This window comes from Thermoanaerobacterium butyriciformans (genome assembly GCF_017874545.1).
In the GTDB taxonomy this organism is placed as follows: domain Bacteria; phylum Bacillota; class Thermoanaerobacteria; order Thermoanaerobacterales; family Thermoanaerobacteraceae; genus Thermoanaerobacterium; species Thermoanaerobacterium butyriciformans.
Genome location: NZ_JAGGLT010000024.1, coordinates 1 through 50,170 on the forward strand (window position 1 = coordinate 1; position 50,170 = coordinate 50,170).

58 protein-coding genes, 1 tRNA gene, 1 rRNA gene and 1 riboswitch are annotated in these 50,170 nt (G+C 33.3%); of the genes, 49 read left to right on the top strand and 11 right to left on the bottom strand.

Annotated elements, in window-relative coordinates:
- Positions 1-102: 102 nt before the first annotated feature.
- From hemL to hemB, 3 genes are read right to left on the bottom strand one after another with little or no spacing between them, the layout of a single operon-like run.
- A complete protein-coding gene (gene hemL / locus J2Z80_RS10360) occupies positions 103-1,395 on the bottom strand; it encodes a glutamate-1-semialdehyde 2,1-aminomutase (protein WP_209454321.1) in 1,293 nt (430 codons plus the stop codon).
- Positions 1,392-1,979 carry a precorrin-2 dehydrogenase/sirohydrochlorin ferrochelatase family protein gene (locus J2Z80_RS10365; protein WP_209454322.1) on the bottom strand — a complete coding sequence of 196 codons (588 nt, stop codon included), beginning with the start codon at positions 1,977-1,979 and terminating at the stop codon, positions 1,392-1,394. The genes hemL and J2Z80_RS10365 overlap by 4 nt, the downstream gene beginning before the upstream one ends.
- On the bottom strand, positions 1,961-2,935 hold the full coding sequence (gene hemB, locus J2Z80_RS10370; protein WP_209454323.1) for a porphobilinogen synthase: 975 nt from the start codon (positions 2,933-2,935) through the stop codon (positions 1,961-1,963). The genes J2Z80_RS10365 and hemB overlap by 19 nt, the downstream gene beginning before the upstream one ends.
- A 188-nt stretch (positions 2,936-3,123) precedes the next feature.
- On the opposite strand from hemB, the gene J2Z80_RS10375 reads away from it, so the two are divergent.
- The 11 genes from J2Z80_RS10375 (at position 3,124) to J2Z80_RS10425 (ending at position 11,825) form a co-directional block, all read left to right on the top strand.
- The gene (locus tag J2Z80_RS10375; RefSeq protein ID WP_209454324.1) at positions 3,124-3,996 is read left to right on the top strand and encodes a 4Fe-4S binding protein; all 873 of its coding nucleotides are present in this window, start codon (positions 3,124-3,126) and stop codon (positions 3,994-3,996) included.
- An 11-nt stretch (positions 3,997-4,007) separates the two neighbouring features.
- On the top strand, positions 4,008-4,217 hold the full coding sequence (gene thiS, locus J2Z80_RS10380; RefSeq protein WP_014758528.1) for a sulfur carrier protein ThiS: 210 nt from the start codon (positions 4,008-4,010) through the stop codon (positions 4,215-4,217).
- Positions 4,214-5,035, top strand: a complete 822-nt coding sequence (locus J2Z80_RS10385) for a HesA/MoeB/ThiF family protein (protein WP_209454325.1) — start codon at positions 4,214-4,216, stop codon at positions 5,033-5,035. Before thiS ends, J2Z80_RS10385 begins: the two co-directional genes overlap by 4 nt.
- On the top strand, positions 5,032-5,445 hold the full coding sequence (locus tag J2Z80_RS10390) for a M67 family metallopeptidase (RefSeq protein WP_209454326.1): 414 nt from the start codon (positions 5,032-5,034) through the stop codon (positions 5,443-5,445). The genes J2Z80_RS10385 and J2Z80_RS10390 overlap by 4 nt, the downstream gene beginning before the upstream one ends.
- A 24-nt stretch (positions 5,446-5,469) precedes the next feature.
- Positions 5,470-5,727, top strand: a complete 258-nt coding sequence (locus J2Z80_RS10395) for a sulfurtransferase TusA family protein (RefSeq protein ID WP_209454327.1) — start codon at positions 5,470-5,472, stop codon at positions 5,725-5,727.
- Positions 5,717-6,943, top strand: a complete 1,227-nt coding sequence (locus J2Z80_RS10400) for an O-acetylhomoserine aminocarboxypropyltransferase/cysteine synthase family protein (RefSeq protein ID WP_209454328.1) — start codon at positions 5,717-5,719, stop codon at positions 6,941-6,943. The genes J2Z80_RS10395 and J2Z80_RS10400 overlap by 11 nt, the downstream gene beginning before the upstream one ends.
- 62 nt (positions 6,944-7,005) lie before the next feature.
- Positions 7,006-7,806 carry a sulfate adenylyltransferase subunit CysD gene (gene cysD, locus J2Z80_RS10405; protein WP_209454329.1) on the top strand — a complete coding sequence of 267 codons (801 nt, stop codon included), beginning with the start codon at positions 7,006-7,008 and terminating at the stop codon, positions 7,804-7,806.
- Between the two features lie 11 nt (positions 7,807-7,817).
- Positions 7,818-9,503, top strand: a complete 1,686-nt coding sequence (locus J2Z80_RS10410) for a sulfate adenylyltransferase subunit 1 (RefSeq protein ID WP_209454330.1) — start codon at positions 7,818-7,820, stop codon at positions 9,501-9,503.
- Between the two features lie 17 nt (positions 9,504-9,520).
- Positions 9,521-10,369, top strand: coding sequence for an ABC transporter ATP-binding protein (locus J2Z80_RS10415; RefSeq protein WP_432422716.1), 849 nt, complete (start codon positions 9,521-9,523; stop codon positions 10,367-10,369).
- Positions 10,338-11,069, top strand: coding sequence for an ABC transporter permease (locus J2Z80_RS10420; RefSeq protein WP_209454331.1), 732 nt, complete (start codon positions 10,338-10,340; stop codon positions 11,067-11,069). Before J2Z80_RS10415 ends, J2Z80_RS10420 begins: the two co-directional genes overlap by 32 nt.
- A 27-nt stretch (positions 11,070-11,096) precedes the next feature.
- A complete protein-coding gene (locus J2Z80_RS10425; protein WP_209454332.1) occupies positions 11,097-11,825 on the top strand; it encodes a phosphoadenylyl-sulfate reductase in 729 nt (242 codons plus the stop codon).
- Positions 11,826-11,938: 113 nt separating this feature from the next.
- Here J2Z80_RS10425 and J2Z80_RS10430 read toward each other — a convergent pair whose 3' ends face one another.
- Positions 11,939-13,039, bottom strand: a complete 1,101-nt coding sequence (locus tag J2Z80_RS10430; protein ID WP_209454333.1) for a DUF362 domain-containing protein — start codon at positions 13,037-13,039, stop codon at positions 11,939-11,941.
- 216 nt (positions 13,040-13,255) lie between these two features.
- Positions 13,256-13,357, top strand: a riboswitch (TPP riboswitch).
- A gap of 77 nt (positions 13,358-13,434) precedes the next feature.
- Between J2Z80_RS10430 and J2Z80_RS10435 the strand changes: the two genes are divergently transcribed.
- Entirely contained in the window at positions 13,435-14,217 is a 783-nt protein-coding gene (locus tag J2Z80_RS10435; protein WP_209454334.1) for a sulfide-dependent adenosine diphosphate thiazole synthase, read from the top strand.
- 336 nt (positions 14,218-14,553) lie between these two features.
- Here J2Z80_RS10435 and J2Z80_RS10440 read toward each other — a convergent pair.
- Positions 14,554-14,640 (bottom strand) — tRNA-Leu (locus tag J2Z80_RS10440).
- A gap of 122 nt (positions 14,641-14,762) precedes the next feature.
- Between J2Z80_RS10440 and hflX the strand changes: the two genes are divergently transcribed.
- A complete protein-coding gene (gene hflX, locus J2Z80_RS10445) occupies positions 14,763-16,001 on the top strand; it encodes a GTPase HflX (RefSeq protein ID WP_209454335.1) in 1,239 nt (412 codons plus the stop codon).
- Here hflX and J2Z80_RS10450 read toward each other — a convergent pair.
- Positions 15,991-16,473, bottom strand: coding sequence for a DUF3189 family protein (locus tag J2Z80_RS10450; protein WP_192402714.1), 483 nt, complete (start codon positions 16,471-16,473; stop codon positions 15,991-15,993). The genes hflX and J2Z80_RS10450 overlap by 11 nt on opposite strands.
- Before the next feature lie 241 nt (positions 16,474-16,714).
- Between J2Z80_RS10450 and J2Z80_RS10455 the strand changes: the two genes are divergently transcribed.
- The 4 genes from J2Z80_RS10455 (at position 16,715) to J2Z80_RS10470 (ending at position 18,588) form a co-directional block, all read left to right on the top strand.
- Positions 16,715-17,143 (top strand): NUDIX hydrolase, encoded by a 429-nt coding sequence (locus J2Z80_RS10455; RefSeq protein ID WP_209454336.1) that lies wholly within the window; start codon positions 16,715-16,717, stop codon positions 17,141-17,143.
- 72 nt (positions 17,144-17,215) lie between these two features.
- On the top strand, positions 17,216-17,863 hold the full coding sequence (locus J2Z80_RS10460; RefSeq protein ID WP_209454337.1) for a YigZ family protein: 648 nt from the start codon (positions 17,216-17,218) through the stop codon (positions 17,861-17,863).
- Positions 17,864-17,935: 72 nt separating this feature from the next.
- Complete coding sequence (locus J2Z80_RS10465; RefSeq protein ID WP_209454338.1) at positions 17,936-18,178, top strand: hypothetical protein; 243 nt, start codon at positions 17,936-17,938, stop codon at positions 18,176-18,178.
- A 20-nt stretch (positions 18,179-18,198) separates the two neighbouring features.
- On the top strand, positions 18,199-18,588 hold the full coding sequence (locus J2Z80_RS10470; RefSeq protein WP_245301270.1) for a CoA-binding protein: 390 nt from the start codon (positions 18,199-18,201) through the stop codon (positions 18,586-18,588).
- A 73-nt stretch (positions 18,589-18,661) separates the two neighbouring features.
- Here J2Z80_RS10470 and J2Z80_RS10475 read toward each other — a convergent pair whose 3' ends face one another.
- Together J2Z80_RS10475 and J2Z80_RS10480 are read right to left on the bottom strand one after the other, a co-directional pair.
- Positions 18,662-19,075, bottom strand: a complete 414-nt coding sequence (locus J2Z80_RS10475) for a sulfite exporter TauE/SafE family protein (protein WP_209454340.1) — start codon at positions 19,073-19,075, stop codon at positions 18,662-18,664.
- Between the two features lie 22 nt (positions 19,076-19,097).
- Positions 19,098-19,457 carry a sulfite exporter TauE/SafE family protein gene (locus J2Z80_RS10480; RefSeq protein WP_209454341.1) on the bottom strand — a complete coding sequence of 120 codons (360 nt, stop codon included), beginning with the start codon at positions 19,455-19,457 and terminating at the stop codon, positions 19,098-19,100.
- A gap of 188 nt (positions 19,458-19,645) precedes the next feature.
- Here J2Z80_RS10480 and J2Z80_RS10485 point away from each other — a divergent pair, with 188 nt between their 5' ends.
- Complete coding sequence (locus J2Z80_RS10485) at positions 19,646-20,386, top strand: YebC/PmpR family DNA-binding transcriptional regulator (RefSeq protein WP_209454342.1); 741 nt, start codon at positions 19,646-19,648, stop codon at positions 20,384-20,386.
- Between the two features lie 6 nt (positions 20,387-20,392).
- Here J2Z80_RS10485 and J2Z80_RS10490 read toward each other — a convergent pair whose 3' ends face one another.
- Positions 20,393-20,842, bottom strand: coding sequence for a chemotaxis protein CheW (locus J2Z80_RS10490; protein ID WP_209454343.1), 450 nt, complete (start codon positions 20,840-20,842; stop codon positions 20,393-20,395).
- A 144-nt stretch (positions 20,843-20,986) separates the two neighbouring features.
- On the opposite strand from J2Z80_RS10490, the gene J2Z80_RS10495 reads away from it, so the two are divergent.
- The 21 genes from J2Z80_RS10495 (at position 20,987) to J2Z80_RS10595 (ending at position 40,777) form a co-directional block, all read left to right on the top strand.
- The gene (locus tag J2Z80_RS10495; protein ID WP_245301271.1) at positions 20,987-21,541 is read left to right on the top strand and encodes a hypothetical protein; all 555 of its coding nucleotides are present in this window, start codon (positions 20,987-20,989) and stop codon (positions 21,539-21,541) included.
- Positions 21,542-21,620: 79 nt separating this feature from the next.
- The gene (gene ruvC / locus J2Z80_RS10500; RefSeq protein WP_209454344.1) at positions 21,621-22,118 is read left to right on the top strand and encodes a crossover junction endodeoxyribonuclease RuvC; all 498 of its coding nucleotides are present in this window, start codon (positions 21,621-21,623) and stop codon (positions 22,116-22,118) included.
- On the top strand, positions 22,115-22,681 hold the full coding sequence (ruvA, locus tag J2Z80_RS10505; RefSeq protein ID WP_209454345.1) for a Holliday junction branch migration protein RuvA: 567 nt from the start codon (positions 22,115-22,117) through the stop codon (positions 22,679-22,681). Before ruvC ends, ruvA begins: the two co-directional genes overlap by 4 nt.
- Positions 22,682-22,690: 9 nt before the next feature.
- Positions 22,691-23,686, top strand: a complete 996-nt coding sequence (gene ruvB, locus J2Z80_RS10510) for a Holliday junction branch migration DNA helicase RuvB (protein ID WP_209454346.1) — start codon at positions 22,691-22,693, stop codon at positions 23,684-23,686.
- A 9-nt stretch (positions 23,687-23,695) separates the two neighbouring features.
- Positions 23,696-23,908, top strand: a complete 213-nt coding sequence (locus J2Z80_RS10515) for a DUF2905 domain-containing protein (RefSeq protein ID WP_209454347.1) — start codon at positions 23,696-23,698, stop codon at positions 23,906-23,908.
- A gap of 21 nt (positions 23,909-23,929) precedes the next feature.
- Entirely contained in the window at positions 23,930-25,510 is a 1,581-nt protein-coding gene (locus tag J2Z80_RS10520) for a SpoIID/LytB domain-containing protein (protein ID WP_209454348.1), read from the top strand.
- Between the two features lie 30 nt (positions 25,511-25,540).
- Complete coding sequence (gene queA, locus J2Z80_RS10525) at positions 25,541-26,566, top strand: tRNA preQ1(34) S-adenosylmethionine ribosyltransferase-isomerase QueA (protein WP_209454349.1); 1,026 nt, start codon at positions 25,541-25,543, stop codon at positions 26,564-26,566.
- Between the two features lie 15 nt (positions 26,567-26,581).
- Positions 26,582-27,706: a tRNA guanosine(34) transglycosylase Tgt gene (gene tgt / locus J2Z80_RS10530; protein ID WP_209454350.1), complete on the top strand. Its 1,125-nt coding sequence runs from the start codon at positions 26,582-26,584 to the stop codon at positions 27,704-27,706.
- Between the two features lies 1 nt (position 27,707).
- A complete protein-coding gene (gene yajC, locus J2Z80_RS10535; protein ID WP_209454351.1) occupies positions 27,708-27,992 on the top strand; it encodes a preprotein translocase subunit YajC in 285 nt (94 codons plus the stop codon).
- Positions 27,993-28,098: 106 nt separating this feature from the next.
- A complete protein-coding gene (locus J2Z80_RS10540; RefSeq protein ID WP_209454352.1) occupies positions 28,099-28,491 on the top strand; it encodes a TIGR04086 family membrane protein in 393 nt (130 codons plus the stop codon).
- A 54-nt stretch (positions 28,492-28,545) separates the two neighbouring features.
- A complete protein-coding gene (scfA, locus tag J2Z80_RS10545) occupies positions 28,546-28,683 on the top strand; it encodes a six-cysteine ranthipeptide SCIFF (RefSeq protein WP_013298036.1) in 138 nt (45 codons plus the stop codon).
- A gap of 64 nt (positions 28,684-28,747) precedes the next feature.
- The gene (gene scfB, locus J2Z80_RS10550; RefSeq protein WP_209454353.1) at positions 28,748-30,139 is read left to right on the top strand and encodes a thioether cross-link-forming SCIFF peptide maturase; all 1,392 of its coding nucleotides are present in this window, start codon (positions 28,748-28,750) and stop codon (positions 30,137-30,139) included.
- Positions 30,140-30,196: 57 nt separating this feature from the next.
- Positions 30,197-31,432, top strand: a complete 1,236-nt coding sequence (gene secD / locus J2Z80_RS10555; RefSeq protein WP_209454354.1) for a protein translocase subunit SecD — start codon at positions 30,197-30,199, stop codon at positions 31,430-31,432.
- 13 nt (positions 31,433-31,445) lie between these two features.
- Positions 31,446-32,384 (top strand): protein translocase subunit SecF, encoded by a 939-nt coding sequence (secF, locus tag J2Z80_RS10560; RefSeq protein WP_209454355.1) that lies wholly within the window; start codon positions 31,446-31,448, stop codon positions 32,382-32,384.
- A gap of 14 nt (positions 32,385-32,398) precedes the next feature.
- A complete protein-coding gene (locus J2Z80_RS10565; protein ID WP_209454356.1) occupies positions 32,399-32,710 on the top strand; it encodes a phasin family protein in 312 nt (103 codons plus the stop codon).
- Between the two features lie 65 nt (positions 32,711-32,775).
- Positions 32,776-34,446, top strand: a complete 1,671-nt coding sequence (gene ubiB / locus J2Z80_RS10570) for a 2-polyprenylphenol 6-hydroxylase (RefSeq protein WP_209454357.1) — start codon at positions 32,776-32,778, stop codon at positions 34,444-34,446.
- Positions 34,447-34,472: 26 nt separating this feature from the next.
- Entirely contained in the window at positions 34,473-36,932 is a 2,460-nt protein-coding gene (gene recJ / locus J2Z80_RS10575) for a single-stranded-DNA-specific exonuclease RecJ (RefSeq protein WP_209454358.1), read from the top strand.
- Complete coding sequence (locus J2Z80_RS10580) at positions 36,929-37,450, top strand: adenine phosphoribosyltransferase (RefSeq protein WP_209454359.1); 522 nt, start codon at positions 36,929-36,931, stop codon at positions 37,448-37,450. Before recJ ends, J2Z80_RS10580 begins: the two co-directional genes overlap by 4 nt.
- 30 nt (positions 37,451-37,480) lie before the next feature.
- Complete coding sequence (locus J2Z80_RS10585; protein ID WP_209454360.1) at positions 37,481-39,637, top strand: RelA/SpoT family protein; 2,157 nt, start codon at positions 37,481-37,483, stop codon at positions 39,635-39,637.
- A gap of 45 nt (positions 39,638-39,682) precedes the next feature.
- Positions 39,683-40,132, top strand: coding sequence for a D-aminoacyl-tRNA deacylase (gene dtd / locus J2Z80_RS10590; RefSeq protein ID WP_209454361.1), 450 nt, complete (start codon positions 39,683-39,685; stop codon positions 40,130-40,132).
- Positions 40,133-40,144: 12 nt separating this feature from the next.
- Positions 40,145-40,777: an MBL fold metallo-hydrolase gene (locus J2Z80_RS10595; protein WP_209454362.1), complete on the top strand. Its 633-nt coding sequence runs from the start codon at positions 40,145-40,147 to the stop codon at positions 40,775-40,777.
- On the opposite strand, the gene J2Z80_RS10600 is transcribed toward J2Z80_RS10595, so the two are convergent.
- Entirely contained in the window at positions 40,759-41,754 is a 996-nt protein-coding gene (locus J2Z80_RS10600) for an AIR synthase family protein (protein WP_209454363.1), read from the bottom strand. The genes J2Z80_RS10595 and J2Z80_RS10600 overlap by 19 nt on opposite strands.
- Positions 41,755-41,886: 132 nt before the next feature.
- On the opposite strand from J2Z80_RS10600, the gene J2Z80_RS10605 reads away from it, so the two are divergent.
- From J2Z80_RS10605 to pyrE, 8 genes are all read left to right on the top strand, one after another.
- Entirely contained in the window at positions 41,887-42,096 is a 210-nt protein-coding gene (locus J2Z80_RS10605; protein ID WP_209454364.1) for a hypothetical protein, read from the top strand.
- Between the two features lie 231 nt (positions 42,097-42,327).
- On the top strand, positions 42,328-42,861 hold the full coding sequence (gene pyrR, locus J2Z80_RS10610; RefSeq protein WP_209454365.1) for a bifunctional pyr operon transcriptional regulator/uracil phosphoribosyltransferase PyrR: 534 nt from the start codon (positions 42,328-42,330) through the stop codon (positions 42,859-42,861).
- A gap of 207 nt (positions 42,862-43,068) precedes the next feature.
- Positions 43,069-44,001: an aspartate carbamoyltransferase catalytic subunit gene (locus tag J2Z80_RS10615; protein WP_209454366.1), complete on the top strand. Its 933-nt coding sequence runs from the start codon at positions 43,069-43,071 to the stop codon at positions 43,999-44,001.
- On the top strand, positions 43,985-45,280 hold the full coding sequence (locus J2Z80_RS10620; protein ID WP_209454367.1) for a dihydroorotase: 1,296 nt from the start codon (positions 43,985-43,987) through the stop codon (positions 45,278-45,280). The genes J2Z80_RS10615 and J2Z80_RS10620 overlap by 17 nt, the downstream gene beginning before the upstream one ends.
- 56 nt (positions 45,281-45,336) lie before the next feature.
- A complete protein-coding gene (gene pyrF, locus J2Z80_RS10625) occupies positions 45,337-46,257 on the top strand; it encodes an orotidine-5'-phosphate decarboxylase (RefSeq protein ID WP_209454368.1) in 921 nt (306 codons plus the stop codon).
- 8 nt (positions 46,258-46,265) lie between these two features.
- On the top strand, positions 46,266-46,997 hold the full coding sequence (locus J2Z80_RS10630) for a dihydroorotate dehydrogenase electron transfer subunit (protein WP_209454369.1): 732 nt from the start codon (positions 46,266-46,268) through the stop codon (positions 46,995-46,997).
- Positions 46,994-47,899 carry a dihydroorotate dehydrogenase gene (locus J2Z80_RS10635; protein ID WP_209454370.1) on the top strand — a complete coding sequence of 302 codons (906 nt, stop codon included), beginning with the start codon at positions 46,994-46,996 and terminating at the stop codon, positions 47,897-47,899. The genes J2Z80_RS10630 and J2Z80_RS10635 overlap by 4 nt, the downstream gene beginning before the upstream one ends.
- Before the next feature lie 42 nt (positions 47,900-47,941).
- Entirely contained in the window at positions 47,942-48,517 is a 576-nt protein-coding gene (gene pyrE / locus J2Z80_RS10640; RefSeq protein WP_209454371.1) for an orotate phosphoribosyltransferase, read from the top strand.
- A gap of 31 nt (positions 48,518-48,548) precedes the next feature.
- On the opposite strand, the gene J2Z80_RS10645 is transcribed toward pyrE, so the two are convergent.
- Entirely contained in the window at positions 48,549-49,724 is a 1,176-nt protein-coding gene (locus J2Z80_RS10645; RefSeq protein WP_209454372.1) for a class I SAM-dependent rRNA methyltransferase, read from the bottom strand.
- Positions 49,725-49,927: 203 nt separating this feature from the next.
- Here J2Z80_RS10645 and J2Z80_RS15190 point away from each other — a divergent pair, with 203 nt between their 5' ends.
- Positions 49,928-50,062, top strand: a complete 135-nt coding sequence (locus J2Z80_RS15190; protein WP_280953187.1) for a hypothetical protein — start codon at positions 49,928-49,930, stop codon at positions 50,060-50,062.
- A gap of 31 nt (positions 50,063-50,093) precedes the next feature.
- Positions 50,094-50,170, top strand: a 16S ribosomal RNA gene (locus J2Z80_RS10650); the annotation flags it as partial.

Genomic DNA, 50,170 nt, shown 5'->3' on the forward strand with positions numbered 1-50,170 from the left:
TACATTAAATCTTAATGAACCGCCGTATACCGAACGGTACGTACGGTGGTGTGAGAGGACGCTGAATAAAATAATTATTCAGCTCCTACTCGATTGCATTTGCTATGCTGAAATTTCTCTCGCTGCTTCAAAGCTGGCTTCTATTGTTCTATCAATGTCTTCATTGGTGTGAGCAGTGGATAAGAAAAAAGTTTCATACTGAGACGGTGGCAGATATATGCCTCTTTTTAACATGGCTTTGAAATATTTAGCAAATAAGTCTGTATTTGATTTAGTGGCTGTTTCAAAATCGTAAACATTGCCTTCTGTGAAAAACATGCACATCATTGTACCGACTCGATTTATTTTGACATTTATGCCATTTTGCCTCATGCTTTCATATAATCCCATACAAAGTCTGTCAGCTTTTTTGTCAAGTTCATCATAGATAGAAGGGTCTTCTGATAATACATTTAATGTTTCGTACCCTGCCACCATTGCAAGAGGGTTTCCTGATAATGTACCTGCTTGATAAACAGGTCCATCAGGCGATATCATCCTCATAATATCCTCTCTTCCACCATAAGCGCCAACAGGCAAACCGCCTCCAATGATCTTTCCAAATGTTGTTATGTCCGGATTAATGTTATATAACCCTTGAGCACATGTGTAAGATACTCTAAATCCAGTCATAACCTCGTCGAATATGAGAAGTGAACCATATGACTCTGTGACTTTCCGCAAAGTCTTCAAAAATCCCTCTTTAGGCGGAACAGTGCCCATGTTTCCTGCAATAGGTTCAACAATAACTGCGGCGATATCTTCTCCATATTTTTTAAATATCTCGACTATCAAGTCACTGTCGTTGTACCTTGCTATTATGGTGTTTTTAGCTATTTCACTTGTTACGCCTTTTGAATCTGGTGTCCCGAATGTAAGAGCACCGGACCCTGCCTTGATGAGGAGGCTATCGGAATGGCCGTGGTAACATCCTTCAAATTTTACTATGATATTCCTTTTTGTGTATCCTCTTGCCAATCGTATGGCGCTCATAGTAGCTTCTGTACCCGAATTCACCATTCTTATTATTTCCACAGATGGTACAGCTTCTTTGATTTTTTCAGCTAATTTGATTTCTATTTCGGTGCAAGCCCCAAAACTTGTGCCACTTTCCAACTGATTTTTTAAAGCATTGACTATGCGGGGATTACAATGACCCAGTATAAGTGGACCCCATGAGAGAACGTAATCTATATATGTATTTCCATCTACATCTTCTATATGGCTGCCAAAGCCTTTTTTTATGAAAATGGGATTTGTTCCAACGGATTTAAATGCCCTTACGGGACTATTTACGCCACCAGGCATAAGAGTTTTGGCTTTTTCAAAGAGAATATTCGACATTTCATAGCTCATTTTTTATCATTCCCTCTCAAAATATTGTACTTATTTATGATATCGTCGTATAATTTTATTTTTTCTTCCTGTGTAGCAGAAGTTGTTTTGAGTTTATCCCTCAGATTGCTTAATTCAGCAATAAGATTTTCAACATCATCTTCAAACATATTGCCAAGCATTTCTTTTATTCGCTTTGCTAATAACGGACTTTTCCCATTTGTTGATACAGATATAGTAAGATCACCTTTTTTCATGACAGAAGGAACTATGAATGTAGAAAGCTCCTTGTCATCTACTACATTCACAAGTATATTTTTTTTCTTACATTCGTTAGAAATCTCTTTGTTTATGATTCTATCATTTGTTGCTACAACAACCAAAAAGTAATTATCAACATCATTTTTTTGATAGCTTCTTCTTATCAAATTAACTTTATGGTTTTTAGGCAGTTCCAAGATCTCATCTGTAAAATACGAGGATAATGCTGTAACAGTTGCGCCAAATTCAAGTAAAGATAATATTTTTCTGTAAGCTACTTTACCACCACCTATGACAAGACATTTTTTGTTTAAAATATTCAACATTATTGGATAGTAAGCCATTTTGCAACATCCTTAGCAAAGTAGGTTATTATGATATCAGCGCCAGCCCTTTTTATTCCAGTCAATGATTCCAAAACTGCTGATTTTTCATCAATATATCCCATCTGAGATGCGGCTTTTATCATTGAGTATTCACCGCTTACATTGTAAGCTGCGATTGGGATATTGAAGGTATCTTTTGCCCTTCTTATTATATCAAGATACGGCAGTGCTGGTTTTATCATTATTATGTCAGCACCTTCCTCTATATCAAGTGAGATTTCTCTTAAAGCTTCGTCAGAGTTTGCAGGATCCATTTGGTATGACTTCCTATCGCCAAATTGCGGTGCTGATTCTGCTGCTTCTCTGAAAGGACCATAAAATGACGATGCATATTTAGCGCTGTAAGATATTATTGGTGTGTTTACATATCCATTTTCATCTAAAATGTCTCTTATTGCTTTTACACGCCCATCCATCATGTCAGAAGGTGCTACGATGTCTGCACCCGCTATCACATGGGATAAAGCGATTTTTGCAATGTATGAAGTCGTTTCGTCGTTTTGTACATAGCCATCTTTTACAATGCCACAATGGCCGTGACTTGTATATTCGCACATGCACACATCTGTTATAATAAGCATTTCAGGTATTGCATTTTTTATGGATTTTATGGCTTGTTGAATTATTCCGTTTTCGTCGTAAGCTTCAGAGCCTAATTCATCTTTTTTTGATGGTATGCCAAAAAGCAGTACGGCGGGTATTCTTAAATCATATACTTCTTTAACCTCTTTTACGAGGTTGTCTACAGAATAACGATAGACTCCAGGCATTGCCACAATTTCTTCTTTTATATTTTCACCAGGTACGACAAACATAGGGTATATCAAATCATCTACGCTTATAGACGTTTCCTTTACCATCCTTCTTATAACTTCATTTGTTCTAAGCCTTCTTGGCCTCTTTAGCAGTCTCATGATAACACCTCACTTTTTATTTTATTTATATTATATCAACTTTTTGATTGATGTACAGAACACATTATCAAAATTGTGTTTAACAGTTCAATTAAAATTAGATTGACATTAATAAAACGATGTGTTAAATTATAAAAAAGAAATCCATAAATTCATATCTGTTTACTATGAATTAAAAGGAGGATAAAATGATTTTCAATGATGATTTAGTGAAGGCATTAAAAGATGGTGGATTTATTAAACAAAAGCAAAAAGACTATTATTCGATAAGAATAAGAGTAGTCGCTGGTAATATAACTGCTGAACAGATGAGGAAAGTATCAGAACTTGCTGAAAAGTATGGTAGGGGATATGTCACATTTACAGTAAGACTGGGGATAGAGATTCCATGGGTGCACTACACTAAATTACAAGAAGTCAAGGAAGAAGTTGAGAGAATCGGACTTGCAATGGCTGGCTGTGGACCGAGAGTAAGACCGATTGTAGCCTGCAAAGGTACTGTTTGCCCGTATGGATTAATTGATACGCAAGGTTTAGCAAAAAAACTGGATGACGAGTTTTTCCCAACACCTGGTTTTCCACATAAATTCAAGATGGGCATTTCAGGTTGCCCTAATAATTGTACTAAACCTCAATTTAACGATATCGGATTTCAAGGGCAGGTAGAGCCTGAACTTAATGAGGATTTATGCACAGGTTGCGGACTATGTGCGGATGTTTGCGAAGCGAAAGCAATTTCGATTAAAGATGGTCTTGCTGTAAGAGACGATGATAAATGCATTTATTGTGGTTCATGCATAAGGGTGTGTCCAATGGATGCATGGAAGAAAAAAAGAAGTGGAGTAGCAGTCTTTGTGGGCGGCAAGTTTGGCAAAAAGTACAACTTTGGATACCATATTGCAGACCTTGTTGATGTAGAAAAAATACCAAACATTATTGAGAAAACAATGAATTTTTACAAGAGCAATGGGATCAGCAAAGAAAGGCTTTATGACACAATAAATAGAGTCGGACTTGAAAATTTCAAAAAAGAGGTTTTAGAAAATGAAGATGAAAAGTGAGGAGTGTAGCTATGAATATCAAAGTAAATGGCAATGATCAAAAAATTGACAGAGAGTATACTGTAAGGGAATTGTTAGATGTATTAAACGTTAAAATGAAAGAATATGTAACGGTTCAACTTAATGATGAAATATTGTCAAGAGATGATTTTGATAAAATAATTGTAAAAGACGGAGATACAGTTGAATTCCTCTATTACATGGGAGGAGGAAGTAGATGAATTTTTCCAATGAACAGTTAGAAAGGTATTCGCGTCATATTATATTAAAAGAAGTTGGCGCCAAAGGTCAGGGAAAAATATTAAATTCAAAGGTTTTGATAGTAGGAACAGGTGGACTTGGAGCACCGGCAGCTATGTACCTTGCGGCAGCAGGTGTTGGAACAATAGGATTAGTAGATTATGATAAGGTAGATTTATCCAACCTTCAAAGGCAAATAATTCATAGAACAAAGGACATTGGCAAAGACAAAGTTATATCTGGCAAAGAGACAATCAACGAGATGAATCCTGATGTAAATGTAATAACATATCATGAATGGATAAGCTCTAAAAACATAATTGATATCATAAATGATGAAGATTACGACTTTATAATTGACGGTACGGATAATTTTCCGGCAAAATTCTTAATAAATGATGCTTGTGTGCTTATAAAGAAACCTTTCTCACATGCCGGAATAATAAGATTTGAAGGTCAAACGATGACATATGTACCTGGTAAAGGACCGTGTTATAGATGTGTTTTTCAAGATCCGCCGCCGAAGGATGCCGTTCCTACTTGCAGACAGGCAGGAGTGCTTGGAGTCATGGGTGGGATAATTGGTACGATCCAAGCGACAGAAGCATTAAAATATATACTTGGAGTTGGCGAACTTTTAACAGGCTATTTATTGACATTTGATGCGCTAAAAATGGAATTCAGGAAGATAAAAATATCAAGGAGAAAGAGCTGTCAAGTTTGTGGTGTCCATCCTTCAATAAAAGAGCTGATAGATTATATAGGGCCACAATGCGATCTTAAGGAGGATTACAAATGATAATACTGTCAAAGAATGATTATAAAAAAATGTTGGATCATGCGAAGAAAGAAAGTCCTATTGAAGCATGTGGCTTACTTGCAGGAATAGTAGATGGTGAAAAGAAATTTGTTAAGGAAGTTCGTTTACTGACTAATATAGATAGAAGTCCTGAGCACTTTTCAATGGATCCGAAAGAACAATTTGAGGCTTTGAAGCATTTCAGAGAAAACAAATTTGTGCTTATTGGGAATTTCCACAGTCATCCTCAATCACCTGCGAGACCTTCTGAAGAAGACAAAAGATTGGCATTTGACAGTAAACTCAGCTATTTAATATTGTCACTGATGGAAAAAGAAAACCCTGTCTTAAAGAGTTTCATAATTGAGGATGGGAATAGCTATGAAGAAGATATTTTAATTGAAGATTAAAAATTTTGGAAAGGAAGTATAGTCATGAAAGATATAAAAGCTGACAGTTTTATAGATATAACTGATGTAGTATGCCCTATTACTTTTGTCAAAGCAAAAGTGGCTATAGAAGATTTAGAAGATGGGCAAATCCTTGAAGTAAGAATGAATGAAGGAGAGCCGATTAAGAATGTGCCATCCAGCTTTAAAGATGAGGGACATAAAATATTAAATGTTATAAATAACCGAGATGGGACTTATACGATATTTGTTAAAAAGGGAGGCCTTGTCAATGAGGTTTAATACAAAGCTATTACATCTAAATTATGGACCTGATGAAAAGACTGGAGCCTCATTGACGCCTATATATCAATCTACATCATTTAGCCATTCGGCAGAGGAACTGGAGAATATATTTAAAGGCAGCGAATATGGCTTTACATATACGAGAATAAATAACCCAACCATTGAAGCTTTTGAAAGAAGGATTGCATCACTGGAAAGCGGAATAGGGGCAGTTGCATGTTCCTCAGGAATGGCTGCTATAGCTTTAGCTATTTTAAATATCTTGAAGACTGGTGATGAAATACTATCTGGTTCAGGAATATTCGGCGGGACTTATGAACTATTTAAAGATTTCAAAAACTTTGGTATTACTGTAAAATTTGTAAAAGATAATTCCATAGACGCTTTTAAAAGATCAATAACTAATAACACAAAATTGATTTATATCGAAACGATTGGAAATCCTAAATTAGATGTTCCTGATATAAAAAGTCTTTCAGTTCTGGCACACGAAAATAAAATTCCTTTAATCGTTGATAATACTGTAACTACTCCATATTTAATTCGACCGATAGAAATGGGTGCAGACATCGTTATACATTCAACATCAAAATTTATAAATGGACATGGAAATTCTATTGGTGGAGTTATAGTCGATTCTGGTAAATTCAATTGGGATTTTAATAAATATTCAATGCTTAAAAAGTTCGAAAAATATGGACAATTTGCTTATCTGGCAAAGCTTAGGAAAGGCCTTTTTAGAAATATTGGTGCGTGTATGTCTCCATTTAATGCATATCTTAATAATTTGGGTTTAGAAACGCTTGGAATAAGGATGGAAAGGCTATGCCAGAATGCTTATGAGTTAGCTGTTTTTTTGAAAAAATTTGATAAAGTGCTATCAGTTAACTATCCAGGGCTTAAAGAAAGCCCATTTCACGATATTGCTAAAAGGCAGTTTGGTGATGGATTTGGTGCTGTATTGACAATTCGTGTAGGTTCTAAAGAAAAAGCGTATAAAATGATTAACTCTTTAAAGTATGCAACAAATATCACGAATATAGGTGATACACGTACGCTTATAATTCATCCATCATCTACGATTTTTGCTGAAAGCAGTGATGAAGAAAAAGAATTCATGGGAGTGTTTGACGATTTAATAAGAATCTGTGTTGGACTGGAAGATATAGAAGATTTAAAAGAAGATTTTATGCAGGCTATTGATGGGTTATAATTTTTACTTAAATTATAAGTATTACGATATGTTTACTAATAATTATTTTGTGAGGTGTTAATATGGATAGATTAGATATGTTGGAAGCTGAAAGTATATACATATTAAGAGAGGCTTATAAAAGTTTTGGCAAACTTGGAATGTTGTGGTCGGTTGGGAAAGACTCTACAGTAATGTTGTGGCTTGCTAAAAAAGCTTTTTTTGGACATTGCCCGTTTCCCTTTATTCATATAGATACGACATATAAAATACCCGAAATGATAAGATTTAGAGATAAGATTGCGAAGGAGTATAATCTCGACCTTATCGTCTACACAAACTGGGATGCTATAAATAATGGCATGGGTCCGGAAAAAGGCAGATTAGTTTGCTGTAAGGCACTAAAAACAGATGCATTGCAGCATGTGATAGATAAGTATAAATTTGAAGGATTGATTGTGGGTGTGAGAAGGGATGAAGAAGGTTCAAGATCGAAAGAGAGGATTTTTAGTGAACGAAATAAAGAGTCTGAGTGGAATTACACAAACCAGCCTCCAGAGCTTTGGGATCAGTTTAAGACAGATTTCCCGAAAGGTAATCATATCAGAGTACATCCTATATTGAACTGGACTGAGTTAGATATTTGGCAATATATAAAAAGGGAAAATATACCGGTTGTTGATTTGTATTTTGCAAAGAACGGCAAAAGGTATAGAAGCCTTGGATGTGCGCAATGCACAGGACAAGTAGATTCAAATGCCTCAACAGTTGATGAAATTATAGAAGAATTAAAGCACACAAATATCAATGAACGGGCTGGAAGGGCTCAAGATAGAGAAGATGCTTATGCTATGCAAAAATTGAGGAAAGACGGTTATATGTAAGGAGGATAAAAATGGTTGAAAGTAAAGAGATTTTCAAAATAGTGGTAGTAGGACACGTTGATCACGGAAAGTCGACAGTTATTGGAAGGCTTTTGTACGATACAAAGTCATTGCCGGAGGGGGCCATTGAAAAAGTAAAAAGAATATCAAAAGAAACCGGTAAGCCATTTGAATATGCGTATTTATTAGATGCTTTTGAAGAGGAACAAAAACAAGGCATAACCATCGATACGACGCAAATTCAATTTCACACGAAAAAGAGAGATTACGTAATAATAGATGCACCAGGACATGTAGAATTTTTGAAAAACATGATATCTGGCGCAGCCAATGCAGAAGCCGCGCTGCTTGTTATCGACGCCAATGAAGGTGTAAGAGAACAGTCTAAAAGGCATGGGTACATTCTTTCGTTGTTGGGCATAAAAAAAGTTTATGTTCTGGTTAATAAAATGGACTTAATAGATTATTCGGAAGAAAAATTTTTAGATGTAAAAAGCGATATGGATATCTTTTTAAAAAGCATTAATGTCTTTCCACAAAAGTATATACCCGTATCCGCTTTTCATGGTGAGAATATAGCTTTAAGTTCAGAAAAGATGCCATGGTATAAAGGCGACACAGTCTTAGATGCATTAGATATTTTTGAAAAGGACAAAGAGATAACCGATAAGCCGTTGAGGCTGCCTATACAAGACGTTTATAAATTTGACAATAGGAGGATTATTGCTGGCAGAATAGAATCTGGCGTACTAAATGTGGGAGATGAAATAGTAATATATCCAAGTAAAAGAACGTCTAAAATAAAATCCATCGAATACTGGCAAGAAAAAGACAAGACGACAAAAGCTGAAGCGGGAATGTCAGTTGGAATTACGCTTTTTGATGAGTTTTTTTATAAAAGGGGAGAATTTATAACCCGCAAGGACGATGAGGCTCCACTGGTAGGGGATACGTTTAAGGCGAATATATTCTGGATGAGTGAAAACAGGCTGATAGTAAATAAAAGATATAAACTTAAATTGGTTACACAAGAAACAGAATGTGAAATAGCCGCAATTAATAAAGTTATAGATGCTTCTACGCTTTTTTCAAATGACGACGCAAAGGAAGTAAATACTAATGAAGTTGCTGAAGTCGTGATAAAAACCAAAGATAAAATTTGCTTTGATGAATTTAGAAATAATCATGTAACAGGGCGTTTTGTCATTGTAGATGGCTATGATATAAGCGGTGGAGGAATAATAAATGGATTGGAAATTTTAGATGCAGCAAATAAATTTATAAAAGGAAATGTGGAACTTCCAATAACGTGCTTTGATGAATACTATTATTTAATACCATCTAATGAGATAAAAAAAGTAGCTGTTGAAAGAAAATCATACAAAATAGGAGATAGGTTGCCTATAAATGGAGATACGTATTATTACCCTGATAATTTTGATGTTGTTGACTTGAATAATGAGCTATCTGCCTTAATAAGAGACGGTAGATTGGTTGATTTAATCAATTTAAATGAATATGAGTATAAAGGTTATCCTGTATATAGCAGTGATGGATTTTTAGCAAATGTAAAAAATCAAGATGATTTTATCAATTTTAAAAATGATTTTAAGAAGTCAAAGTACGGCTTAGTTGATTTCGCAAATAAATGGTATGATCCTATGGCTAATAAGCGGATTGTATATAAAGCCGTTTAAAAGCGGGAACTAAAGAGGTGTTTGATTTGTCTCTTATTGTTGAGAATATATCAAAAAGTTTTGGATTTAATTCAAAAGCGAATTTAGTACTGGATAATGTCAATCTTTTAATAAACAAAGGAGAATTTGTATGCCTTGTTGGCCCTTCCGGCTGCGGCAAGTCTACGCTGCTTAATATAATTGCCGGTCTTGAAAGTGCGTCATGCGGCAGAATTATTTTAAATGGTAGCGTAGTAAAGGATGCAGGTATAGATAGAGCAGTCGTGTTTCAAGAATCTGCTCTTTTTCCTTGGCTTACAGTAATGGATAATGTAGAATTTGGGATGAAAATGGCAGGCATAGAAAAGGAAGAAAGAAAAAGAAAAGCTATGAAATACTTAAAGATGGTCCATCTTGCAAAATTCAGAGATTCGTATATTCATCAATTGTCTGGTGGCATGAGGCAGCGGGTTGCACTTGCAAGAGCATTAGCTATTGATTCTCAGGTGCTCTTAATGGATGAGCCATTTTCGGCCTTAGACAGTCAAACAAGAGATATTTTACAGATGGAATTGCAGCGAATTTGGATGGATACAAAAAGGACAATTGTCTTTGTCACCCATAATATAGAAGAAGCGGTGGTATTGGCGGATCGCGTTATTGTGATGTCCGCTAATCCGGGAAAGATTAAAAAAGAATTTAAGATAGAACTATCAAGACCGAGAAGACCAGAAAGTCCAGATGTAATTTACTATGTAAGAAAAATAACGGACGAATTAAAGGAGGAGGTAGAAAAAGTTGCAAAAGCTGAATACGACAGCGATTGGAGCATTGAAAAAGATTTGTTTCTATCTAATGCTGATAGCGATATGGGAATTGGTCTATAAAATAAATGTAGAAACTATAAAAATCTGGAGTGCAAATGTTGTGCCTTCTCCAATTTCTGTTTTCCTTTTAATCGTTAGATTATTTAAAACCAAAACGCTTATATATGCAATATTATCCAGCATGAGAAGGCTTGTAATTGGATATTTAATATCTATTGTGATTGGTTTTTTCGTAGGTTTTCTGATGATTCATTTTAAATATATTGAAGAAAATTTTGGTTCGTTGATATTAGGATTACAAACTTTGCCTAATCTTGCATGGATACCATTTGCAATCCTTTGGTTTGGTTACAGTGAAAGTTCAATTATTTTTGTAATTGCTATTGGTTCTATATTTTCCATTAGCCTTGCTGTAGATTCAGGCATTAAAAATATAAATCCGATTTATTTAAAAGCAGCTAAGACAATGGGGGCTAAAGGATATAAATTATATTCAAATGTGATCATTCCTGCCGCACTTCCAAGTATAGTGTCAGGGCTTAAGGAAGGATGGGCATTTGCCTGGAGAGGTTTGATTTCTGGTGAGATGTTGGTATCTGCAACAGGTCTTGGACAGATTCTTTCAAAAGGAAAAGATGCATCTAATATAAGCCAGGTTGTTGCTGTAATGCTGATAATTTTAAGTTTAGGCTTAATCATAGATAAATTTGTATTTGGAAGAATAGAAAGATCAATAAGGTGTAGATGGGGTTTGATGTAAAATTTTTATATTATGAGGTGAGATATAATGAGCATAGATAAATTAGATCTTGAATTATTAAATAATGAATATAAAAATAAAAGCCCATTTGAGATTATAAAGTATGTTTATGATAAAATTGGTGCATCTCGTGTCGCATTAGCTTCAAGTCTTTCAATAGAAGATCAGCTTTTAACAGATATACTATTGAAGATTGATAATAAAGCAAGGATATTCTTTATCGATACTGGAAGACACTTTCAATCAACTTATGATCTGATGGATCGAACAATGAGGAAATATCATTTTAATTACGAAGTGTATACTCCTGAAAATTATGACTTAGAACCACTGATTAGAGAATATGGTCCGAATCTTTTTTACAAAAACGTTGATCTTAGGAAAAAATGTTGTGAAATTAGAAAAGTAAAACCCCTAAAAAGAGTTCTTGCTACGGTTGATGGATGGATATGTGGCTTAAGGAGACAGCAATCTGTAACTCGTGAGAATGTAAATATATTTGAGTGGGATTATAATCATTCTATATATAAGATAAATCCCATTGCATTTTGGACAGAAAATATGGTTTGGGATTATATAAAAAAAGAAAATATCCCTTACAACAGCCTTTATGATAAAGGCTTCAGAAGCATTGGATGTCAGCCTTGTACAAGGGCTGTAAAGCCTGGAGAAGATGTTAGAAGCGGAAGATGGTGGTGGGAAGATCCAGATAAAAAAGAATGTGGACTTCACATTCAAAAGCATAATGCTGAGTAATCAGATTAACTAACTGTAGGAATAATTTTGCAAATCCGATTAAGCAGCTAATTTATTAATTATTGTGCTTTTAAACGATTGATATTTTTCTAGCATAGTTTATCAATATTTTTTCATCGTTTTAGCTGCTGCATAAGAAAATTTAATATATCTTTAGCTTTTGGTGGACAGCCATTAACGGAATGTGTAAAATTTCTGGTACACATTCCGATCCCTATTCCATCAATTTCTTTTTCTTTAAATCCTTGACCAATGTATATCCTTTTTTCGAGATATTTTAAAAGTCCTTGTTCATCAAGACGACCTAATGCATGAATTAAACTGCCATAACATGCTGAACAAGAATTATTTTCTACAACCCATTTTGATAAATGTTGAACTTTTCTACCTGGATTTGTAAAATGCGTTTGTGCAATATCATCACTATTTAATTCTATTATATTTGCTTTTTGCAGAACTGCACTTCCTACACCTATACTTTCTGCAATTTTTATGTATTCTATATCGTATGGATTATAACCCATTAATTCAGCAGCATAAGAATCGATTAAAACTGGATCTTTACCGGCTATAATGCGGTTCATCTCCACCGGATTACCACCTTCTTCGAAATCAAGGTCACCTATTAATCCATCGACAATGTGTAGAGAAGGTTTTAAAATTTTATTTAGATAAGCTATTGGCTTATGAAGACCAAGCGAATGAAATCTTCTTTTCTCTTTATCTGGAATGCAGCCTTTCATATTTTTTAATGCACATGTAATTCTAGTTTGGCAGTGACCTTTCAATACTGGCAAATTTATAAGATAATTTAAAGACATTGGCTTGTCACAAATACTTACCGAAAAATCATCTACATTATATATGTGAAAAGAATCTTCTTTATTATCAAAAAGAGAAACATTATACTTTTTTGATATTTTATCGTATCCACATACTTTAAAAGCTTTCTTAGTGCTTTCTCCAATCCATGAGCTTTCTAAAATAACAATATTGTTAAAACCAAAATCTTTAAGATATTCAATGATTCCGCATATCATATCAGTGGACGTGGTTGCACCAGATTCAGGAACTTTTGCTACTACTAGATTTGGTTTTAGCCCAATTAACATATCTTTATTAAGTTCATTTTCAATTTTGATTGTTTTTAAAAGATTTTTCACAGTTTCCTTACCATTGCTTCCGTAGATTACATATATATCATTTTTATTCATATACATCACCTTTATTAATTATATCATAAGATAAATTATTGTTTACGAATAATTAGAAAATTGTATAGTTAAATACTAATTGATACTTAATTGAAAAAGTAATTTCTAACCCCATTTCGTTGAACAGTAGAAATGTTTGCTTTTTTAAAATAATTGTTGAATTTTTTTGAATTTGTAGTATAATTGGTTTATACAAATTATTGAAAACTAATTATATTCAAGTGCTAGGGAGCCAAAAAGTGGCTGAGAGGGGATCTGTTCCCGACCTTTTGAACCTGTCAGGGTAATGCCTGCGTAGGGAAGCACGGAAGAAGAAATTTGTGCCTACCTATTTGGGTAGGCATTTTTAATTTAAAAATTAAAAAAAGTTGATTATAAAGGAGATGGTTTTTACGATGAAAAATATTAAAAATCCTATTTCAGATGAAAAAATAAGCAGATTGATTCTCAAAAGTTATTTTGAGGATCTTTACAATGCTGTTTCATCAGATGTAATTATTACAGGTGCTGGGCCATCAGGTCTTTATTGTGCTATTTTGCTTGCAAAAAATGGTTTTAAGGTAACTGTTCTTGATAAAAAACTTTCACCTGGTGGAGGAATATGGGGAGGTGCAATGAGTTTTAATAGAGTTGTTTTGCAAAAAGACGTAAAAGACATTTTGAAAGAGCTAAATATACCATATAATGAAGAAGAAAATGCCTTAATAGTATCTTCGATAAGTTTTGCCAGTAATCTAATTGCAAAGGCAACTTCCTTTAGTAATATTAAATTTTTCAATTTGATTTCAGTTGTAGACTTATATTATATTGACGAAAAAATTTCTGGAGTAGTTGTTAACAATTCTACGATAGAGCTTCAAAAACTTTTTGTAGATCCTATGGTGCTTGTTTCAAAAGCAGTTTTAGATGCTACAGGGCATGATGCAGTTCTTGTAAGCTTTTATAACAAAAGAAGAAAAGTTGATATGATAAAAGAGTTTTTTATGAATGCTGAGCGAGGAGAAGAAGAGGTAATTAACAATACAAAGATGATAGCACCAGGATTATTTGTAGCAGGAATGGCTGCGAATAACGTATATGGCGGACATAGAATGGGTCCTATTTTTGGAGGAATGCTTTTATCTGGTAAGAAAGCTGCAAACCTGATTGCTGATTATTTAAATACTTATAAGAAATAAGAGGTTTTGAAAATGAGGTTACTCTAAATGTGCTGATTTTGAAAAGGCTTTATAAGTTATCATTTCTTTAGATATTGATATGAATCTCCATATTATGCTATAGCATAATAATCTTTGAGGAATTTAGTTATAAGGATCCAATATGAGGGAAAAATGAAGGCATGTCATTATTTTCTCATAAAGCCAAATAACTAGAAGAAAAGTTGTTTTACATAATGTATCTGATAATTATTTACTAGGTCAAAAAATAAAACATTGCATGGGATAGCACTTGCATACAGACAACAGCAATAAAAAAACCGATTTTCATAAATCGGCTCCCATAGGCTTTAATATTGGTGCCGAAGGTGGGACTCGAACCCACACGGTATCGCTACCACTGGATTTTGAGTCCAGCGCGTCTGCCAGTTTCACCACTTCGGCACGTCACATTAGATATATTATCATATAAAAAATAAAATTTCAATACCTAATTTGGAAATCTTGATTATTATATTAATACGGGATAATATATATGTATCTAATATATGTGTGGAGTGAAATATATGGATAATAAAATAGACGATAGTAGAGAAAAGGCAGTATTAGTAGGAGTAATTATAAATGATGATGATAATGAGAGCATGGATGAATTGAAAGAGCTGGCAGAGACAGCCGGTGCAGAAGTTGTGGGCATAATGACACAATCAAGATCTAATATAGATAGAACTAGTTATATAGGGAAAGGGAAGCTTATAGAATTAAAACAATTTGTAGACAACATGGATATCGATTTAGTCATTGCTAATGATGAGTTATCAGGAAGCCAGATTAAAAATATAGAAGAAGCCATTGATAGGAAAGTCATTGATAGGACAAGTCTTATTTTGGATATTTTTGCGAAAAGAGCAAAGTCAGCAGAAGGTATGCTTCAAGTTGAACTTGCCCAGTTAAGATACAGGCTGCCTAGGCTTCAAGGTCTAGGAAATGATTTATCTAGATTAGGTGGCGGCATAGGCACAAGGGGACCTGGTGAGACTAAGCTGGAAACAGACAGAAGGTATATTCGTGAGAGAATAAAAACGATTGAAAGGAAATTAGAAGATATGAAAAGACACAGGGAATTACTTCGGGGTAGAAGAAGAAAAAATAAAATCCCTGTTGTAGCAATTGTTGGATATACAAATGCCGGGAAATCTACGTTAATGAATGCATTGACAGATTCTTCTGTATATGTTGAGGATAAGCTTTTTGCTACTCTTGATCCAACAGCAAGAAAGCTTGAGTTACCATCAGGCAGGGATGTCATTTTGATAGACACTGTAGGATTTATAAGAAAGCTGCCACACGATTTAGTGGAAGCATTTAAATCAACGTTAGAGGAATCAAAATACGCTGATGTTTTGCTTCATGTGATAGACATAACGTCAAAAGATATAAAACATAAAATTGAAGTTGTAGAAAATGTTTTAAGAGATCTTGAAGCGATTGATAAGCCTATCATAAATGTATACAATAAGTCTGATTTGTTGGAGAAAATGCCTGTTAATAAAGATAATGAAATTTACATTTCAGCAAAAGAAATGATTGGCATTGATGAATTGTTAAAAGCTATTGATAATGTTGCGTATAAAGATTTGTTCGTATTAGATTTCTATTTTCCATATAACAAAAACAGAGAATATTTGTTTTTAAAAAGAAATTCAAAAATTTTAAAAGAAGAATACGATGAAAAAGGTATAAAAATAAAAGCACAAGTAGGTGCAGCAGAAAAAAATATATTAAGAGATTTTATTATCTCTTAATAGCATTGTATTCAGCACTTTCTTGTGCTTTTACATTTTTCACAATTTGAACTATGTTTTTGTATGCTTTTGTCACTCCATATGATACAAGAGGTCTTCCTATTACAGGCATTTTCAAAGCTATGGACGTGAAACCACCTATTTTCATTATCCAGTTTGTAGCAGATGATGTATCAATAATAAGCAAACCATCATTTGTATTGAATAAATGATAATATAGATCTTTTAAAGCTGGCTCCACGAGTTTTTTTCCATTTTTTACGCCTAAAGAATATACGTTGTTGCCATATTCATCTGTTCCTATTGATACTATATGTCCTGTATCATTTTGACCGTTTAACCTGTCAAACATAGGAATGCCTTCAATTTCTTCCTTTGTTGGCACTTTATCTGCAGGTAGCACACCAATATGGATATATGAAGCTATAACCGATGTATGTGTTCCGCCATAACAATGGTATATAATATGCATTGTAATCACTCCTTTCAAAATATATTTTTTTAAAAAAGCTGATACTTTATACAAAGATTTTTAACTAATTTAGGAAATTTGAAATAATTTATACATAAATTTCTCAAATTTTGTAATAATAAAAATAAAATTAATAATTTTTTAAGAAGGAATTTAAAAGTTTGCAAAGAATATTATATAATATAGCAAATATTGTGATATAAAATCACAATAAAATATAAAAAGCTTAGGGGGCTTATATATGTTAATAAGGGAATGCTCTGGTGGAGTTGTATTCAGAGGAGATGAAGTATTCCTATTAAAAAATGAGAAAAATGAATGGGTATTGCCTAAAGGTGCAATAAGAAGTAATGAATTGTCCGTTGATGCTGCATTAAGAAGGGTACGAGCAGAAACTGGTTTAAAATCTTTAAATGTCTTATCTACTGCAGGAGAAACTAGCTATGAGTTCTATTCTGTTACACGCCAACGTCCTGTCTATAATAAAATCACATGGTATCTAATGTCCACTGATGATGTAGAATTTAATATTAGCTCTGAAGATGGCTTTTTGAGTGGCGGATTTTATCCAATTGACAAAGCTTTAGAGCTTATTACTTACAGTCAAGATAGGGCCTTAGTAAACGTTTCTTATTACAAATACAAATCTCTAAACAAGGTAACAGCGTAAGTCAAAAAAATAAAAGCCATATGGCTTTTATTTTTTTGGGATTATTTGATATAATTATTGTGAGGTGGTAATTTGCTTTATAATTATAAAACGATATATGAATATGGATGCCAAGAAATAGAAATAAAGCGTTCAAGATTTATAGGGCATGCAAAACCGGTGATGAATGAGGAAGAAGCAATTGATTTTATCAAGAGTATAAAGGAGAAACATAAAGATGCAACACATAATGTGTATGCGTATATATTAGGCGATAGAGATGAAATTCAAAGATATAGCGATGATGGAGAGCCTTCAGGTACAGCAGGTGTACCTGTTTTAAATGTTATAAAAAGTGAAGGATTAAAGAATACTGCTGTTGTTGTAACGAGATATTTTGGAGGCATATTGCTTGGAGCTAGTGGATTAATAAGAGCATATGTCAAAGGAGCTAAATTAGGGATAGAAGCTGCTAAAATTGTGGAGAAAATTCTTTTTAAAAGTATATATATTACTATTGATTATACAATTTTAGGAATGGTGCAAAATGACTTATTAAAAAATAATTTTATAATTAAAAATATTGATTATACTGATAAAGTTACATTGAATGTTTATGTACCGTTTCAAGAGAAAGAAGATTTTGAAAAGTATATTGTGAATTTGACAAATTCAAGGTCAGTTGTGAAAGAAGGTAAAGATATATATCTATATAAAAAAGATGATAAATATATAGAATAAACAATTTGTACCTTGTATATAAATTTAATAAAATCAATTTGAATTGCCAAAATTTTTTCGGAGGTGCTTCAAATGAGTTATTATAAAGTATTAATTTCATGTGGGCATTTAGGCAATTCAAAAGAAATAACTATTGCAAGGTACTTTAAAGCAAAAAATATAATTGAAGCATTTGAAAGCGGCAACAGAATGCCGCGGGCTAAAAGAAAACACTCTCATACATCGGTTTTGCTTGTGAAGCCAATTGATGAAGCGTCTTATATAGATGGTAAATTTCAAGAGAGAATAAACAACTATCTTACGAAAAATTATTAGATGAAATGGAAGGTGATATAATGGATTATGTTGAAGAGGCATTGAAAAGAAAGGTTTGGGCTGTTGTAGGAGCAACAGACAATAAAGAGAAATTTGGATACAAAATATACAAAAATTTAAAACTTAAAGGATATACCGTATATCCTGTTAATCCCAATTATGAAACTGTAGACGGTGATTTATGCTATGAATCATTATCAAAATTACCAGTCGTACCAGAAGTTGTTGACATGGTTGTATCACCTAAGATAGGTGATGCATTTGTGGAGGAAGCATCAAAGTTGGGTGTTGATATTATATGGTTTCAGCCAGGAGCAGAAAGTGATGAATTAATTAAAAAAGCCAATAATTCAGGACTTAATGTTGTTTACAATACATGTGTAATGATGGAGACAGATAGGCGAAAATAATCATGTTTCGCCTCTGCCGTCCCATTTGATATCATTTGTAACATAGTAATTCTCGCAAATTTCAGAATTTAATTTACTTTTTTTGAATTTCTTGTTTGTTTTTTTTATTTTGTGTTTTTTCATTTTTGCTTTCACCTATCTTTTGCTTAGATATTATTTCATAAATTCCCATGATAAATAGGAACATAGCAAACATTTTTTTTAGAAGGTATGAATTTATATAAATAGATATATACGAGCCGATGAAGCTTCCAATCAAACCGCTTATTATGATATAAAAAATTATGTTTGTCATTATGTTTTTTTGTTTCAAATGATATAAAAGTGCGATGGAGGCAGTTGGGATAAACGATAGCAAGTTTACGCTTTGAGCGAGATGCTGTTCAACGCTAGCAAATATTGTCAAACCTGGAATCAATATTGTCCCACCACCTATGCCCATGCCGCCTATAATTCCTGCTAGAATTCCTATTATAAATAATTTCATTGTGACGATCCTTTCACATGCTTTATTTAATAATCCATATTCTTATTGAAGCGATTATCATTATTATTCCAAATAATTTTCTCAAATATTTTATTGGAACTTTGTTCAAAAGAAATGCCCCCAACAATCCTCCTATAACACTGCCTAAAGTAACATTTAATGTTGTAGGGAAATTAAATATGCCATTTTTTATGTATATTATAGAACTCAATACTGTAAGTGGCAATATTATGGATATTGCGGTTGCATGTGCTTTATGATCTTCTATTCCCAGCAAGAAAACCATAAAAGGCACAATAATTGTACCCCCTCCAGCTCCAAATAATCCGTTTAAGATTCCTGTAATAAAACCTATTATTAACAAATTTATTCGATTAGCCATTTTATCACCCAAAAAACTATTTATAATATATTCTTGTATCAATTGACATAAGATATGTACAGGTTTAAAATTTTTATGTGAGATGAAAATATTATAAAGTTGTATAACGTCATTATGAAAGTTAAAAATTTTACTTATGGGATGTTTTTTGATAAAATATTTTTGGCACAAAGTAAAGGAGGTTTTTTATGTCTGGACATTCAAAATGGGCTAATATAAAGCATAAAAAGGAAAAGATGGATGCACAAAAAGGTAAAATATTTACAAAACTTACTAAAGATATAATAATGGCTGCTAAGGAAGGCGGAGATCCGGAGACAAACAGTAAATTGAGAGATGCTATAGAAAAGGCAAAAGCTAATAATCTTCCAAATGATAATATACAAAGGGCAATCAAGAAGGGAACTGGCGAATTAAGTGGTGGAAATCTTGAAGAAGTTATATATGAGGGGTATGGCCCTGCTGGTTCTGCGATAATAGTTGAAGCTTTGACAGATAATAAAAATAGAACTGCCGGTGATGTAAGGCATATATTTGATAGAAGCGGAGGTAGCCTCGGTTCTTCTGGATGTGTTGCCTGGATGTTTGATAAAAAAGGTCTTATAACTATTGAAAAAAATGAAAACATTGATGAGGATGAATTAGCTATGCTTGTTATAGATGCAGGTGCCGATGATTTTTCTTCTGATGGCGATGAATACGAGATATTGACAGCGCCTTCTAATTTTCAGGCAGTAAAAGATGCCATAAAAAGTGCTGGGTATGAGATATCATCTGCTGAGATAACTATGATACCTCAGAACACAGTAAAGCTTTCCGACAGCGATTATGAAAAATTTGAAAAATTCATTGAAAAACTTGAAGAAAATGATGATGTACAAGAAATATATCATAATGTCGATGTGCCAGATGAAGATGAAAAGGAATAGAAGAAATTATTGCATTTCTTCTATTTCCTTTTTTTCACTTTCTGTAAGTATTTTTTCTAAATCTAAGTTTATAATTAAACGATCGTCATAGCTTACTACGGATTCAATATATTCTTTTCCAATTCCTGCAATAATATCTGGTGCTTCTTTTATAGAGTCGTTTTCAACGTGTAGCACTTCTGTTACAGAATCTACAATGAAGCCAACAGACTTTTCGTTGATTTTGATTATTATTATTCTAGTGTCATCATCGTAATTAGTCAATTTCAACTTTAACCTCTTTTTAAGGTCTATAATAGGTATTACAGTGCCTCTTAAGTTGATTATACCTTCTACAAAACTTGGTACATCTGGGACTTTTGTTATAGTCTGCATTCTAATTATTTCTAGAACATCCATTATATCGACGCAGAATTCTTCGTCGTTTAATTTAAATATAACTATTTGATTTAGCATAATAAACCATCTCCTCTCGAATGATATTATTCGATATAATTTTACAAAATCCTTCAAAAATTTTTATGTATAAAAAATTTTTTTATTGGTTATAATTACAAAAAGTGGAAGTGATTAAAGATACAAAAGGTAGGTTGTTATATTATGAAATTTCGTGGAAAGAGAGCTATATCTATTATACTGATTTTTATAGTAATAATCTTTTTGGCTGGATATATATACTATATTAAATTTTATAGTCGTCCTTCAAAAATACCGCAGTATACAAAGACAAATGTTAATAGTGCAATGACGAGGGAGACAATAGTGCCTGATGGAAAATTGCTTTTTGAGACTTTGTACAAAGGGAATGGTGATCTTATAAGGGAAGAGCAAAAAATAAGCGCTTCACTTTACGGAAAGAGCAAAGAAGATATTGCTAAGATTTATAGCGACTGGAGTATTAAAAAATTTAGCAATGATATGATAGTTTTGTATAAGGAAGAAAATGGTTTTCCGCCAGGTTATTACATAATTTCAAGTTCAGATGGATATGTGTCATTGTTTAAAAGCGATGGTAATGGAGGAAGCTCACTAGTTGAAAAAACTGATATACTTGTAAATAATTTAAATCCAAATGATAAAGAAAGGATTTTAAATAATATAGTAGTAAAAGACATAGACGAAGCATATTCAATACTTGCAAATTTAAGCAGTTAAACTCCCTAAATTTTAGAGAGTTTTTTTCTTGTCTATGTATAAGATAGATGTTAAAATATTATACGAGGAGGACTTTTAGATGAGGATTATTGGGATAGACCCTGGAATAGCTATTATGGGATATGGGATAATTGACGATGATTGTGGTAGATTTAAAGTTTTAGAGTATGGTGCAATTACAACGGTTGCAGGTATAAAAAAAAGTATAAGGCTTAAAGACATATACGATGGTACGATATCATTGATAGAGAAATATAAACCTGACGTTATGGCTATTGAAGAACTTTTTTTTAATAAAAATGCTAAGACTGTTATTACTATAGGCGAGTCTAGAGGAGTTGCCATCTTAGCTGCAATTAATTGTGGCATAGATGTTTTCGAATATACGCCTCTACAGGTGAAACAATCTGTTGTTGGGTATGGACGGGCAGAAAAAAAACAGGTTCAGAATATGGTTAAAGCTATATTAAGCTTAAATGAGATACCAAAACCTGATGATGTGGCTGATGCATTGGCGGTTGCCCTTTGTCATTGCAATAGTAATATTATGAATGGGAAATTGGGGTTATTAAAATGATAGATTATATAAAAGGCACCATTGCAGAAAGAGGTATTGATTATGTTGTTGTTGAGACACTGGGCATAGGATTTAAAATAATCGTACCAGCAAGTACATTGAGAGAGCTGCCCAATACAAACGATATAATAAAACTTTATACATATTTGCATGTAAAAGAGGATGGATTTCAACTTTATGGCTTTTTGACAATAAATGAGATGGAAATTTTTAAAAAATTGATTGCTGTAAATGGTGTAGGACCAAAGGCAGCAGTTTCAATTTTATCTACAATTTCGATTGATAATTTTTATAATGCCATTAAAAATGGTGACTCAAAGATTATAGAGAAATCTCCAGGTGTTGGCAAGAAAACAGCTCAAAGGATAATACTGGAGCTTAAAGACAAATTATTTATTAACAATGCAGAATCAGTTAAAATTGATGATGCATCAGAAGATGTATTAAATGCACTTTTATCTCTTGGTTATACCAGACAAGAATCGATATCAGCACTATATGGGATAGATTGTACTGATACTGAAAATGCCTTGAGAGAGGCATTGAAAAAGCTTATGAAATAAGGTGATTGTATGGAGGACAGAATTTTAACACAAAATTTTACGCCAGAAGATGCCTCCGAGTATTCTTTAAGGCCTAAAAGGTTGTCTGAGTACATAGGTCAAACAAAGATAAAAGAGGAATTAAAAATTTATATAGAAGCTGCGAAAATGCGAAATGAGCCTCTTGATCATGTGCTGCTTTTTGGACCACCGGGGCTCGGCAAGACAACTCTTGCAAATATTATTTCAAATGAAATGGGCGTTGGCATAAGGATAACTTCTGGACCGGCAATAGAACGAGCCGGAGATTTAGCGGCAATACTTACTAATTTGCAGGAGAATGACATTCTTTTTATAGACGAAATACATAGACTTAATAGAAGTGTGGAAGAGATATTATATCCTGCCATGGAGGATTTTGAATTAGATATAATTATAGGAAAGGGACCAAGCGCTAGATCTTTAAGGCTTAACTTGCCGCATTTTACGCTTATAGGCGCAACGACTAGAGCGGGATTAATGACATCTCCACTGAGGGATAGGTTTGGAGTTATTATGAGGCTAGAATTTTATTCTGTCAACGATTTAAGTGAAATAATAAAGAGGTCGTCTGCTATACTAAATATAGGTATAAATGATGAAGCTGCATATGAGCTTGGACGTCGTTCTAGAGGGACGCCTAGGATAGCAAATAGACTTTTAAAAAGAGTGAGAGATTTTGCACAAGTAAAAGGTAATGGCTTTATAGATTTTGAAACTGCCAAAGATGCTCTTGATATGCTGGGCGTTGATGATATGGGGCTTGAGCACATCGATAGAAAAATGCTAAAGTCTATTATAGAAAAGTTTTCAGGCGGTCCTGTAGGGATAGATACTATTGCTGCATCAATAGGTGAAGAAAGTGAAACGATAGAAGATGTCTATGAACCGTATTTGATGCAGATTGGTTTTTTGAACAGAACTCCTAGAGGTAGGATTGCAACAAGATTAGCTTACGAATATTTAAACTACAGTATTCCTGAATGAGGGGTAGATATGTTTCAAGAATTTGGAAAAGCTTTAATCGGCATTGGTGTTGTTTTGGTTATAACAGGTATAATATTTTTATTAAGTGGAAAATTTGGAATTGGTCATTTGCCTGGTGATATTATTCTAAAAAGAGGCAATTTTACTTTTTACTTTCCGCTGATGACGTCTATTATAATTAGTGTGGTTTTGACGTTTATATTGTGGCTTTTTAGAAAATAAAAATGTAAAGGGGTATTTGATGTGAGGTCGAAAAAGTATGTAGCTGTCTTTTTATTGTTTCTACTTATATTAACCAGTACGTTAAACTACGTAGATGCCAGCATTAGTCTGCCGAGTTTAGTTAAAATTGGACTTTTTTATGGTTCCAGCTCTTTGTCTTCTTATTCATTGTCTTCTGCAAGTGGCTTTAAAGTGGGAATAAATGACAATGCCGAAAATATCAAATACATATATAACATACCTTCAAGCAGTGTTCAAGTGATGAAAGATGACAATTTTTATCTTCAAGAGGGAAATTTCCAGGATCAAGCGACAGCAGACAGTGAACAATCAAAAATAAGTTCAAGCATTCCAAATTCGATTGTTGGATATGACGGTAGTTTTCATATTTACTTTGGTCCTTATTCAAATCAATCTGATGCAAATTCAGCGATGAAAAGTTTAATAGCGAAATTTCCGGATATAAAGATAGTATCTCCCAATAAAAATATAGTGATTGCTGTGAATGGCAAAGTTATTTTTTTGTATGCTGGAAGCAATACTCTTTATCTTATGAACTTAACTGGTGATAATCCAATTTCTATTAATGGAAAAAAGTACAGAGGTTATTATGAATTTATAAGGCAACAAGGAAGTGATATGACTGCAATAAATGTATTGCCTCTAGAAGAATATTTATATGGTGTTGTACCAGCGGAAATGCCGGCTTCTTGGAATATAGAAGCATTAAAAGCGCAAGCTGTGGCAGCAAGAACTTATGCTGTCTATAATTTAGGCAAGTATAGTAAGTATGGATTTGATTTAACAAATGATGTAAATTGTCAGGCGTATAATGGATTTGACGGTGAAAATCCAAATTCAAACAAAGCTGTTGATGATACAAAGGGAGTAATTGCTGTTTATAATGGAAAGCCGATAGAAGCTATATTCCATTCTCATAGCGGAGGTTATACAGAAGATAGTGAAAATGTGTATTCAAATAGTGTTCCTTATTTAAGAGGTGTTGAGGATAAATATGTGTTTGGTTACAATGAGTCCCTTGATAATTGGTTGGTGGATGTTACTGCAGATTCTATTGAACAAAAATTGAAAAGCAGTGGTATTGATGTAGGAAATGTGGTCGATGTCAAGGTAACAAGCAAAAGTTGGACAGGCAGAGCTATACAAGTTACAATTTATGGTGATAAAGGGAACTATGTTTTGAACAAAAACGACATAAGAGGTTTTTTTAATTTAAAAAGTACGATGATAACAATAAACAACAATGGTGTAAGCAGTGATAGTGAAGCGTACATATTATCACAGCAAGGCGTTGTAAAAAAATCTTTACCTAATTTAAGTGCTATATCTGTTAATGGAGTAAAAACCGTTGGCAGTGGTGATGTATATGTTTTAAGTAGAAGTGGCACAGCCAAGATAAACGGACAAAAGGTTTCGTCTGAGGCATATACAATAAATGGAAGCGGTTATGGACATGGTGTTGGTTTGAGTCAATATGGAGCTCGTGGGATGGCAGATCATGGGTATAATTATATTGATATATTAAAATACTACTATAAAGGTATTGATGTTTATGATACAATTAATAACAAGGCTTTATAAATAATTACAGTAATATTTGGAGGCACAAATATGAATTTACATGAATTTTATTATGATTTACCTGAAGAGCTTATTGCGCAGGAGCCGTTGAAAAACCGGGACGAATCAAAATTGATGATTTTAAACAAGTTAACAGGTGAGATAAAACATGATATTTTTAAAAATATAATTAGTTATTTAAACCCCAATGATGTATTGGTTTTGAATGACACAAAGGTAATACCGGCAAGGTTAATAGGTGTTAGAGAAGATACAGGTGGCAAGATTGAATTTGTTCTCTTAAAAAGGCTAAGCAAAGATGAATGGGAGATATTAGTTAAGCCTGGAAGGAGGGCAAAAATAGGTTCAAAATTTATTTTTGGCAATGGGGAGTTAAAAGCAGAAATCATTTCAAACACAGATGTAGGCGGAAGAATTGTTAGATTTAGCTACGAAGGTATTTTTGAAGAAGTACTTGATAAGTTAGGTGAAATGCCAGTACCACCGTATATTAAGAAAAAATTGGAAGACAAAAATATGTATCAGACGGTTTATGCAAAACATGAAGGTTCGGCTGCTGCACCTACGGCAGGTTTACATTTTACAAATAAGCTTTTGGATGACATAAGAAAATATGGAGTAAAAACGGTATTTGTAACTCTTCATGTGGGACTTGGAACTTTTAGACCTGTTAAAGAAGAGGTAATAGAAAACCATAAAATGCATTCCGAATTTTATACTGTTACAGAAGAAGCGGCACAGGCGATTAACAATGCCAGAAAAAGTGGTGGAAGGATTATTTCAGTTGGCACAACTTCTACAAGGACTCTTGAAACAGTAGCAGATGAAAATGGAGTTATTCATGCCGGTAGTGGATGGACTGATATATTTATATATCCAGGATATAAGTATAAAGCCGTAGATGGTATTATAACTAATTTTCATTTACCGGAATCTACACTTATTATGATGATATCTGCTTTTGCAGGTAAGGAAAATGTCATGAATGCATATAAAATAGCAATAGAAAATAAGTATAGATTTTATAGTTTTGGTGATGCAATGCTAATCATTTAAAAATGGGAGGATATAATGACAGCGATAAAATATGACTTGATAAAAAAGGAAAAAATGACAAAAGCAAGGCTGGGGGTATTACATACTCCACATGGTGACATAGAAACACCTGTATTTATGCCTGTAGGAACACAAGCAACAGTAAAAACGATGACACCAGAAGAACTTAAAGAGATAGGTACTAAAATAATACTAAGCAATACATATCATCTTTATTTAAGGCCAGGTCATGAAGTTATAAAAAAAGCTGGTGGACTGCATAAATTTATGAATTGGGACAGAGCGATATTGACAGACAGTGGTGGATTTCAAGTATTTAGCTTGGGACCATTAAGGAAGATTACGGAAGAAGGAGTTGAATTTCGTTCACATTTAGATGGGTCGATACATTTTTTGACTCCTGAAAAAGTCATAGAGATTGAGAATGCACTAGGGGCGGACATAATCATGTCATTTGATGAATGCGCGCCTTATCCAGCTGATTACGACTATGTCAAAAACTCCATGGAGATGACTTTAAGATGGGCTAAAAGAGGAAAAGAAGCACATAAAAATACAGAAAAACAAGCACTTTTTGGAATTGTTCAAGGCGGTACATATGATGATTTAAGAAGAGAATGTGCAAATAGATTAGTTGATATGGATTTTTCGGGGTATTCAATTGGAGGGCTAAGTGTTGGCGAAGAAAAAGAATTGATGTATCATGTAGTTGATTATACGACAGATTTATTGCCGCAGGATAAACCCAGATATTTGATGGGAGTGGGAAGTCCTGATGATTTGATAGAAGGTGTCATAAGAGGAGTTGACATGTTTGATTGTGTTTTGCCTACGCGAATGGCCAGAAATGGTACTGTATTGACTAGCAGTGGTAGGCTTATCGTAAGAGATGCGCCACATGCAGAAGAATTTATTCCATTGGATAGTGAATGTGATTGCTATGCATGTAAGAATTTCTCAAGGGCATACATCAGACATTTGTTTAAAGCTAACGAAATTTTAGCGGCGAGGCTTGCAACAATACATAATTTAAGATTTTTGACAAAACTCATGGAAGACATTAGAGAGGCAATTAGGCAAGACAAGCTGCTTGAATTTAAATCACAGTTTTATAAAAAATATGGATATAAGGAGGAATAAAATGAACGCGCAGACGATTTATTTGATTGGCGAAATTGTAATTTTTATGGCAATTTTTTACTTTCTACTAATATTGCCACAGCAGAGAAGAGAAAAGAAAGAGAAAGCCATGATTGATGCACTAAAACCCGGTGATGAGATTTTGACAAAAAGCGGTATTTACGGCAAGATATTAAACATAAAAGACGATGCAATTACGATTGAAGTCGGTGCTGATAAGGTTAAACTGAAGATAGCTAAATGGTCAGTTGGAAGAGTTTTAAACTCTCAAAGTGAAAATAAATAAGCATAAATGCGGGTAACCGCATTTTTTTTATGGGATTAAATTAAAATGTAATATTGTTTTTTTTACTGCATAAAATTTATTGATAAATAAGAGGGAGGTGCCATACTTGAAGGGCAAAGTTCAAAATTATAATAATAGAGTATTAAATATACCTGGCATAATCATAGGGCTATTGGTAAGTTATATAATTACTTTGGCATTTTTCATTGTGTATGCATTAATATTGACGTACACACCTCTTTCAGAATTAACACTTCCTACATTGACAATGCTGATAACGATAATTGGCATAGTTTTGGCTGGTGCAATAGCTGCGCGTCATACAAGAAGCAAAGGGTGGCTAAATGGGGGCTTGGCCGGTCTTCTATATGTTTTGATTATGCTATTTCTAGGTACATATATTATAAAAGAAGCAGGATTAACTTCAGTCATAGCTTTAAAACTTTTATGGGGAATTATTTTAGGTGCTATTGGTGGTATGATAGGTATTAATCTATAGCTTTTATTGTCGTAAATTATATGATATAATCAATTAGGAAGAGGAGGTATGAAAATGAGACATATTGTAACAATCAATAGAACATCATTGAAAGATAGCCTGAAAAAACCTGGCTGTGGAGAATGTCAGGCATCATGCCAATCTGCTTGCAAGACTTCGTGCACTGTTGCAAATCAGGAGTGCCAAAATTAAATTTTACATAGGCTGATGGCAGTAATATATTATTACTGCCATTTAAAATGTTTAGGAGGTTAAAATGTATAGCAAGATACATAAATATAAACAACTTGGTATGAATATTGTAGTTGATCCTGTAAGTGGATCAATTCATGTTGTGGATGATTTGACGTATGAAATATTAGATTTGTACACTGAGAATGATTTTAATACTATAGTTAGTTTGCTGAAAAATAAATATTCTGAAGATGAAATTAAAGATGCATATGATGAAATAGAATCACTACGAAATAAGGGACTTCTTTATTCTGAAGATGTGTACAAGGATTTAGATATAAATAGAGAAAACTCTGTCATAAAAGCTATTTGTCTTAATGTGGCACATGATTGCAATTTAAGATGCAGTTATTGTTTTGCATCTACAGGGGATTTTAAAGGCGGCAGGAAACTGATGTCGTATGAAGTTGGAAAGAAAGCGATAGATTTTTTAATTAAAAATTCAGGCAATAGGAAGGTTGTGGAGGTAGACTTTTTTGGCGGAGAGCCACTTATGAACTTTGAAGTTGTAAAAAAAATAGTTGAGTACGGAAGAGATGAAGCTGAAAAACATGGAAAAACTATTAAATATACAATCACGACAAATGGAGTATTGCTTGATGATGAAAAATCAACATATATAAATGAGAATTTTTCTAATGTAGTGTTGAGTCTTGATGGCAGAAAAGAGATAAATGACGGTATGAGAAAAAGGATTGATGGCAGTGGATCATACGATGTTATTGCTCCAAAGATTAAAAACTTTGTTTTTAAAAGAGGCAATAAAGAACATTATGTTAGAGGAACTTTTACAGCAAAAAATTTAGATTTTACAGATGATGTTTTGCACTTGGCCGACATGGGTATAAGAGAGATATCTGTAGAGCCAGTGGTAGAAAAGGAAGATACAGATTACACATTGAAACAAGAACATTTGGAAAGAATTTTGAAAGAATATGATAGACTTACAGAAGAGTATATAAAAAGGATTGATGAAGGAAGGCCATTTTCTTTTTATCATTTTAAAATCAGCTTAGATAATGGTCCTTGTATAAAGAAAAGGCTACAGGGTTGCGGTGCTGGATTTGAATACGCAGCAATAACACCAGATGGTGAAATATATCCATGTCACCAATTTGTAGGTAATGAGTTATATAAATTAGGAAACGTAGATAGTGGAATTGAAAATAAGCTATTGCAAGAGAAATTCATGGAAAGCGACATATATAAAAGAGAAGAGTGCAGCCAGTGTTGGGCAAGATTTTATTGCAGTGGTGGATGTTTTGCCAATAATTATAATATGAATGGTGATATAAATAAACCGTATGAACTGTCATGTGAAATGCAAAAAAAGAGATTTGAGTGTGCTATAGCAATAAAAGCATATGAAATGATGTTCAAGAAAAATAATAAGCCACAGCAATTTGATAATTGACCGTTTACAATAAAAGTAATATAATAAAACATAGCGAACAAAAGAAAGGGGATTATGATGAGATCGAGAGGATTGGCAAAATTTTTATCAGTAATCGTACTTGCCGTAATAGTAGCTTATGTTGCTTTTTTTGGTATTAATGCCGGAAATTATTCAATTAAGCCAGTTCAAGATAGCATAAGGCTGGGACTTGATTTGCGGGGCGGTGTTTATGTACTGGAACAAGCGGAAGGAAAAGTAACACAGGATGCAATGACAAGAGCGATCTCTATAATAAGAAACAGGGTAGACTCTCTAGGTGTTTCACAGCCGCTTATAGTTCAACAGGGCTCGAATAGGATAAGGATAGAGATACCGGGTGTAAATGATCCAGACCAAGTTATTTCGTATTTAGGTCAGACAGCCCAGCTTAAATTTGTAGGTCCGGATGGCAAGGTTATATTAACAGGTGCGGATGTTAAAGATTCAAAAGCAGTCTATCAAACGAGTCAGGCTGGTGTACAAGAACCTGTTGTCACACTTGATTTAAACAGCAAGGGTGCAAAAGCTTTTGCTGATGCTACTGGGAAATTTGTAGGTCAACAAATAGCGATAGTTCTTGACGATAAGACAATATCAGCACCAGTAGTGAAGGAACAAATTACTGGTGGTCAAGCTGTTATAAATGGCATGAAAGATTTTAATGAAGCTAAAAATTTAGCAAATCTCATAAGAGGCGGTGCGCTTCCAGTTACATTAAAGCAGGTTGAATACAGTTCTGTTGGTGCAACACTAGGACCAAGTGCATTAAAGGCCAGTGAAGAAGCGGGTATGTATGGACTTTTAATAGTTTTATTGTTTATGATAGCTTTCTATAGGCTGCCTGGATTGATAGCAGATATAGCTCTTGGTATATACATTTTAATAAACTTTATCGTATACGCATTGTTGCATGTTACGTTGGACTTGCCTGGTATTGCCGGTATGCTTTTGTCAATAGGTATGGCGGTTGACGCTAATATAATCATTTTTGAAAGAATGAAAGAAGAGATGAGAGCAGGAAAATCTATAAGAGCTTCCTTAGACGCCGGATTTAGAAAAGCATTTGTTGCTGTATTTGATTCAAACATTACGACACTGATAGCAGCATTTGTCTTGTTTTTCATGGGGGCAGGAACTGTAAAAGGATTTGCTTTAACGCTTATAATAGGTGTTATCTCCAGTATGTTTACAGCAATTACTGTTTCTAGATTCTTATTAAAATCAGTTGTTGAAACAGAATTTACGAAAAACATAAGAGTATACGGTGCATAAGGAGGCGAATACGATGAGATGGAATAATATAAAGTGGAATATAGATGTAATTGGAAAGACGAAAGTGTGGTTTACAATATCGGGCATAATAATACTTGCAGGGCTTATTGCTTTATTTACGATGGGGTTAAATTGGGGACTTGATTTTACTGGTGGTACGGTAGCTCAATTTGACATGCACAGAACAGTAACGACAACTATAAATAATGAGATTACAAATATTTTAAGGAGCAATGGCGTTAAAGAATCGCAGGTAAAGGCTATAGGTCCAAACAATACACATGTATCAATTACTACGCCTAGCCTTGACGATAAAACTAGAACTGCCATTATAAATGAGCTTAAGTCAAAGTACAAATTATCTGATAATGATTTGGTATCATCGCAAAACGTCAGTGCATCAATAGGTAAGGAAATGCAGTTTGGTACATTGCTGGCTTGTGTAGTTGCTTCTCTTTTGATGCTAATTTATATAGGCTTTAGATTTAATTTCGAAATGGGTGCTGCGGCTGTCTTAGCTTTAATACATGATATTTTAATATTGATATCTGCTTATGCACTGCTTAGGATTGTCGTAGATACTCCATTCGTTGCTGCAATACTTACTGTTTTTGGCTATTCTATCAATGATACGATTGTTATATTTGATAGGATTAGGGATAACATTAAATTGATGAGAAAGGCAAGCTACAAGGAAATAGCAAATGTCAGTGTAAATGAAACGATGACCCGTTCAATAAATACAGTAATGACAGTTTTACTTATGCTTATACTTATGTACTTCTTAGGACCAGCGTCTATAAAGAGTTTTGCTTTGCCTCTTTTAGTAGGTATTGCTAGTGGTGCATATTCTTCAATATTTATTGCTACTCCCCTTTGGGTAATATTTAAGGATAGAGAAGGAAAAAATAGAGTAGGAAACAGAGTAGGAAATAAACCCCAAAAGGCATGATAGGAGGTGATAGCATGCTTAAAGAGATGTTTCTTGCAGGTCTCGGTGCTGTTTCTCTGACGAAAGATAAATTAGAGGAGATAGCCCAAGAGCTTATAAAGCGGGGTGAACTTACTGCAGAAGAAAAAAATAATTTTATAAACAATGCTTTAAGTTCAGTAAACAAGCAAAAACAGATTATTAAGGACAAAGCTTACGAAAATTTTCAACAGTTAGCAAAAGAAGCGAATCTTGTAACCAGAGATGAATACAATTTGTTGCTTGAAAGAGTAGCTGAACTTGAGAGTAAAATAAACCAGTCTAATATTGACAATCAAAATCTGTAAATTTCATTATTAGTGGCATAATACTTTTAGGTATATTGCCGCTATATTTTTATTGAGGTGTAAAGATGAAATTATTTAGCATTTTTTCAAATAGAAAATACATAAAAAGGTACAAAGAAATATTAAAAATTCTTACGAAAAATGGATTTGGTTTTATTTCTGAAGTTTTGTCGAAAAAGAAAAGTATTCCATTTGTGTACATTCGCAAGAATGATTTACCTGCCGCTTTATCTGAGCGGATTCGTCTCACACTGGAAGAACTTGGCCCAACATTTGTGAAGATGGGGCAATTGTTAAGCACCAGGCCCGATTTGCTTCCGCATGATATAATTGTTGAATTATCAAAGCTTCAGGATAATGTTCCACCTGTTGAATTTGAAACAATAAAGAAAATAATTGAAGAAGAACTTAATGATGACATTTCGAATTTATTTACAAGCTTTGATGAAAAACCGATCGCATCAGCGTCAATCGGGCAAGTTTACAGGGCCCGGACAAGGGAAGGCCATGATGTAGTAGTAAAAGTCCAAAGACCAGGTATATATGATAAAATAAATGGTGATATTATCATCTTAAAGACTATAGCCAACATTTTAAACGAACGGCTTACCGATTCGCCGGTCGATTTTGTGGATATAGTAAATGAGCTATCTGAATCGCTGTTAAACGAATTAGATTATACATTAGAAGGCAACAATGCGGACAAATTTAGAGAAAATTTTATTAATGAGACATATGTGTACATACCGAAGATATATTGGGAGTATACGACTAAAAAAGTTCTGACGATGGAATACATAGATGGAATCAGTGTAAAAAATAAACATAAATTAATTGAAAATGGGTTTGATTTAAAGAAGATTGCATATAACGGTGCGATGTCAATATTAATGCAAATATTTGAATTTGGATTTTTTCATGGTGATCCGCATCCTGGAAACATCCTTATCAAATCAGATGGCAAGTTATCATATATAGATTTTGGCATTGTAGGTTATATAGACAGATCAAATCGTCAAATGATAGTTGAGCTTTTTAAAGCTTTTATCGATAATGATACAGATGAAGTAGTTTCAATTTTGTCGGATATGGATGCGATTAGAGATGAAACGAATTTAAGAAATTTAAAGTATGATCTTAGCGGTATGATCAGTTATTTTTACAATACTCCGTTAAAGAACATAAATATAAATGATTCAGTTAAAAAGATGATGTCCCTCATTTATAAGTACAAGTTAATGATGCCAGCCGAGTTTACACTGCTGCTTAAGTCGTTAGCGACTATAGAAGGTGTAGGAAAGGAACTTGACCCTGACTTTAGTATTTCTGACATTGCAAGAGATTTTATTAGAAAAATTTATATAAGTAATTTTAATTTTGTAAAAACAATAAATGAAAATGCAAAAGATGTGCATAAAATATACGTTCATTTAAAAAAACTTCCATCAAAGCTTCATAGCATAATTTCTAAAATATTAAAGGACAACGTCAGGGTAAAATTGGATATTGAAGAAACGGAAAAAATGAAATATGATCTTAATTTAATGATAAATAAAATGATAATAAGCATAATAGCTGCATCACTTATTATCGGATCATCACTTATAATGTCTTCTGATGGTGGATATAAAATATATGGTTATAATGCAGTAGGGTTGATAGGATATTTAATATCATTCTTTTTATGTATGATGATTGTCTACAATATAATTTTTGTTGAGAAAAGGCGTAAATAATTGCATTTTGTGAGGTGGCCGAAAATATGGCATACAACTGGGTATCAAAAAAAATCTCAAATGAAAGTCTTGTTAGTGAAGTAGCAAAAAAGTATAAATTAAAAAAATATGTAGCACAAACTATCATTAACAGAGGATATGATGATTTAGAGAAAGTAAATGAGTATTTGAATCCAAATATTAACATGATGCATAGTCCTAATTTGTTGAATGGTATAGAAAAAGCATCATCCATTATAAAATACCATATTGAAAGGAACAACAAAATCACTATATATGGTGATTACGATGTTGACGGTATAACTAGTACATCAATTTTATATAAGACTTTAAAAAAGTTAGGTGCTGATGTAGATTATTATATACCAGATCGATTACATGAGGGATATGGGATAAATATAAATGCTATAGAAAAAATATACAGCTCTGGTACAAGTCTTATAATTACTGTTGATTGTGGTATTACTTCGGTAAAAGAAGTTGAGCATGCAAAGAAATTGGGAATAGAAATCATTATAACAGATCATCATCAAGTTCCAGATGTCTTGCCAGACGCTACTTGTGTAATTAATCCACATATTAAAAATTGTACATACCCATATAGGGAATTATCTGGAGTAGGTGTTGCTTTTAAATTGTGTTTAGCTCTTATAGGAGATGATGCACTTGATTATTTGGATATTGTCGCTTTAGGGACTGTAGCAGACATCGTGCCACTAACAGGAGAAAACCGTATAATTGTAAAAGAAGGATTAAAAATGATGAAAAATAGCCAGAATAAGGGACTTAAGGCATTGATAAATGTATCGGGGCTAAATAGTAAAGATATAAATACATATCATGTTGGTTTTGTATTGGCTCCTAGATTAAATGCTGCAGGAAGGCTTGAAAGCGCAGTGTCATGTGTAAAATTGTTGATAACTGATGATGATATTGAAGCAAATAGAATCGCTGAGTATTTAAATAGTGAAAACATAAAGAGGCAAGAACTCGAAAAAAAGATACTAGATGAAGCGATTGTACAAGTTGAGACAAAGATAGACATAGATAAAGAAAAATTCATTGTACTTTCCAGCGAGAATTGGCACCCAGGTATTATTGGAATAGTTTCATCAAGGATTACAGAGAAGTATAATAGGCCGTCAATTCTTATAAGTATTTCCGGTGATACAGGAAAAGGGTCTGGAAGAAGCATAAATGGATTTAATATATACGATGCTATAAAGTACGCCGGTGATTGCCTCATTGGATTCGGTGGACATGAAATGGCTGCCGGTATAACTATAAAAAAAGATGAAATCGAAAGATTTAAAGACAAACTGAATGAATATGCAGAAAGCAAGTTAAATGACTTTGATTTAATACCAACCATTGAAATAGAGACTTCTATAGAGAACGAGACGATAGATTTGGAAGGAGCTAATCAGCTAAGCTTGTTGGAACCTTTTGGCAATAGCAATCCTGTGCCACTTTATATTATAAACGATTTGCATATAAAACAAACTTATACTGTTGGAAATAACAAGCATTTACGAATAATTGCTAAAAAAGATGAAATTTGCTATGACATTATTATGTTTCATGTAAGTAGTGAAGATAATAGATTTAAAGAAGGATATATCATTGATATTGCAGGATACATAAATATTAATGGGTGGAACGGTAATAAGAAAGTAGAGATAATTGCGAAAGATATCAAGATAAAAGAAAAAAACACGATGTTTTTTAGAAACTTACTAAATATTATAATGAATTTTAGTGATTTTACTGCAGAAACCATAGATAATAAAAATTTTATTGATATGAGGGAGATGGATGACAGACAATCTTATATTTTAAAAATGTTCAGAAGCAATGAGAGTGTTGTTGTAATAGTAAATACTCGATATCATTTAAATAAACTCATAAATTACCTTATTGCCCATGATTATCGTGATTTTAGATTAAGCAACAAAGCAGTCAATGCAGGAAAAATGATTTTGTGGAATGCAAATAATAAAGAAGTTGATCATTTACAATCAGTATTTAAAAATATAATTTTTTATGATATACCATTTGATTCAAAAATGTTTTATAATATATTAGCAAACGATAAAAACAGCAAGATACACCTTTTGTATGGAAGGGAAGACATCAAAGCTAATTTAAAAGACATTTTTGAGATTATACCGAAAAGGAGTGATTTTGCAAAAGTATATATTAATATTAAAAAAAATGGAAGCACGATTGTATTTAAAGATCAAGTATATGATTATTTTAAATTAAACTCAATAAAAGTAATGCTGTGTCTAAAAATTCTAAAAAATTTTGGATTGATAAAATTTGAAGAAAGTGATAATATTTTTGTGTTAAGAAGAAATAATATTGAATCAAAAGTAGACATTAAAGATGATAAAATAATAAAAAAATTGGTTTTGTCAAGGAAGAACTTTTTGAGGTTTGCTTTTGAAATATTGAAAACAAAAATTAAGGAGGAAACAGCATGACATTGGAAGATGTAAAGTCTTTAATAAGAGAAATACCGGACTTTCCTAGAGAAGGGATTGGATTTAAAGACATAACGCCTGTACTAAAAGATAAAGAAGCATTTTTATTTTCAATTGATATGTTAGCAGATGCGATAAAAGATAGAGATGTAGATTTAATTGCAGGACCAGAAGCGAGGGGCTTTTTATTTGGAGCACCTTTGGCATACAAAGTTGGGGTTGGATTTGTACCTGTAAGAAAACCAGGAAAGCTACCTGCTGAGACAATTAACTACGAATATGAACTTGAGTATGGAATGGATTCATTAGAAATACACAAGGATGCCATAAAGAAAGGTCAGAGAGTTATAATTGTTGATGATTTGCTTGCTACTGGTGGCACGATTTTTGCCGCGGCAAAATTAATAGAAGAATTAGGCGGAATTGTCGATAGTATATTATTTTTAACGGAGCTTACATTTTTGAATGGACGTAAAAAGCTTGAAGGCTATGATGTAATTTCTTTAATAAAATTTTAAAATGTCTGTTTTTAAAGGTGATCTTATATAATGATTGAAAAAGTTATTAACAAGGTAAAGGAGTACGACAAAACTGAAAATGATATTAACTTAATATTAAAAGCCTATGACTATGCGCTGAAAGCTCATGAAGGGCAGTACAGAAATTCTGGGGAGCCTTATATTGTCCATCCAGTAGAGGTTGCAATGATACTTGCCAATTTAGAGCTTGATGTTTCTACGATAGCCAGTGGGCTTCTTCATGATGTCATAGAAGATACATCTATCACTTATGAGGATATAAAGAATGAATTTGGACAAGAAATAGCAGATTTAGTTGATGGTGTAACAAAGCTGGGTATGATTGAATATAAATCAAAAGTGGAACAGCAAGCTGAAAACATGAGAAAAATGCTTATTGCAATGGCAAAAGATATAAGAGTGATAATGATAAAGCTTGCAGACCGTCTTCATAATATGCGTACGCTTAAATATTTAAGTGAAGAAAAGCAAAAGGAAAAAGCACAGGAGACGCTTGAAATATATGCACCTATAGCTCATAGATTAGGTATGTCAATGATAAAGTGGGAATTGGAGGATTTATCATTGAGATACCTTCACCCTGATGATTATTACAGTCTTGTTGAAAAGGTTGCAAAGAAAAGAAAAGAAAGGGAAGAATCGATAAAGGAACTTATCGATAAACTAAAAGAAAAGTTAAATGAGATTGGGATAAAAGCCGAAGTTGATGGAAGACCAAAACATTTTTACAGCATATACAAAAAAATGAAGCAGCAAAATAAGACTTTTGAGCAAATTTATGATTTAATGGCAGTAAGAGTAATAGTAAATACTGTGAAAGATTGTTATGGCACACTTGGGGCAGTTCATACATTGTGGAAGCCTATGCCGGGCAGATTTAAGGATTACATTGCTATGCCAAAACCTAATATGTATCAGTCACTTCATACAACAGTAATTGGTCCCAAAGGTGAACCATTTGAAATACAAATACGAACATGGGACATGCATAGAACTGCTGAATATGGTATAGCAGCCCACTGGAGATACAAGGAAGGCAAGTCTTACGAAGATGAATTTGATGCAAAACTTTCGTGGCTACGTCAGCTATTGGAGTGGCAGAGGGAGCTTAAAGATGCAAAAGAATTTATGGAGACATTAAAGATAGATTTATTCACAGATGAGGTTTATGTCTTTACGCCTAAGGGTGATGTTATAAGTCTTCCAGCAGGTTCTACACCTATTGATTTTGCTTACAGCATTCATACAGAAATAGGTCATAGGCTAAATGGTGCTAAAGTAAATGGGAAAATAGTGCCTATAGATTATGAGCTTAAAAATGGCGATATTGTAGAAATTCTGACGACTACTAATAGTGATAGAGGTCCTAGCAGGGATTGGCTTCAAATAGTAAAAAGTTCACAAGCAAAAAATAAGATACGGCAATGGTTTAAGAAAGAAAAACGAGAAGAAAATATAGAGCGGGGAGAAGAGATATTTTATAGAGAACTGAAAAGGCATGGAATACAGCAATCACAATTAAAAGGGGACATAATGGAATCTGTATTAAAAAAGCTTAACATGCATTCAGAAGAAGATTTATTTGCTGCAATTGGATTTGGTGGACTTGCTTTAAATCAAATAATACCACGCATTAAAGAAGAACTTAAACAAATAGAGAGTGAAAATAAAAAACAAAACACACCAGTTGTTGAGATAAAAAGGAAGCCTAAAATTGGTGGTATGGGCGTTATCGTCAAAGGCGAAGACAATGTCATGGTTAGATTTTCAAAATGCTGTTCACCAGTTCCAGGTGATGAAATAGTAGGCTATGTTACAAAAGGCCGTGGAGTATCAATACACAGGAAAGATTGTCCCAATATAAAAGACTATGTGTATGACAAAAATAGGATAATAGAAGTTGAATGGGATCAAGGCAAAAATATTGCATATCAAGCTGATATTCAGATCATGGCAAATGACAGATATGGGCTTTTAACTGATGTCACAAGTATTCTTGCTGACATAAAGATATCAGTTAGAGCGGTTAATGCCAGAACGACAAAAGATAATGTGGCTATAATAAATTTAACTTTGGAGATTACATCAAGAGAACAGCTTGAGAAGATTATGAATAAGTTAAAAGCTCTCGATGGTGTTACAGATGTGTACAGAATAAGTGCATAAAATTTGCTTTTAAAAATAAAACATTACGTTATTGGAGGAATAAAAGTGAGGGCTGTTGTACAAAGAGTTTTACATGGAAAGGTTACTGTTGAAAATACAATAGTGGGAGAAATAACAAAAGGACTTGTTGTCTTGGTGGGTGTTTCTATAGATGATACGTTAGAAGATGTAGATTATATTGCTGATAAAATAGCAAATTTACGGATTTTTGATGATAATGATGGCAAGATGAATTTTTCCATATTAGATGTAGGTGGGGAAATTTTGCTTGTGTCACAGTTTACGCTTCTTGGCGATGTAAGAAAGGGAAGAAGGCCTAATTACATGAATGCTGCAAAGCCTAATGATGCACTACATTTATTTAATAAGCTTTGTGAAAAATTAAAAGACATGGGACTTTCAGTTAAAACAGGCAAATTTGGTGCAATGATGCAAGTATCTTTGATAAATGACGGGCCTGTGACAATACTCTTGGACTCGAAAAAAACATTTTGAGGAGAGAATACAATGATAAACGACATTAATATTAAAAGATTTGTATTGGGACCATTTCAATCTAACTGCTATGTATTATCTGTAAAAGGTAGCAATGAATGCGTAATGATAGACCCGGGGATACCGGCAAAAGAAATTGAAGATTATATAAAAGGAAATAGTTTTAATTTAAAATATATCTTAATTACGCATGGACATTTTGACCACATAGGTGGTGTTGATTTCTTTAGAGATAGATTTAAGGCAAAGGTCTGTATTTCAGCAGATGATTCAGTTATGCTTTCAGATACCAGCCTTAATCTATCTGATATAAGCTTTAAGAAAATAGTTGTTAAAAATGCTGACATTTTGCTGAATGATGATGATACTTTAGAATTAAATAATAGTATCGCCATATATGCTATTCATACACCTGGACATACACCTGGTGGATTATGTTATAAGGTAGATGGTGTTTGCTTTTCAGGAGACACACTTTTTAAAGGTTCTATAGGACGGACAGACTTTCCAGGTGGTAATTACAGCGAAATAATAGATTCAATAAAGAATAAATTGTTTGTCTTAGATGATGATTTGATAGTCTGTCCAGGTCATGGAGATATGACTACTATAAAAGAAGAAAAACTTCACAATCCGTTTTTATAATTCGATATTTTATATATTTCATCGGAATCTGGAGGTAGTATCTCTATTTTTTTGTCTCCATCTATAAGGAATTTTCCATGCTCTGTAATTTTACCTATTATGGTTGCTTCGATATTGTGTTTCTTTAATTCATTCACTATTTTACTGCCATCTGTTGATGTAATAATCATTGATCCGCTTGAGATAAGTTTAAGGGGGTCTATATTAAAAAAGCTGCATATGATTTTAGTTTCTTCTCTTATTGGGATTAAATCATTATATATTTCAATACCTTTTTTTGATGCTTCAGCAATCTCATATGCTGCACCTAATAAGCCACCTTCAGTAATATCGTGCATAGAATTTGCGCCATGTTCTGCCGAAATTAGTCCATCTTTTACTACGCTTAGTTCATTTATAAAACTTTTAGCATTATCTAGTGTTTTAAGCGAAATATGCTTTTTAAGAATGTCATAATAGTCATTTGCAATAATAAATGTTCCCTCAAGTCCCAAAGCTTTAGTGACGATTACATCATCATTTAATTTAGCTCCACCTGTCTTTATGAATTTGTTTTTTTCACAGATTCCTACTGCTGTAGTAGATATGATGGGCTTATTAACAGATGATGTAACTTCGCTGTGGCCACCAAGGACTTCTATATTAAGTTCTTTAGCACCTCTATCTATTTCTTTCATGATTTCATACAATAATTCTTCATTTGAACCAGACGGCAATAAGATTGTTTCAAGAATACCAATTGGCTTTGCACCGCATGATGCAATATCATTGCAAGAAATGATTACCGATAGATAGCCACTTAGATTATTTGAAGCTGTTATGGGATCAGAAGAAAGTATAACAGCATATTCACCAACTTCAATAACACTACAATCCTCACCTATGCCTGAATGCACCAATACATCGCTTCGCTTTAAGCCGAGATTTGTATAAACAAACTTTGATAGCACGTCTGCCGGTACTTTTCCTTCTTTCATTCTGCAACACATCCTTTAAGAATTTTAGTACATATCTATATTAGCACAAATAATTTTTGCGTTCCACATCAATACAATATGATAAAATATATATACGGATATGGAATATAAATTGGTTAGGAGGTGTTATACATGAAAAATAATAGTAAATTTAAAAAAGTAGCTACATTAGAAAATGAGATAGAAGCAGGCCTTTTGGACGGTATACTTAACGATCGAAATATCCCTCATGCTATATGTTCATACAATGATTTGGTCTATGACGGCATATATCAGATGGTTAAAGGTTGGGGTTATGTCAGCTCTACAGATTTTTATAGCCAGGATATCGTAAATATATAAAATGATATTCGCAAGTCTTCAAATGATGATTGAATTACTTTTTCAATTAACTTATTAATGGTAGAATAAATAAATTTGAAAAAAGTCTATAGACAAATATAAAATATTGTGATATTATATTTAAAAAGAAAGATTGAATATCCTTTAACTAGTCCTGCGAGGCTGGCAAGGAGTTTAAAATGTGTATCAACTTCTTGCTTTATCAAGAAGTTTTTTTATGGAGGTATAGTCTTGAATTATAAAGCGGAGATAATGGATGAAAAGGCAATTGATAGAGCATTAATCCGTATATCACATGAAATTGTAGAAAAAAATAAAGGAATAGAAAATCTCGTTTTAATTGGTATCATGCGTAGAGGTGTGCCACTTGCAAATAGGCTCGCAAGATATATAGAAAGAATTGAAGGGAAAAGGCCTCCTATAGGATCACTGGATATAACACTTTATAGAGATGACCTAACAACGAAACTGGAGCAGCCAATTGTTAAAAAACGTGATATAGGAGTAGATGTCATAGGTAAGATTGTTGTGCTGGTTGATGATGTTATTTATACAGGAAGAACTGTGAGAGCTGCGATGGATGCTGTCATTGATTTAGGTAGACCAAAATCAATACAGTTAGCAGAACTTATTGATAGAGGACATAGGGAACTTCCTATTAGGCCTGACTATGTAGGGAAAAATGTTCCCACGTCAAAAAGTGAAATTGTAAGTGTGATGCTTGAAGAAGTTGATAATGTAAATAAAGTTATAATAATTGAATAATAACCTTTAAATTAGTCCAGCGAGACTGATAAGGGAGAATTGCGATTCTCCCACTTATTAAAAAAGGAAGGGAGATTTTTTATGGGATTTTTTAAATTTGTAAAATTCACAAAAGACATATTATTATGTATTAGGAGCAGAGCCATTTTTACCTAATAAAAATGGTTACTGCTCTATTTTTTAATAAAAAAGAAAGGATGATAAGAAGTGATAAAAAAAGATGTATTGGGCATTCGTGACATGTCCAAGGAAGATTTAATAGAGATACTCGATACAGCGAAAGAAATGAAGAAAATTATAGAGGGTGAAAAAATTTCGGACATTTTAAAAGGTAAAACAATCATAACAATATTTTTTGAGCCCAGTACAAGAACAAGGTTATCATTTGAAATGGCAGCTAAGTATTTAGGTGCACATTTTGGAAATATAGAGACTAAAACCAGCAGTGTAGTAAAAGGTGAGTCTCTCATTGACACCGTAAGGACAGTAGAAAGAATGAAAGCGGATGTTGTAATAGTACGTCATAATATGTCAGGTGCTCCGCATCTTATGGCAAAATATTTAAATGCATCTATAATAAATGCCGGAGATGGATTAAATGAGCATCCTACACAGGCTCTATTGGATTTGATGACGATAAGAGAAAAAAAGGAATCATTTAAAGGATTAAAGGTAGTTATCATTGGTGATATAGTTCATTCTAGAGTTGCGAGATCAAATATGTGGGGACTTTTAAAATTGGGGGCTGAAGTTAGATTAGCAGGGCCTGCCACATTATTGCCAAAAACTTTCGAAAAATTAGGTGCAAAAGTCTATTACGACATAGATAAAGCCATAGAAGATGTTGACGTTGTAATGGGACTTAGAATCCAACTAGAAAGACAAAAAAGCGGATTATTCCCATCAAAAGATGAGTTTGCCAGATATTTTGGCATCACATCTGAAAGGATGAAACTTGCTAAAAATAATGCTATATTGATGCATCCAGGACCAATTAACAGAAATGTAGAAATTTCATCCGAAACAGCAAATTCAGGGTATTCGGTAATTGAGGAGCAAGTAACAAATGGTGTAGCAGTTAGAATGGCACTTTTAAAATTATTATGTGAAAGGAGAAAAAATAATGAAAACAATTATTAAAGGTGGAACAGTAATAAATGGATATGGAGGAAATGAGAAAGCAGATATTTTAATAGATAATGGAAAAATAGAAGCAATAGAAAAAAAGATAGAGTCAAATGATGCATTAATTATAGATGCCAATGGAAAATATGTTTTACCGGGATTTGTGGATATGCATACACATTTAAGACAGCCTGGATTTGAAGAAAAAGAGACTATAAAGACAGGTACCCATGCCGCCGTTGCAGGCGGATATACAACAGTTGCTTGTATGCCTAATACAAATCCAGTGATAGATAATGAAGTTGTCGTAGAATATATAAAAAGCATTGCAAAGAGGGATGGATATTCGAAGGTAATACCTATAGGGTCAATGACTAAGGGAATGATGGGTGAAGAAATTTCCGAAATGGTAAAATTAAAAGATGCGGGTATTGTTGCATTATCGGATGATGGACATCCAATAATGAATGCCGGCCTTATGAAAAGAATAATGATATACGGCAGTATGTACGACTTGCTGATGATTACCCACTGTGAAGATAAAATGTTAAGCGGTGAAGGTGTCATGAATAATGGTTTGATATCAACTATGATAGGGTTAAGGGGAATACCACATGAAGCAGAAGAAGTTATGATTGCAAGAAATATAATATTAGCCAAATCTACAGGTGCAAGACTTCATATTGCACATGTATCAACAAAGGATAGTGTGGAACTAATAAGGAGAGCCAAGGCAGATGGAGTAAATATAACAGCAGAAGTAACACCTCACAACCTATGTCTTACTGAAGACATTGTAGATGGTTTTGACACAAACACAAAAGCATATCCCCCTCTAAGGACAAAAGAAGATGTTGATGCCCTTATTGAAGGTTTAAAAGATGGGACAATAGATGTTATCGCTACAGATCATGCACCACATACAAAAGATGACAAGAAAGTTCCATATGAGATAGCAGCATTTGGAATATCAGGGATCGAGATTGCCTTTTCTGTAATTTACACATATCTTGTAAAAAATGGCTTGATTACTTTAGAAGATCTAGTAGGTTATATGTCTATAAATCCAGCAAAGCTTTTAAAAACATCATATGGAGTAAAAGTGGGCAATGCTGCAGATATAACGGTAGTTGACACGAACAAAGAATATACGGTAAATGTAGATAATTTTAAATCAAAGGGTAAAAATTCTCCATTCAACGGTAAAAGATTAACTGGTGTTGTTGAATATACATTAGTAGACGGAAAAATAATTTATAAAAACAATGGCAAATTTGAAGAATGTAATGTATAATATATATAGAATAATTATACGTTAAAATGAATAAATATTAAATAGAGGTGTTTAATATGTTTTCAGATAAATTAATAAATGCCATAAAGTCTAAAAATAATCCAACAGTTGTAGGTTTAGATCCTAGGATTGAAAGTATTCCGGAATTTATAAAAGAAATAGCTTTTAAAAAGTATGGAAATAATGTTAAAGGAATATCTGAAGCTATTTATTATTTCAACAGAGGAATAATAGATTCGATCTTTGATGTAGTTCCTGCAGTGAAAATTCAAGTTGCATTTTATGAAGTTTATGGACCGGATGGTTTTGATATATTTTTCAAAACAGCAAAATACGCTAAAGAAAAGGGGTTAATGGTTATAGCGGATGTGAAAAGAGGGGATATAGCTGATGTGGCGGAGATGTATTCTAAAGCATATCTACAAAATGAATATATCGATGCAATTACTGTAAATCCATATATGGGAGAAGATACTATTACTCCATATATACACGACGTTATTGAGCATGAAAAGGGATTGTTTATACTTGTGAAAACATCAAATAAAGGGTCATATACAATTCAAAATTTAGAAACTGAAAATGGTACTGTATATGAGAATGTAGCAAATATGGTGAATAAGATTTCTAATCTTGTGAAAGGCAAGCTAGGGTATAGCTCAATAGGTGCTGTTGTAGGAGCAACCCATAGAGAAGAAGCTAAAATACTCCGAGAAAAAATGCCATCAGCGATTTTTCTAGTACCTGGGTATGGTGCTCAAGGAGCCACGGCAGAAGATGTAACAAATTGTTTTGATGAAAATAATTTAGGCGCAATAGTGAACTCTTCCAGAAAAGTTATCTTTGCTTACAAAAGTCAATACTGGAAAGATGTTTATTCTGAATATGAGTATGCACAGGCAGCAAGGTCTGAAGTTCTTCTGATGAGAGGCATGATAAATAATGCGCTTTTAAAAAGAAAGTATATAGCTTGTTGAGGTGGAATATGAAACACACTATCATAAGAAATGATGAAATAAAAAGCGGCGTATTTAGGATGGAGTTTCATTTTGAAGATATCCCTATGCCGGGACAATTTGTCATGATAGACTGTGGGGGGCGTACTTTATTAAAGCGGCCGTTTAGCATCTGTGATTATAATGAAGGTAAAATGACGGTTATGTATCAAGTAAGAGGTAAAGGAACGTATAATCTTTCAAAAATAAAAGTTAATGATGAAATTGATGTAACGGGACCTCATGGACACGGATTTGACATATTTGATAAATTCAATAATATCCTTGTAGTTGGAGGCGGTATAGGTATACCTCCGCTACTATTTCTTTCAAAGAAATTAAAATCAAAAAATATTAATATCGTACTTGGTTTTAGAAGTGATGCCTTTCTTATAGATGAATTTAGTAAATATGGCAATGTATTAGTGACTACAGAAGATGGAAGCTATGGTATGAAAGGATATGTAACAGATGCCATGAAAGAAATTATAAATGAAGCTGATATAATTTATGGCTGCGGTCCTAAACCGATGCTAAATGCTATAAAAGATATCTCAGAAAAATATAAGATACCGTGCCAAATATCAGTAGAAGAGCGCATGGGATGTGGGATTGGAGCGTGCATGACATGTGCATGTAAGACTCTAGCTGAGGACGGATACCACTATAAAAAAGTTTGCAAAGATGGACCTGTTTTTTGGGCTAAGGAGGTGGTGTTTTGAGATTAAAAGTTAATATAGGAAATTTAGAATTTAAAAATCCTGTATTTGTAGCATCTGGCACATTTGGCTTTGGCAAAGAGTATTCACAATACGTTGATCTAAATAAGCTAGGAGCAATAATGGTAAAGGGGCTTACTTTAAATCCCAAAGAAGGTAATCCACCACCCCGTATATATGAAACACCGTCAGGAATTTTAAACAGTGTAGGATTACAAAATCCTGGTGTAGACGGGTTTCTTAAAGATGAATTGCCTTTCTTAAAAAAATTTGACACAAAAATAATTGTGAATATAGCAGGTGAAACAATAGAAGAATTTGTAACTATGGCTCAAAAACTTGATATAGATGGTGTACATGCGTTGGAACTTAACGTCTCATGTCCAAATGTAAAAGAAGGTGGAATGGCATTTGGAGTAAATCCCAATAGCATATACGAAATAACCAAAAGAGTTAAATATGTGACAGATAAAACCGTGATTGTAAAATTGACGCCAAATGTTGCTGATATAAAAATATATGCAAAGGCGGCTGAGGATGGTGGAGCGGATGCGGTGTCGCTTATTAATACAATTACAGGCATGGTAGTTGACATAAATTCAAAAAGACCAATATTTAAAAATATATTTGCAGGCTTATCGGGACCTGCAGTAAAGCCTATAGCACTTAAACATGTTTATGAAGCGAAAAAGGCCGTGTCAATTCCAGTGATAGGCATGGGCGGAATTTCTTCTGCTGAAGATGCTATAGAGTTTATGATAGTTGGTGCAACTGCTGTTGCAATTGGAACTTATAATTTTATTAATCCAACATGTACGATGGATATTCTTGAAGGTATAAAAAAATACATGAACGAAAACAATGTTTCCGATATAAATCAGATAATCAATAGTATTAACGTATAAATATTATGGTAAACTAAAATATCTAAGAAAGGACAAGTGAGGATGGATAGAAAAGAAATATTAAAAATATTAAGTGAATTAAAAGTACTAAATAAAGGGCACTTTTTGCTGACGTCGGGAAGACATAGCGATACGTATCTTCAATGTGCAAAAATATTTCAATATCCTGAATACAGTGCTTTGTTTGCAAAAGAAATAGTGCAAAGATTTAGTGGTGAAAAAATAGATATCGTAATTGGAACTGCTATTGGAGGAATTATATTTGCATATGAAGTTGCAAGACAGTTAGGTGCAAAAGCACTGTTTGCGGAAAGAGAAGAAGGGATTATGAAGCTTAGGAGAGGATTTGAAATAAATGAAGGTGATAATGTACTTGTAGTAGAAGATGTTGTTACAACAGGAGGTTCCGTGAAAGAAGTCATTGAACTTGTAAAAAATTACAATGCAAATGTTGTCGGTGTTGCAAGTATCGTTGATAGAAGCAATGGCAAAGTTGATTTCGGCATAAAATTCGAATCTGTAATATCGCTTGATGTTATATCGTATGAAAGTAAAGACTGCCCGCTATGCAAAGAAGGGTTACCGATTGATAAGCCTGGAAGTAGGAAGTTTAAATAAGAGGCTGTTATCAACCTCTTATTTTGACAATTTAAAATACTTGTAGTATTAAGCACTTTAAATATTCGGTTTCATTGGAAGCTAGTAAAATCGGGTGATCTTTTGACTGTGTTCTTTTTTCAATTAACCTGATGTTTTTGTGAGTATCATATGCTGCATCCTTAATTATATCGAGAAAAGTGTCGGGACTTATATGCTGCGAACATGAGCATGTAATAAGAAATCCGCCTTCATTTATGATTTTCATTGCACGTAGATTTATCTCTTTGTATCCTCTAATAGCATCTTTGACTGTTTCTTTGCTTTTAGTAAAAGCTGGTGGATCAAGAATCACCACATCAAATTTTTTCTTTCCCTCATCATATTTTTTTAATAAATCAAATGCGTTATCACATGTAAAATGGCATCTATCTAAATATCCATTGAGCTCTACATTTTTTTTCGCAATATCTAAAGCTGCCTGTGATATATCGACAGTTTCTACCCTTTTAGCACCGTAATGCAGCGCATGAACAGAAAATGAGCCTGTATGGCTGAAACAATCTAAAACATCGGCTTCTTTTACGTATTTCTTAATTGCAGCTCTATTTTCTTTTTGATCTAAAAAATAACCGGTCTTTTGACCGTTTTCTAGGTCAACCCAAAATTTTACACCATTTTCTTCAAATTGCTGAATCGTATTAAAATTGCCATATAAATAGCCCTTTGTTTTGGGAAGGCCTTCGATTTCTCTAACGCTTACATCATTTCTTTCATATATGCCTTTAGGTTTCAACAATTCAACGAGTGTATCTACTATTAAATTTTTGTATCTTTCCATACCAAGGGAAAGCGTCTGTATAACGAGATAATCACCGAATTTGTCCACAATAAGAGCTGGCAAAAAATCAGCTTCTCCAAAAATAACTCTACAAGAATTTAAATCCTTCATGATTTTTTTTCTGTATTCCCAAGCATTTGAAATTCTCTTTTTAAAAAATTCTTCATTTATCAATTCATCTCTGTCATATGTAAGGAGGCGGATTGATATCATGGATTTAAGATTTATGTATCCTCGTCCTATAAAATTTTTTTTATAATCATAGACATCTACAATGCCGCCTGGTTCATATTCACCTTCTATATGATCAATTTCAGTTTTGTATATCCATGGATGACCACTTAATATCCTTTTTAAATTTTCATTTCTGAGAATAACATTTGTCATATCAACACTCCTAATCTAATATCGTTTAAGTAATTTATATCACATAGGTAAAAATGATTCAATAAGGTTATTTTCATATAATAAAAATTCGTAAAAAAGAGCATAATAAAGGTATATTAATGTAATTGCCTATAATAATAGTTTATAACCAAAAGTCGTGTTTGTAAAACAAATTCAAACGTGGTATATTAACACATGTCGCTGTGAAAGCAGCGGAGGCAAAGTACCACAAAATACCAGAGAAAATAATATTGACAGAGGCAGATGAATGTGGTAATATAGACGATGTCGCGATAAGCGGCGAGAGAATGAACCTTGAAAACCGAACAGTGAGATAAAGCCAGTAAGGAAAAGAAGAGAAAAGGATATAAACATGAGAGTTTGATCCTGGCTCAGGACGAACGCTGGCGGCGTGCCTAACACATGCAAGTCGAGCGAAGGGAGTA

Excerpts from the sequence above, each read along its gene's own strand:
- hemL (WP_209454321.1), bottom strand. The coding sequence starts at position 1,395 with ATGAGCTATGAAATGTCGAATATTCTCTTTGAAAAAGCCAAAACTCTT.
- J2Z80_RS10365 (WP_209454322.1), bottom strand. The coding sequence starts at position 1,979 with ATGGCTTACTATCCAATAATGTTGAATATTTTAAACAAAAAATGTCTT.
- hemB (WP_209454323.1), bottom strand. The coding sequence starts at position 2,935 with ATGAGACTGCTAAAGAGGCCAAGAAGGCTTAGAACAAATGAAGTTATA.
- J2Z80_RS10375 (WP_209454324.1), top strand. The coding sequence starts at position 3,124 with ATGATTTTCAATGATGATTTAGTGAAGGCATTAAAAGATGGTGGATTT.
- thiS (WP_014758528.1), top strand. The coding sequence starts at position 4,008 with ATGAATATCAAAGTAAATGGCAATGATCAAAAAATTGACAGAGAGTAT.
- J2Z80_RS10385 (WP_209454325.1), top strand. The coding sequence starts at position 4,214 with ATGAATTTTTCCAATGAACAGTTAGAAAGGTATTCGCGTCATATTATA.
- J2Z80_RS10390 (WP_209454326.1), top strand. The coding sequence starts at position 5,032 with ATGATAATACTGTCAAAGAATGATTATAAAAAAATGTTGGATCATGCG.
- J2Z80_RS10395 (WP_209454327.1), top strand. The coding sequence starts at position 5,470 with ATGAAAGATATAAAAGCTGACAGTTTTATAGATATAACTGATGTAGTA.
- J2Z80_RS10400 (WP_209454328.1), top strand. The coding sequence starts at position 5,717 with ATGAGGTTTAATACAAAGCTATTACATCTAAATTATGGACCTGATGAA.
- cysD (WP_209454329.1), top strand. The coding sequence starts at position 7,006 with ATGGATAGATTAGATATGTTGGAAGCTGAAAGTATATACATATTAAGA.
- J2Z80_RS10410 (WP_209454330.1), top strand. The coding sequence starts at position 7,818 with ATGGTTGAAAGTAAAGAGATTTTCAAAATAGTGGTAGTAGGACACGTT.
- J2Z80_RS10420 (WP_209454331.1), top strand. The coding sequence starts at position 10,338 with ATGCTGATAGCGATATGGGAATTGGTCTATAAAATAAATGTAGAAACT.
- J2Z80_RS10425 (WP_209454332.1), top strand. The coding sequence starts at position 11,097 with ATGAGCATAGATAAATTAGATCTTGAATTATTAAATAATGAATATAAA.
- J2Z80_RS10430 (WP_209454333.1), bottom strand. The coding sequence starts at position 13,039 with ATGAATAAAAATGATATATATGTAATCTACGGAAGCAATGGTAAGGAA.
- J2Z80_RS10435 (WP_209454334.1), top strand. The coding sequence starts at position 13,435 with ATGAAAAATATTAAAAATCCTATTTCAGATGAAAAAATAAGCAGATTG.
- hflX (WP_209454335.1), top strand. The coding sequence starts at position 14,763 with ATGGATAATAAAATAGACGATAGTAGAGAAAAGGCAGTATTAGTAGGA.
- J2Z80_RS10450 (WP_192402714.1), bottom strand. The coding sequence starts at position 16,473 with ATGCATATTATATACCATTGTTATGGCGGAACACATACATCGGTTATA.
- J2Z80_RS10455 (WP_209454336.1), top strand. The coding sequence starts at position 16,715 with ATGTTAATAAGGGAATGCTCTGGTGGAGTTGTATTCAGAGGAGATGAA.
- J2Z80_RS10465 (WP_209454338.1), top strand. The coding sequence starts at position 17,936 with ATGAGTTATTATAAAGTATTAATTTCATGTGGGCATTTAGGCAATTCA.
- J2Z80_RS10470 (WP_245301270.1), top strand. The coding sequence starts at position 18,199 with ATGGATTATGTTGAAGAGGCATTGAAAAGAAAGGTTTGGGCTGTTGTA.
- J2Z80_RS10475 (WP_209454340.1), bottom strand. The coding sequence starts at position 19,075 with ATGAAATTATTTATAATAGGAATTCTAGCAGGAATTATAGGCGGCATG.
- J2Z80_RS10480 (WP_209454341.1), bottom strand. The coding sequence starts at position 19,457 with ATGGCTAATCGAATAAATTTGTTAATAATAGGTTTTATTACAGGAATC.
- J2Z80_RS10485 (WP_209454342.1), top strand. The coding sequence starts at position 19,646 with ATGTCTGGACATTCAAAATGGGCTAATATAAAGCATAAAAAGGAAAAG.
- J2Z80_RS10490 (WP_209454343.1), bottom strand. The coding sequence starts at position 20,842 with ATGCTAAATCAAATAGTTATATTTAAATTAAACGACGAAGAATTCTGC.
- J2Z80_RS10495 (WP_245301271.1), top strand. The coding sequence starts at position 20,987 with ATGAAATTTCGTGGAAAGAGAGCTATATCTATTATACTGATTTTTATA.
- ruvC (WP_209454344.1), top strand. The coding sequence starts at position 21,621 with ATGAGGATTATTGGGATAGACCCTGGAATAGCTATTATGGGATATGGG.
- ruvA (WP_209454345.1), top strand. The coding sequence starts at position 22,115 with ATGATAGATTATATAAAAGGCACCATTGCAGAAAGAGGTATTGATTAT.
- ruvB (WP_209454346.1), top strand. The coding sequence starts at position 22,691 with ATGGAGGACAGAATTTTAACACAAAATTTTACGCCAGAAGATGCCTCC.
- J2Z80_RS10515 (WP_209454347.1), top strand. The coding sequence starts at position 23,696 with ATGTTTCAAGAATTTGGAAAAGCTTTAATCGGCATTGGTGTTGTTTTG.
- queA (WP_209454349.1), top strand. The coding sequence starts at position 25,541 with ATGAATTTACATGAATTTTATTATGATTTACCTGAAGAGCTTATTGCG.
- tgt (WP_209454350.1), top strand. The coding sequence starts at position 26,582 with ATGACAGCGATAAAATATGACTTGATAAAAAAGGAAAAAATGACAAAA.
- yajC (WP_209454351.1), top strand. The coding sequence starts at position 27,708 with ATGAACGCGCAGACGATTTATTTGATTGGCGAAATTGTAATTTTTATG.
- scfA (WP_013298036.1), top strand. The coding sequence starts at position 28,546 with ATGAGACATATTGTAACAATCAATAGAACATCATTGAAAGATAGCCTG.
- scfB (WP_209454353.1), top strand. The coding sequence starts at position 28,748 with ATGTATAGCAAGATACATAAATATAAACAACTTGGTATGAATATTGTA.
- secD (WP_209454354.1), top strand. The coding sequence starts at position 30,197 with ATGAGATCGAGAGGATTGGCAAAATTTTTATCAGTAATCGTACTTGCC.
- secF (WP_209454355.1), top strand. The coding sequence starts at position 31,446 with ATGAGATGGAATAATATAAAGTGGAATATAGATGTAATTGGAAAGACG.
- J2Z80_RS10565 (WP_209454356.1), top strand. The coding sequence starts at position 32,399 with ATGCTTAAAGAGATGTTTCTTGCAGGTCTCGGTGCTGTTTCTCTGACG.
- ubiB (WP_209454357.1), top strand. The coding sequence starts at position 32,776 with ATGAAATTATTTAGCATTTTTTCAAATAGAAAATACATAAAAAGGTAC.
- recJ (WP_209454358.1), top strand. The coding sequence starts at position 34,473 with ATGGCATACAACTGGGTATCAAAAAAAATCTCAAATGAAAGTCTTGTT.
- J2Z80_RS10580 (WP_209454359.1), top strand. The coding sequence starts at position 36,929 with ATGACATTGGAAGATGTAAAGTCTTTAATAAGAGAAATACCGGACTTT.
- J2Z80_RS10585 (WP_209454360.1), top strand. The coding sequence starts at position 37,481 with ATGATTGAAAAAGTTATTAACAAGGTAAAGGAGTACGACAAAACTGAA.
- J2Z80_RS10595 (WP_209454362.1), top strand. The coding sequence starts at position 40,145 with ATGATAAACGACATTAATATTAAAAGATTTGTATTGGGACCATTTCAA.
- J2Z80_RS10600 (WP_209454363.1), bottom strand. The coding sequence starts at position 41,754 with ATGAAAGAAGGAAAAGTACCGGCAGACGTGCTATCAAAGTTTGTTTAT.
- J2Z80_RS10605 (WP_209454364.1), top strand. The coding sequence starts at position 41,887 with ATGAAAAATAATAGTAAATTTAAAAAAGTAGCTACATTAGAAAATGAG.
- J2Z80_RS10620 (WP_209454367.1), top strand. The coding sequence starts at position 43,985 with ATGAAAACAATTATTAAAGGTGGAACAGTAATAAATGGATATGGAGGA.
- pyrF (WP_209454368.1), top strand. The coding sequence starts at position 45,337 with ATGTTTTCAGATAAATTAATAAATGCCATAAAGTCTAAAAATAATCCA.
- J2Z80_RS10630 (WP_209454369.1), top strand. The coding sequence starts at position 46,266 with ATGAAACACACTATCATAAGAAATGATGAAATAAAAAGCGGCGTATTT.
- pyrE (WP_209454371.1), top strand. The coding sequence starts at position 47,942 with ATGGATAGAAAAGAAATATTAAAAATATTAAGTGAATTAAAAGTACTA.
- J2Z80_RS10645 (WP_209454372.1), bottom strand. The coding sequence starts at position 49,724 with ATGACAAATGTTATTCTCAGAAATGAAAATTTAAAAAGGATATTAAGT.